Annotated in this window: 39 protein-coding genes, 1 tRNA gene and 2 pseudogenes (1 of these 42 only partly in view); 28 read left to right on the forward strand and 14 right to left on the reverse strand. The window is 51.8% G+C overall.

Translation table 11 applies throughout. From position 1 onward, the window contains the following. Positions 1-125: 125 nt before the first annotated feature. The 3 genes from EFB02_RS03710 to EFB02_RS03720 form a co-directional block, all read right to left on the reverse strand. Positions 126-2,495, reverse strand: a complete 2,370-nt coding sequence (locus EFB02_RS03710; protein ID WP_122820233.1) for a glycogen/starch/alpha-glucan phosphorylase — start codon at positions 2,493-2,495, stop codon at positions 126-128. Positions 2,496-2,656: 161 nt separating this feature from the next. Continuing rightward, on the reverse strand, positions 2,657-4,390 hold the full coding sequence (locus tag EFB02_RS03715) for a glycoside hydrolase family 13 protein (protein WP_122820234.1): 1,734 nt from the start codon (positions 4,388-4,390) through the stop codon (positions 2,657-2,659). A gap of 201 nt (positions 4,391-4,591) precedes the next feature. Further along, positions 4,592-6,112, reverse strand: a complete 1,521-nt coding sequence (locus tag EFB02_RS03720; protein ID WP_234992754.1) for a DEAD/DEAH box helicase — start codon at positions 6,110-6,112, stop codon at positions 4,592-4,594. A 360-nt stretch (positions 6,113-6,472) separates the two neighbouring features. Here EFB02_RS03720 and EFB02_RS03725 point away from each other — a divergent pair, with 360 nt between their 5' ends. Continuing rightward, positions 6,473-7,078 carry a ferritin-like fold-containing protein gene (locus EFB02_RS03725; RefSeq protein ID WP_122820235.1) on the forward strand — a complete coding sequence of 202 codons (606 nt, stop codon included), beginning with the start codon at positions 6,473-6,475 and terminating at the stop codon, positions 7,076-7,078. Positions 7,079-7,175: 97 nt separating this feature from the next. On the opposite strand, the gene EFB02_RS03730 is transcribed toward EFB02_RS03725, so the two are convergent. Further along, a complete protein-coding gene (locus tag EFB02_RS03730) occupies positions 7,176-7,403 on the reverse strand; it encodes a DUF3107 family protein (protein WP_122820236.1) in 228 nt (75 codons plus the stop codon). A gap of 184 nt (positions 7,404-7,587) precedes the next feature. On the opposite strand from EFB02_RS03730, the gene EFB02_RS03735 reads away from it, so the two are divergent. Together EFB02_RS03735 and EFB02_RS03740 are read left to right on the forward strand one after the other, a co-directional pair. Next, entirely contained in the window at positions 7,588-10,860 is a 3,273-nt protein-coding gene (locus EFB02_RS03735) for a PD-(D/E)XK nuclease family protein (protein WP_147471025.1), read from the forward strand. After that, positions 10,857-14,351, forward strand: coding sequence for an ATP-dependent DNA helicase (locus tag EFB02_RS03740; RefSeq protein ID WP_122820238.1), 3,495 nt, complete (start codon positions 10,857-10,859; stop codon positions 14,349-14,351). Before EFB02_RS03735 ends, EFB02_RS03740 begins: the two co-directional genes overlap by 4 nt. Positions 14,352-14,420: 69 nt before the next feature. On the opposite strand, the gene EFB02_RS03745 is transcribed toward EFB02_RS03740, so the two are convergent. Beyond that, positions 14,421-15,512: a phosphotransferase gene (locus EFB02_RS03745; protein ID WP_122820239.1), complete on the reverse strand. Its 1,092-nt coding sequence runs from the start codon at positions 15,510-15,512 to the stop codon at positions 14,421-14,423. Positions 15,513-16,000: 488 nt separating this feature from the next. Between EFB02_RS03745 and EFB02_RS03750 the strand changes: the two genes are divergently transcribed. Continuing rightward, positions 16,001-16,324 (forward strand): hypothetical protein, encoded by a 324-nt coding sequence (locus EFB02_RS03750; RefSeq protein WP_122820240.1) that lies wholly within the window; start codon positions 16,001-16,003, stop codon positions 16,322-16,324. 255 nt (positions 16,325-16,579) lie between these two features. Here the strand turns inward: EFB02_RS03750 and EFB02_RS03755 are convergent, their stop codons facing one another. Continuing rightward, positions 16,580-17,998: a sugar porter family MFS transporter gene (locus EFB02_RS03755; protein WP_122820241.1), complete on the reverse strand. Its 1,419-nt coding sequence runs from the start codon at positions 17,996-17,998 to the stop codon at positions 16,580-16,582. A 284-nt stretch (positions 17,999-18,282) separates the two neighbouring features. Here EFB02_RS03755 and EFB02_RS03760 point away from each other — a divergent pair, with 284 nt between their 5' ends. From EFB02_RS03760 to EFB02_RS03775, 4 genes are all read left to right on the forward strand, one after another. After that, a complete protein-coding gene (locus EFB02_RS03760) occupies positions 18,283-18,783 on the forward strand; it encodes a PH domain-containing protein (protein WP_122820242.1) in 501 nt (166 codons plus the stop codon). Continuing rightward, entirely contained in the window at positions 18,784-20,481 is a 1,698-nt protein-coding gene (locus tag EFB02_RS03765; RefSeq protein WP_122820243.1) for a PH domain-containing protein, read from the forward strand. A 252-nt stretch (positions 20,482-20,733) separates the two neighbouring features. Further along, on the forward strand, positions 20,734-23,403 hold the full coding sequence (locus EFB02_RS03770; RefSeq protein WP_122820244.1) for a YhgE/Pip domain-containing protein: 2,670 nt from the start codon (positions 20,734-20,736) through the stop codon (positions 23,401-23,403). Beyond that, complete coding sequence (locus tag EFB02_RS03775) at positions 23,403-25,754, forward strand: YhgE/Pip domain-containing protein (protein WP_122820245.1); 2,352 nt, start codon at positions 23,403-23,405, stop codon at positions 25,752-25,754. The genes EFB02_RS03770 and EFB02_RS03775 overlap by 1 nt, the downstream gene beginning before the upstream one ends. A 584-nt stretch (positions 25,755-26,338) precedes the next feature. Here the strand turns inward: EFB02_RS03775 and EFB02_RS03785 are convergent. The 4 genes from EFB02_RS03785 to EFB02_RS03800 form a co-directional block, all read right to left on the reverse strand. Continuing rightward, positions 26,339-28,630 carry a YhgE/Pip family protein gene (locus EFB02_RS03785; protein WP_122820247.1) on the reverse strand — a complete coding sequence of 764 codons (2,292 nt, stop codon included), beginning with the start codon at positions 28,628-28,630 and terminating at the stop codon, positions 26,339-26,341. A 67-nt stretch (positions 28,631-28,697) separates the two neighbouring features. After that, positions 28,698-29,222 carry a dihydrofolate reductase gene (locus tag EFB02_RS03790; protein ID WP_438947132.1) on the reverse strand — a complete coding sequence of 175 codons (525 nt, stop codon included), beginning with the start codon at positions 29,220-29,222 and terminating at the stop codon, positions 28,698-28,700. A gap of 10 nt (positions 29,223-29,232) precedes the next feature. Next, entirely contained in the window at positions 29,233-30,027 is a 795-nt protein-coding gene (locus EFB02_RS03795) for a thymidylate synthase (protein WP_122820249.1), read from the reverse strand. 119 nt (positions 30,028-30,146) lie between these two features. Then, on the reverse strand, positions 30,147-30,977 hold the full coding sequence (locus tag EFB02_RS03800) for a hypothetical protein (RefSeq protein ID WP_122820250.1): 831 nt from the start codon (positions 30,975-30,977) through the stop codon (positions 30,147-30,149). 146 nt (positions 30,978-31,123) lie between these two features. Between EFB02_RS03800 and EFB02_RS03805 the strand changes: the two genes are divergently transcribed. The 7 genes and pseudogenes from EFB02_RS03805 to EFB02_RS03830 all read left to right on the forward strand — a co-directional run bounded on the left by EFB02_RS03805 (position 31,124) and on the right by EFB02_RS03830 (position 39,304). After that, positions 31,124-31,618 (forward strand): DUF2505 domain-containing protein, encoded by a 495-nt coding sequence (locus EFB02_RS03805; RefSeq protein WP_122820251.1) that lies wholly within the window; start codon positions 31,124-31,126, stop codon positions 31,616-31,618. A 76-nt stretch (positions 31,619-31,694) separates the two neighbouring features. Then, positions 31,695-33,146: a sensor histidine kinase gene (locus EFB02_RS03810; RefSeq protein ID WP_122820252.1), complete on the forward strand. Its 1,452-nt coding sequence runs from the start codon at positions 31,695-31,697 to the stop codon at positions 33,144-33,146. Continuing rightward, entirely contained in the window at positions 33,147-34,085 is a 939-nt protein-coding gene (locus EFB02_RS03815) for a TatD family hydrolase (RefSeq protein WP_122820253.1), read from the forward strand. 258 nt (positions 34,086-34,343) lie between these two features. Continuing rightward, a pseudogene (locus EFB02_RS08930) lies at positions 34,344-34,988 on the forward strand (ubiquitin-like domain-containing protein); the annotation flags it as partial. A gap of 120 nt (positions 34,989-35,108) precedes the next feature. Continuing rightward, positions 35,109-35,345, forward strand: a pseudogene (locus tag EFB02_RS08935) (aggregation-promoting factor C-terminal-like domain-containing protein); the annotation flags it as partial. A 12-nt stretch (positions 35,346-35,357) separates the two neighbouring features. Further along, a complete protein-coding gene (gene ispE, locus EFB02_RS08700) occupies positions 35,358-37,439 on the forward strand; it encodes a 4-(cytidine 5'-diphospho)-2-C-methyl-D-erythritol kinase (protein WP_160115367.1) in 2,082 nt (693 codons plus the stop codon). Beyond that, on the forward strand, positions 37,436-39,304 hold the full coding sequence (locus tag EFB02_RS03830) for an ABC-F family ATP-binding cassette domain-containing protein (protein ID WP_234992722.1): 1,869 nt from the start codon (positions 37,436-37,438) through the stop codon (positions 39,302-39,304). The genes ispE and EFB02_RS03830 overlap by 4 nt, the downstream gene beginning before the upstream one ends. Before the next feature lie 69 nt (positions 39,305-39,373). Here EFB02_RS03830 and EFB02_RS03835 read toward each other — a convergent pair whose 3' ends face one another. Beyond that, positions 39,374-39,910 carry a MarR family winged helix-turn-helix transcriptional regulator gene (locus EFB02_RS03835; RefSeq protein WP_327395186.1) on the reverse strand — a complete coding sequence of 179 codons (537 nt, stop codon included), beginning with the start codon at positions 39,908-39,910 and terminating at the stop codon, positions 39,374-39,376. 298 nt (positions 39,911-40,208) lie between these two features. Between EFB02_RS03835 and EFB02_RS08705 the strand changes: the two genes are divergently transcribed. The 5 genes from EFB02_RS08705 to pth all read left to right on the forward strand — a co-directional run bounded on the left by EFB02_RS08705 (position 40,209) and on the right by pth (position 43,898). After that, positions 40,209-40,280 (forward strand) — tRNA-Gln (locus EFB02_RS08705). Between the two features lie 54 nt (positions 40,281-40,334). Continuing rightward, entirely contained in the window at positions 40,335-41,354 is a 1,020-nt protein-coding gene (locus EFB02_RS03840; RefSeq protein WP_122820255.1) for a bifunctional UDP-N-acetylglucosamine diphosphorylase/glucosamine-1-phosphate N-acetyltransferase GlmU, read from the forward strand. A gap of 70 nt (positions 41,355-41,424) precedes the next feature. Next, a complete protein-coding gene (locus tag EFB02_RS03845; protein ID WP_122820256.1) occupies positions 41,425-42,402 on the forward strand; it encodes a ribose-phosphate diphosphokinase in 978 nt (325 codons plus the stop codon). Between the two features lie 195 nt (positions 42,403-42,597). Beyond that, positions 42,598-43,221, forward strand: a complete 624-nt coding sequence (locus EFB02_RS03850; RefSeq protein ID WP_122820257.1) for a 50S ribosomal protein L25/general stress protein Ctc — start codon at positions 42,598-42,600, stop codon at positions 43,219-43,221. A gap of 80 nt (positions 43,222-43,301) precedes the next feature. Beyond that, positions 43,302-43,898 carry an aminoacyl-tRNA hydrolase gene (gene pth / locus EFB02_RS03855; RefSeq protein ID WP_122820258.1) on the forward strand — a complete coding sequence of 199 codons (597 nt, stop codon included), beginning with the start codon at positions 43,302-43,304 and terminating at the stop codon, positions 43,896-43,898. Between the two features lie 30 nt (positions 43,899-43,928). Here pth and EFB02_RS03860 read toward each other — a convergent pair whose 3' ends face one another. Beyond that, positions 43,929-45,035 carry a hypothetical protein gene (locus EFB02_RS03860; RefSeq protein WP_122820259.1) on the reverse strand — a complete coding sequence of 369 codons (1,107 nt, stop codon included), beginning with the start codon at positions 45,033-45,035 and terminating at the stop codon, positions 43,929-43,931. Between the two features lie 43 nt (positions 45,036-45,078). On the opposite strand from EFB02_RS03860, the gene rimP reads away from it, so the two are divergent. The 7 genes from rimP to EFB02_RS03890 all read left to right on the forward strand — a co-directional run bounded on the left by rimP (position 45,079) and on the right by EFB02_RS03890 (position 52,524). Next, positions 45,079-45,543 (forward strand): ribosome maturation factor RimP, encoded by a 465-nt coding sequence (gene rimP, locus EFB02_RS03865; RefSeq protein ID WP_160115368.1) that lies wholly within the window; start codon positions 45,079-45,081, stop codon positions 45,541-45,543. Between the two features lie 17 nt (positions 45,544-45,560). Continuing rightward, positions 45,561-46,559 carry a transcription termination factor NusA gene (gene nusA / locus EFB02_RS03870; protein WP_122820261.1) on the forward strand — a complete coding sequence of 333 codons (999 nt, stop codon included), beginning with the start codon at positions 45,561-45,563 and terminating at the stop codon, positions 46,557-46,559. A 301-nt stretch (positions 46,560-46,860) separates the two neighbouring features. After that, positions 46,861-49,656, forward strand: a complete 2,796-nt coding sequence (gene infB, locus EFB02_RS03875) for a translation initiation factor IF-2 (RefSeq protein WP_122820262.1) — start codon at positions 46,861-46,863, stop codon at positions 49,654-49,656. 71 nt (positions 49,657-49,727) lie between these two features. Continuing rightward, entirely contained in the window at positions 49,728-50,306 is a 579-nt protein-coding gene (gene rbfA, locus EFB02_RS03880) for a 30S ribosome-binding factor RbfA (protein WP_122820263.1), read from the forward strand. 12 nt (positions 50,307-50,318) lie between these two features. Then, positions 50,319-51,362, forward strand: coding sequence for a tRNA pseudouridine(55) synthase TruB (gene truB, locus EFB02_RS03885; protein WP_122820264.1), 1,044 nt, complete (start codon positions 50,319-50,321; stop codon positions 51,360-51,362). A 10-nt stretch (positions 51,363-51,372) separates the two neighbouring features. Then, the gene (locus EFB02_RS08710) at positions 51,373-51,531 is read left to right on the forward strand and encodes a hypothetical protein (protein WP_160115369.1); all 159 of its coding nucleotides are present in this window, start codon (positions 51,373-51,375) and stop codon (positions 51,529-51,531) included. Positions 51,532-51,534: 3 nt separating this feature from the next. Then, positions 51,535-52,524: a bifunctional riboflavin kinase/FAD synthetase gene (locus EFB02_RS03890; RefSeq protein ID WP_122820265.1), complete on the forward strand. Its 990-nt coding sequence runs from the start codon at positions 51,535-51,537 to the stop codon at positions 52,522-52,524. Positions 52,525-52,624: 100 nt separating this feature from the next. Here the strand turns inward: EFB02_RS03890 and EFB02_RS03895 are convergent, their stop codons facing one another. Both EFB02_RS03895 and EFB02_RS03900 read right to left on the reverse strand, forming a co-directional pair. Continuing rightward, positions 52,625-54,214 (reverse strand): aspartate:alanine exchanger family transporter, encoded by a 1,590-nt coding sequence (locus EFB02_RS03895; RefSeq protein WP_122820266.1) that lies wholly within the window; start codon positions 54,212-54,214, stop codon positions 52,625-52,627. A gap of 139 nt (positions 54,215-54,353) precedes the next feature. After that, entirely contained in the window at positions 54,354-54,989 is a 636-nt protein-coding gene (locus EFB02_RS03900) for a TetR/AcrR family transcriptional regulator (protein WP_122820652.1), read from the reverse strand. A gap of 423 nt (positions 54,990-55,412) precedes the next feature. On the opposite strand from EFB02_RS03900, the gene EFB02_RS03905 reads away from it, so the two are divergent. Continuing rightward, positions 55,413-57,671, forward strand: the 5' portion of a protein-coding gene (locus EFB02_RS03905) for an acyl-CoA dehydratase activase-related protein (protein ID WP_122820267.1). It continues 2,319 nt past the right edge of the window; only the first 2,259 of its 4,578 coding nucleotides appear in the window; the start codon lies at positions 55,413-55,415; its stop codon lies off the right edge, out of view.

Below are 57,671 nucleotides of genomic sequence, written 5' to 3' on the forward strand. Positions count from 1 at the left end.
CGTGGGTGGGGAGAGGATCTTCCCACCCACGATTAATATTTACGTGATTAATTAATATCATCCATTCGGTAGCTAGGTTGTTAACTAGCTACCGAATGGATGATATTGGTTCCAAAGAACTAAAACTAGATTTTTTGGGGCTCAAGCATCCATACTTGATTGGCATAATCACTGATGGTTCGGTCAGCGCTAAAACGTCCTGATTCACAAATATTAATCCAGCATTTACGTGCCCATTCCATCTGGTCAGCGTAGTCCAGAGCTGCGCGGTCACGAACTTCGCGGTAATCCGCAAAATCGCCCAGCACATAGTACACATCTGCCGGCTCATATCCGTTGGAATCTAGGAGCGAACCTAGCAGGTCATGGAATAGGCCGGTACCGTCATCGTCTAAGGTGCCATCGACAAACGCGTCCAGAGCCCGTTTAAGCCCAGGTACGGTTTCATAGAGGTGCCGCGGATCGTAGGTACGTCGTAGCTCCGGTAGATCTTCTTCTTTCGCTCCGAAAATATAGGCGTTATCATCGCCGACTGCATCCACGATCTCTACATTCGCGCCATCGAGAGTACCCAGGCAAAGTGCTCCGTTCATCATGAACTTCATATTGGAAGTTCCCGAAGCCTCTTTACCGGCAGTAGAAATCTGTTCGTGAATGTCGGCAGCGGGAATAATATGTTCTGCCGGAGAGACGTTGTAGTTTTCGACGAATACCACCTGGATGATCTTAGAAACCTCGGGATCTCCTGCGATTAATTCCCCGATAGTATTAATCAGTTTAATAATCGCTTTAGCGCGTACATATCCGGGAGCAGCCTTCGCCCCGAAAATAAATACCCGATGCGGCCAGGGCTTTTGGGGATTGTCCTTGATACGGAAATACAAGTCCAAAATATAGAGTGCGTTTAGTAGCTGACGTTTATACTCGTGTAAACGCTTGATCTGTACATCGAAAATCGCTGAGGAATCAATCTTTTCTCCGGAACGTTGTTCTAGCCACTGAGCAAAATCCCGTTTGTTATCGGCTTTTACCCCGAGTAACTGTGCCATAAGATCAGAGTCATCGGCCAAATGCCGCAGCGATTTGAGCTGATCCATATCGGTAACCCAATCAGTTGACCCCAGTTTTTCACTAATCAAGCCAGCCAGGCGGGGGTTGCACTGTTTGAGCCAACGCCGAGGAGTAACCCCGTTAGTTTTGTTATTAAACTTCTGCGGCCAAATCTCGTACCAATCTTTCAAGGTCTGCCGTTTAATAATCTCGGTATGGAGGGCAGCTACCCCGTTAATCGAGAAAGCTGCATAGCAGGCAATCCATGCCATATGGATTCGTCCGCCATGAATCGGAGACATATAGTCAATCCGCGCCGCATCGAAGCCGAGTGCCTCTAGCTCCATCCGGAAACGGCGGTCGATCTCGGCTATGATTTCCAGAATTCGGGGGAATAGACGCTGGAAAATCGCGTATTCCCAGGTCTCTAAGGCTTCGGCCAAAACCGTGTGGTTGGTGTAAGCAAAGGTATTCTGTACGATCTGCCAAGCGCCTTCCCAGTCCATCCCGTACTCATCGAGTAGAATTCGCATCAGTTCCGGGATAGCCAGCACTGGGTGAGTGTCGTTTAGCTGAATGCAGTTGTACTTTGCAAAATCGTGTAGATCAGTGCCGTGATGCTTAACGTAGTTCTCTACCATGTCCTGCAGGGAGGCAGACACAAAGAAGTACTGTTGCCGTACCCGCAGAACTTTTCCTTCAAAGGTGGTGTCGTTGGGGTAGAGTACCCGGCAAAGGTCGGCAACCCGCTCCCGTTCGATAATCGCATCGGTGAAACGCTGAGAGTTGAAAGCTTCGTAATCGAACTCCTCGATGGGCTCAGACTTCCATAGTCGCAAAGTATTTACGTTATCAGTCCCGTAACCGGTAATCGGCATATCGTAGGGTACCGCCCGTACTTCCATATCTGCAAAGTGGACAAAGCGCGGCTGTTCCTCACGGCGAATAACAAAGGGATAACCTTCTTCCATCCAGGGATCCGGGTGTTCGCGTTGGCTACCACGTTCAAAGGATTGTTTGAAAAGTCCATAACGGTACAGGATGCCGTATCCGCGCACCGGTAGGTTCATAGTGGCACAAGAATCTAGGAAACAGGCCGCTAGACGCCCCAAACCTCCGTTGCCGAGGGAAGCGTCGTGTTCAGCCTCTAACACGTCGGTGAGATTCATTCCGAAGGCGTTAGTAGCCATGCTTGCTTCCTCTAGAAGCCCCAGGTTATCTAGGTTATTGAGCAGAGCTCTGCCCATCAGGAACTCTGCCGAGAAGTAATGCTCTTGGCGTCCAGCTGCATACTTATCGGTAGTTTTTTCCCAGTTTTCCGCGATTCTCTCTACAATCGCTTGTGACATTCCCGTCCAAAATTCCATCGGGGTGGAATCTTCGGCGCGACGTCCAGAAACGGAACGGGTAAATGAACCTAATGAATGTGTAAGGTTGTCTGCCATATTCAATCTCCTTGCGAAACTACATTTCCAGGCTATCGGTTAAAGGTGAAAGTACAGACCAAAAAGCATCTTTTTAGCAGTGTCATTAGTTACACCTTTTTCATGCCGGTTACAAAACCTGTTAAACGGGGGAGTGGTTTAGTGATTCAGAACTAAAAGCTCTAGATCTTTATCCACAGAGTTTGTCCGGGCGCGATTTGGCCGTCCGTGCCAACCTGCGAAGCCTGGGGGGAAACAATCCCCGGGGTGGTCAACACAGTCTTTGCCGTATCTCCTAGCGCCTGCGGCGGTAGCGGTCGGAAGTTAACCCCAAGGTTGGTTACCACCACTATTTTGCTGCCATCTACTCCGGTAACTTGTAAGGCGAGTATCTCCGGGTCGCTATCTAGCCAGCTGGATTCGCCCATTCCCAGGCCGAGGTCACGTCGTACAGAAAGCATCTTGCGGTAAAAGTTTAAAGGAGAAGCAGGGTCGGATTCTTGCATCTGTACCGATAATTTGCCCCAATCATCTGGTTGTGGCAGCCAGGCAGGGCTGGAATTTGCAGGTGAAAATCCGAAGTTAGAACCAGGGGCATTTGACCAGGGGAGTGGTACCCGGCAGCCATCGCGGCCTCGTACCCTAAAGCCAGAACGTTTCCAGGTGGGATCTTGTCTGGCATCATCAGGGAGTTTGGTGGCTTCCGGTAGTCCCAGTTCTTCTCCGTTATAGAGGTAAATAGATCCGGGGAGGCCTGCTAGAAAAGCAGTAGCTGATAGCGCCCTGGTTAAACCGATTTCTTGATCTGGCTGCGGGTCGGTTGCGCCGATTCCGTTGTCGGTATTTGCTCCAGTGGGATAGCCCAAACGAGTGGCATGGCGAACCTTGTCATGGTTAGAAAGTACCCAGGTGGGGGGAGCGCCTACCGAGGCGGAAGCCTCTTGGGTACGGCGGATAACTTTTCGCAGAGCCGCCGGCTCCCAGTGGCAGTTAACCACCGAAAAATTGAAAGCCTGTGACATTTCATCTTCGCGTACATACATTGCTTCTTGCTCGGGAGTATTCACCCAGGCCTCCGCTACTAGCATTCGGTCGCGTCCGTATTCATCTAATACCGATCGCCATTCACGATAGATATCGTGGACTCCTGGCTGGTTATAGAACGGCCCGACATCCGGTGCGCGTCCAGAGTCACTTTCTGCGCCCTCGTAGTGCAGACGATCAGGGCCGACGGTGTCATCGGGTAGAGCTGGATCTTTTACCAGGCCGTGCGCCACGTCGACTCGAAAACCATCAACACCGCGGTCAAGCCAAAAACGCAGGTAGGAGCGAAAAAATTCGTGAACTTTCGGATTCTCCCAGTTGAAGTCAGGTTGGGAGGCATCGAAAATATGTAGATACCACCAGTCCCGATCGCAGGCTTTGCCGGTTAAAGGCTCAACTTTTGACCAGGCAGATCCGCCGAACATAGATCCCCAATTATTGGGAGTACTATCCGAGCATTTGCGGAACATATACATATCACGCGCCGGATCACCGGGCTCGGCGGCTAGTGCTTGTTTAAACAGAGGATGATCCCAGGAAGAATGGTTAGGAACCACGTCGATGATGGCCTTTATTCCGCGAGCGTGCAGCTGCGCGAGAACTTTGTCGAAAGTCTCTAGGTCGCCATACTCGGGATTAATATCCAGGTAGTCAGCTACGTCATAGCCGGTGTCATGCTGCGGAGAAGGGTAAAAAGGCGAAAACCACACCGCGTCAATTCCCAAATTTTCCAGGTAGTCAATTTTTTCCAAGACCCCGGCCAAATCGCCAATTCCATCGCCGTTGGAATCCGAAAAAGAACGGGGATAAATTTGGTAGATAGCAGCACTACGCCACCACTGATCCCAGTCACATCGTTGAATGCGGCTCATAAAGATCTCCTCTTTGATTATCTAAACAGCCATGATTAGTAGTCTTGGCTGGGGATATTTTTTTGCGTGGCTGTTAAGAACCAGCTGTTGGAATTCTATGAATTTCCGCCGGGCTTAGCGAGTTATTTCCGTCCCTGTAATCTCTTTAGCAATTTCTCTTAATAAAAAGTGAGTGCGGTTAATCGAGCCTTGAAGCTGTTGCTAGTCTTCACTACCTTTGCGACGGCGCCGACGTGCACGACGTGGACGAGGCTGACGTTGAGTGCCAGCCCCTTGGTGACTATCGCGTTCCCGGCGGCGATCCTGTCCGTCACGAGAACCTTTACCGCGTCCAGAGCGTCCTCGAGGATTCTTTCTCTGCCCCGAACGGCTGCGTCCGCGCCCGCGTCCACGACCACCGGTTTCTCCTAAGTCTTCTAGTTTTTCAGCGGATAGACCAGCGCGTTTGCGCATCGACAGCGGCAGACGTCCGCCAGCATCCTGGGGGATATTTAAATCGGTATATAGGTGTGCACTGGTGTGGTAGGTTTCCACTGGTTCTTCTATCCCCAGGGATAGCTCTTTGTTAATTAGCTTCCAGCGAGGAACATCATCCCAATCCACAAAGGTAATTGCAGTTCCAGAATTACCGGCGCGTCCAGTACGTCCGATGCGGTGAATATAGGTTTTGGCATCCTCAGGGCACTGATAGTTAATCACGTGGGTAACGTCGTCAACGTCAATACCGCGGGCAGCCACATCGGTAGCTACCAAAACATCAACTTTCCCATGCCTAAAAGCCCGTAATGCCTGTTCACGGGCACCTTGTCCCAGGTCGCCATGTAGCGAAGCGGAGGCAAATCCACGTTTATCTAAATCTTCAGCTACGCGGGCAGCAGTCCGTTTAGTGCGCGTGAAAATAATACACAGGCCACGCTCGCGTGCCTGCAGGATCCGAGCTACTACCTCAATTTTATTGAGGGCGTGACAGCGATAAATCACTTGCCGGGTGGTTTTCACCGTGGCGCCCTGGTCGTCGGGATCTTGTGCCCGAATATGGGTGGGGTGCGACATGTAACGCCGAGCTAAAGCTACTACTTCTCCGGGCATAGTCGCTGAAAATAACATAGTGTGGCGATTTGCCGGGGTGCGCGAAAGTAATACCTCTACATCGGGAAGGAATCCCAAGTCAAGCATTTCATCGGCTTCATCCAGTACCATAGTGCGCACTGATGATAAACTCAGATGCCCCTGTTTCATGAGGTCGATTAGGCGGCCGGGGGTACCGACTACCACCTCGACCCCTCGTTTCAGATCTGCAATCTGAGGCTCGAAAGCACGTCCTCCGTAGATTTCGCAGATACGTACACTGCGATGGGCAGCTGCCTGTGAGATTTCCCGCGCCACCTGAATGGCCAGTTCTCTGGTAGGCAGGACGATTAAGGCTTGGGGGTGACCGGGGTCGAGGAGATCTTCGAATCCGTCCTCACCAGGACCAATTATGTTTTCTAATGCCGGCAGGGCGAATCCTAAAGTTTTACCGGTGCCGGTCTTGGCTTGCCCGATAATATCGTGGCGTTCCAAGGCTACCGGCAAAGTTAACGCTTGGATGGGGAAGGGGTGCAAGATATCTACGTCTTTTAGAGCTTCACAGAGCGGAGCCGAGACCCCAAAATCAGCGAAGGTTTTTTCGGAGAGATCCATCGAGGAATCGCCCACTACATCGGCTTTCGCCTGCTGAATATGTGGCTCGTGCGCGGCGGAAGTGTCGGCAATTCCACTGGTTGTTTGAATGTTTTCTTCAGTAGTCAATCGAATACCTTTCACGGGGATTTTTCCCCTGGAACTATGGAGGTAGCCGATCGCGAAAAATCTTGGCTCTCCGCTGCGGAGGCCAGGGCAAGAGACCCGGAAAAAATACTTCGTTACAAAAACGATCGGTCAACCCGTTGTCTGCTTCTCTATCCTAACCTAAGTGCACAGGGGGTAAACAATGAGGGTAACACAGCTTACATCTACTAAAGTGCTGGTGTTTTTTGCTTAGGTTCCGCTATGCGCCTTCAAAAGCGAGAATCCGAACCTGGGGCGGGTTAATCTAAAGGGGTGAGTGATGCACAAAGACTGGGACTTATCGGATACTTCACCTTGGCGATGCAGCAGCGCCTGGCAAAAGATGCTTCGCTTTGCCCTGCGGTGGAGCAAGAAATAGCTTTAGGGAAAATGTCTGCCACCGCCTGGGAAAACTATCAACAGATAGCCCAGGCCGGTAAAAACCTTGGGGTTGACCTTGCGGAAGAGATGAAGCAATATATGGGGTTGACCGTCCAGCTAGAGGAGCGGCTGCGTCCAACTGACTGGTATGAACGCCTGGTGAAAAGTTATGTGACTATTGGGGCGATGGCAGACTTTAATCGCGCTTTAACCGCTGGTCTCTCCCCGCAACTGCAGACGAATCTAGCCGAAATCCCTTGGGATTGCGGTCAGGAGGAATGGGCGGTACCAGTCATTACGCAGGCTTGCGCCACACAACCCACGGTTCCGGCACGACTTTCCCTCTGGGGGCGGCGAGTACTGGGGGATGTCCGTTCGACTATTCGCCAAGCAATTTTGGGATACCCGGAGCTAATCGGAGAGGGCGCGCAAGATATCCCGGAAGAGATAAAGGAGCATCATCGGTTACGTATGGAGCGCACCGGTCTGAAAGCCTAGCGGGAGCGAGTATCTTCAGCTAGAAAGCAATCGCCCTCGACGCTCTCCAAACAATACCGGGAATAGTAGCGCTGATTGTCTAGCGGATCTCTAGGGGTTAGCCGATTCCAAATCCCACCTGTTTAGGCCGACGCTCACCGACCTGGCAGTAGACTAACAGTCGGGGATTAATCAGGACTTGCTGGCCATCTGTACCGGCTAGACACAATAATTCTTCCGGTTTTTCTAAAGCGGACTGCAAAATAGATTTAACCTGTTCAGGATCCATTTCTACTTCCAGATCCAAAGGTTTTCCTATCCCTTTAAGTCCTAATGAAATATGCACACTTGCCTCCGTTTAACTTATTTTTCTAAAACCATCCTACCTAGCGAACGTAGTTATTTGCGCGATTGCTAGCTAACAGCAAAAGTTGGAGCTTCTTTACCGCGCTATCTTAGGTTTTTCTCTGCTCGAGAGGGAATATAACAAATACCTGCAAGCTGGGGGTTGGGTTCTTAAAATAGTCTTCATGGCTACCTTCAAATTGCGATACGCTTCCTTTCCCCCAGAACTGGAATTGCCGGAAATTACCGGGGAAGGCGCAAAAATTCTTTCTCGTCTTCAAAATGGCGAATCCTTGGTGGTAAACGGGGTGGAAGGTAGCGGGAAAACTACTTTGGCGCTCGCGGCCATGCAGTTGCTAAATAAGCAGGGGAGCGAGGTCATTGGAATCACCCCTTCCCGGGCAAGAGCAGATTATTTAAACACCGCTAGGGCGAGCCGCGCTCTGCCCATTTCCCGGCCGTTTATCACCCCCACTGCATTGGCTTTCGGGGTACTGAAACAGTTTGCTAGGGAGCGACGTCAAGGAATGCCTGAACCGGTATTGCTGACTGGATCTCAAGAAGAGGAACGAATCCAAGAACTTATTGAGCAGGTAAAAGAGGTAGAGTGGCCCAAATATATCAGCTCTGAGGTACGGCAAACCGAATACTTTCGCTCTGAAGTACGCACCTTGTTCGCCACTTGTGCGCACTGGGGAATAACCTCTTTGGATTTAGATGCCTTAGGCCGCCAACACGGGGTTCCGGAATGGTGTGCCGCCGCAGCTTTGCTTAGCCATTATGAACCCTCTTTTACGGACAATCGCTGGGATGCTGCCCGGATGCAAGATCGTGCCGGCCAGGTGTTAACTGACTGGGGGGAAGATGCCGCTCTGTTATCTCCTCCGCGCCTTCCAGACTGGATAATTGTTGATGACCTGCAAGATTGTCCGGCTTCTACCGTGCGACTTTTGATTGAAATGTCTAGACGTGGAGCCAGAATTCTCGCCCTCTACAATCCGAAAGTGGCAGTAGAAACTTTCCGTGGTGGGTATCCACAAGGTGCTCAGGAAATAGCTAGACAGTTAGAATATGCGCAGATTAACCTGACAAAATCTTTCCGCGAAACCTCGGGAGGACTAGAACTTATAGACCCGTTAGGAAAGGAAAATGGCAGCGACAGTGCGCGGGAACAAAAGTTTGCCGAGTTTTCAACGCTGTCATCTCAAGCCCGGGCGATTGCAGATTATTTTCGTTACCAGCACCTAAAACGTCAGATTCCGTGGAGTGATATGGCTGTTATTGCTCGTACTCACACCCAACTAGAAGAAATAGTGTCACTACTGCAGGGCATGGAGATCCCGGTAAATGAACGGAAAAGACCGATACTTTTTAAATCCAATCAGATAACCGGTGCCTTCCTTTCCCTTTTTACCCTTCCGGGACAAGGTGAGCTAGCCAAGGGACACAACCAGTTGAGTGCTGATTGCGACGAGCCAGATACAGTTCCCTGGTCTTCTAACAAATCTTCTATGGAAGATAAAATAGTAAACCTTCGCGGGGAAGCCATACGGCGTCTCTTGCGTTCCCCACTTTTCTCCCTGGATTCACTGCAAATGTTACGTCTGGAGCGCTCATTGGTTAGCGCTGGAATTGCTCTCGATACCAAAATTACGGGATTTTATAGCACAATCGGCACTTCTCAGTTTCCGTTGACCCAGGTACAGATGGTAGAGGGGGCAAAAGTTTTTATTCGTTGCCATCAGGTGATAACCGCTGGGATTGCCTGTTTGTCATTGCCTCCGGTACAGGCTCTAGAAAACATTTGGCGGCAACTTGATCTAGAAAATGATTGGTATGAGCGTGCTTTGCGAGGGGAAAGATTCGCTGATCAAGCTTTAGATGCGGTAATCGCGTTGGTGCGTCATGCCCAGATTTGGTCACAGCGCCACTTAAGTGCCGATATGAGCGACTACTGCCATTTGTTGCTGCGGCAAACTCAAGCGGAAGATGTATTAACCGGAAGCCACGGGTTAGGCTCGGCAGTAGCATTAGAAACCGTTTTTTCGGCAGCGGGACGCACTTGGGATACCTGCGCGGTTATTGGAATGCAAGATGGGCAATGGCCGGTATTTTCCCAGAGCGGATCGTTAATGCGTGCCGAAGATATTTCTGATCTACTCCACGCGAATGCGTTGCTTAGCCCCAGTGGACACCTACAGCTAGTTCCCGGAGAATCTCGTAGTCGTGCGCTTGCGATAGAGCGTTCTTTAGTTAGGTGCGCCCTCAGCCGTGCCCGTAGCAAGATGCTGGTAGCAGCGCGTTCCGACGCAGAGGAAACTCCCTCGATATTCTTTGTAAACCTTTGCAAAAAAATAGAAAGAGGAAATTTCGCGACCGCGCAATATCTGAGCAGTGATTGGGACCAGCCCGCAGATTCCGCTACGGAAGGTACCGATGAAAATTCCCAGCATGAACAGCTATTCCCCTCTTTACGTTCCCTAGTGGGGCATCTGCGAGCGGTACTTGCCGCCGAACCCGATGAAGAAAAACGTCAAAAAGCACTGGAGACTTTAGCTTATCTAAGCACCCAAGGTGTCCGTTCCGCTAACCCGGATACTTGGCGTCAGGTAGGCAGGGGTAACGCTTGGTGGACGAACCCCGCAGGATTGAAGGCTAAAGGGAGACGGGTAGGAATATCCCCCTCGGTTTTAGAACAGTTAAATGACTGCGAACTACGCTGGTTGCTTTCTAGGCGAGGCGGAGAAGCAGTGGATGCTGCTGGGCCGGCAGCCTGGGGAACCTTAATACACCAGATTGCTGAGGAAATGACTGCTAGTAGTTTAGAAGAGCGTTTAGAATTTTTTTATTCCCATTGGCCGCAAGATCGAGAGGCTTTCTTTTCTCGTAAAGAATTACAGCGGAAAGAAGATATGGTGCGGCGTCTCAGTCGTTATTTAGATGATCATCAACAGTCGGCGGTCAGCGAGCTTAGTTCCCATGTGTGTGTGGGTGACTCGGCGGTGCTCACCGCTCGGATGGATCGGTTAGAAGCAGGCGAGGACGGGGTGAGGATAGTTGATTTCAAGACTATGAAAAATTCTCCAAGTAAGTCGGAAGTTGAAAACCATCTCCAGCTAGCTTGCTATCAGTTGCTGCTAGAAGCAATTCTTGCTGGTGAAGATAAGGAAGCGGCAGAGATTCTTAGCCCGGTGCTGGCGGAAACCAAGGCTCAAATCCAAAGCTCCAGCCTGGTTATCGTGTCTAATCCCAAAGGGGCTGCAGATCAGGAAGCCCCTAAAGAAATGTCCCAAGCCCCTTTAAGTGATGAAAAGAGGGCACAGCTAACAGAAAATATTATTCAGGCAGCGAAGGTTGCTTCGGGAACATTTTTTAAGGCAATTGAAAACTCCCATTGTGCGCAATGCTCTGTACGTTCATGTTGCCCGCTAAGGAGTGAAGGAGAGCAGGTGCTGTGAGTAACGTCCAGAAAATTAGATATTCTCCCGCGCAAATCGCCGAGGCGATTGGACAATATCGTCCTAATGAAGATCAAGAAAAGGTTATTACTGCTCCCATCAATCAACCGATGATGGCAATTGCCGGGGCAGGAGCCGGTAAAACCGCCACTATGGCATTTCGAGTGGTGTATTTGGTGGCGAATGCGCTGGTGGCTCCCGATCGGGTTCTGGGGTTGACGTTTTCCAATAAGGCAGATCGGGAATTATCCTCGCGCGTTAATAACTACCTACAACGCTTAGCGGATAATCCAGATTTTCCGGAGGTCGCGGAGTATCTTACCGACAGTGAAACCGGTGGGCTTTCGCGACCGGTGACTTCCACCTACAATGCTTTCGCTAACCAAATTGTCGGCCAATATGGTTCCCGCCTGGGAGTTTCCCCTGCCTGCATACTGTTAGACGAGGCGCGGCGCTGGCAGATTATGTACGAGATTGTCAGCAACTGGCCGCAGGATCTAAGTGCCGATATTTCTGTAGGAAGTGCAGTTGATAGAGCGTTAGCTATCGGATCACAGTTGCGCGACCAGCTTTTAGAGACCGAAGAAGTCCGTAGCGGTTTGGAACAAATGCGCAACCTATATAGCGGCGGCAAAGCCCAGGGAAACTCGAAGAAACCCAGCGGTAATTTGGCAAAGTTATTGGAGTCATTGACCCAAAGGGAAGAATTGCTAGCTATCTGTTCTGAGTACGAAAAGTACAAAAAACAGAACGGATACATCGAATATGCAGATCAAATCTATTATGCGGCGAAACTAGTTAAGAAGTTTCCCGATATTAGGCAGCAACTTCGTGAACGTTATGACGTGATTTTACTGGATGAGTTCCAAGATACTTCCATAGCGCAACTGGAACTTTTTTCTAGTATTTTCGCCGGTAAAGGAGCCATGGCGGTCGGTGACCCCAACCAGGCAATCTATGGTTGGCGAGGTGCTTCAGAACTTTCAATGCGCGATTTTTTAACCGCTTTTGGGGTGCCCTCTGGTGAGGTTTATAAGCATGTTAACGATATGCCGATTACCTACCGTAACCGGGAAGCTGTACTAGCGGTAGCGAATCAGGTGGTTCGCCCTTTGAAACAGCTAGCCGAGGGGGTAAGCACCCAAGAAATAGATAAGCAGATTCGTGCCCTAATCCAGGCGCGTCAGCCAGAAACCAAACTAGGTCCCGCGCCCTCACCTGATACTTTTGCTCCTCCAGCTTCCTCAGTTAAGGCAAAAGAGCTGGTTACCTGCCCTCAAAAGCGTGATAATCCCGGTAACGTAGAAATGTATTTCTTTGAGGATAGCGAAAAGGAAGCTGAACGAATCGCAGATTTTTTTGCTGAACGTTGGCAGCTACATGAGGAAATAACCGCTAAGAATAAGCAGCTACCTCCAGATCAGCAAGAAAGTTTACCCACCGGGGCGATTTTGCTACGCAAACATTCCCAAGGCCCCTTAATCACTCAGGCTTTACGTCGAAAGGGACTGCCGGTAGAAGTTACCGGAGTTTCGGGGCTTATGTATGATCCGGCAGTTGCCGATGTAATAGCGGCACTGCAAGTAGCGTCAGATGCCGGACGAGGAGATTCCTTAATGCGTCTGATCACTGGGTGTGGTATTAGCCCCGCAGATATCGACCTCTTATGGCGGTGGGCAGCTCATTTAGCCAACCCCGATAGTAATCCAGACATTCGTCCGCAAGCATATTTGATGGATGCGGTTGATAACTTGCCAGATCCCGGTTGGACTATAAACGGGGCTGGCAGCACCTTCAGTGTGGAAGCGCACCGCCGCCTCGATATCTTACGTTCTCAACTGGTAGAGGTGCGCCGCCATATACACGATCCCCTAGGGGCCTTAGTACAGCACACGATCTTTGCCCTGTGCCTGGACTTGGATGTTAAAGTACGACCCGATGGGGGAGTCTCACAAGGGTGTTTAGATAGTTTCGTCAAGGTTGCCCGCGAATACGAGACCAGTGGGGGGAGCACTAGTCTGCCTAGTTTCTTAGATTGGCTCAGAATGGCTGATGAGCACGAGCGGGGCTTAGATATGCCTATTCAGGAGCCTAACCCGAACGCTATCCAGGTCATGACTATCTATGCGGCAAAAGGTCTGGAATGGACCTGGGTGGCAGTTCCTGGTCTTGATGAGCCTCCCAGTCCTGGAAAGTTTGGGGGAAATCTTCCCGATCGTCCCATATCTGTCACTAAAGGAGAATGCAAAACCTCTTCCTGGACTACTGATCCGAGGATGATTCCCTACGACCTACGTCCCGATAAGGAAGTACTCCCTACTATTGAGCGGGGTTTAGAAGAAAGCGGGTATGACTTCGATACAGGGGTATTTTCAGAAAATGCGAAAGTGATAACCAGTTACCAGCTAGCTCTCGGTTTTCACTCGCAGTTAGCTGACCGGCGGGTAGCTTATGTGGCATTTACACGCGCGGAATCTGAATTGTTACTTACCGGAAGCGAACACTCGGGAACCGCTAAGACCAGGCGAGTGCCCTCGCAGTTCCTGGCAGAAATAGATTCCAGTGGGAAAATGAGGGAACTGCGAAATAGTCTCGCGGATGAAGATGATGAGTGGGAGGTGGCTCCCCGTTATCTCCTATGGCCAGGTGATCCTTCTTCCGAGCTAACGCAACTTTCTGCGGCGGCAGCAGAACTAAGTGAGTTAACTGCTAACATTCACGCCCATCCCTATTTGCATCGCTTGCTGTCTGCTCCTGGTGAAAAGGAGAGACTGGAAATGGCGGCTACTCATTCCTCTTGGATGCAACAAGCATTGCAGCTTACTCGCGACCAGCGATCCGAATGGCAGCTGCGTAATCAAGTAGAACTACCGATTTCTGCCGGTGTAACTAGGGCGCGAAGATTGCAGGAAGATCCGGCGGGATTTGCCTTAAGTCAGCGGCGTCCTCTGCCTGATTTCCCTACTGGGGGCGCTACTTTAGGAACTTTGTTCCATGAATGGGTAGATCAGGAACTACGAGGAAATGAGTATCCCCTATCTAAAAACTTGGATAAAGAACTGCTAAATGAGCTTGGTTATTTACAGAAGAAATGGCGAAGTGGCCAGGTTAATCCTCGGCGTGGTTGGGAGTATATAGATTCCGAGGTCGAATTTGCGGCTCCTATGGTTACTAAAATAGTGGCGAGAATCGATGCCATTATGCGTAACCCCAAGAACGGCAAGCTTACGATTATCGACTGGAAAACCGATTCTTTAGAACTTGATAGCTCTGGCCAGATAGGTGGCAACAGTCAACAAGCGGTTGCAAAATATGTACAGCAAATCAACACCTATCGTCTGGTCTATGCGTTTTCCAAAGGTTTACGGCTAGAAGATATCGACGCCGCGTTATATTTTGTGCGCTTTGACTTGCTGTGTCCACTAGATGAGTGGCACGAGCGCCTGCATTTGCCGCAAAAGCTAGAGGAGCTATTCCCTGACCTGCTTTAGTTATGAGCCCTAGAGGACATTCAGATGGGGAAAACCGCGCTGGTTTTATCGCGAGGAAGATGTAAACCGTTAAATGCTGGGGTCTGACTGCGTGTCCTCATTAGCGGAAGAGGAGGTATCGTCAGCGGGTATTGCCACCGTCTGAGGGGATATTTCCGTGGTGTTTTCTTCAGTTTCCTTAAGGTTGTCTGTGCTGGTTTCCGGCAGTTTATCTGCTTTTTTGGAGGTAAAATCCTCGCGGAGCGCGGGCAGTAACCCGGTGTTATCCAAGGTGTCTGCCAATTGCGCGATTAACTGCCGGGCATCAGCTATGATTTCTTCGTTGTTCTCTTGTACCCCATGCAGCAGCCATTCCAGTAGCACCAGCTCGGAGTTGAGTTCGATGCGCGCGTTTAGCTTAGGGTCTTCACTCAGACGTAGTTTACGGTAGGCATTGAGCATTCTCTTTGCGAACTCATCAGAAGAGGAGGATACTACCCAGGCTAGGTCGCGGGCAGGATCGCCAAATTGGGCATTGCCAAAACCGGTAATACCGGTAATCACTTCGTCTTTTGTATAGAGGTATGGCTCCTGTAAATCTGCGTGGATAAAAGCCGGCGGAAAACGCCAGAGGGAAACATCCTCGAGGCGTTCCTCCCAGCGTTGCCACAAACGGGGAGGGATGGATCGGGTGGTGGCGCCCTCATCCAATAAATTTAACCAACGGCGACGAATCTGGTCGGCGCTAAAAATTGGGCGCTCGGCAGCTTGTAGAATCCGTGCCGGCAAGTCGTGTAGGGATGCCAAGGCGTTTCCTAGAGATTCAGCGAGTTTATCGGAGACGGTTAAATCTTCTTGACTCAGCGGTCTGCCGGAGAAAGCCGCATGAACTAAGGCGTGCTTTCCGCCTATGACCCGTACCGAGTGTGCCGGCCAGGGCAGGGAGAAAGGTAAACGCGCGCCGTCATGGGCTAGTGCCTGCATAATCCGGCTCTGGATTTGCAGTTCTTGATCTCGTTGTTCAGTAGAGGGATTGGTAACTAGCCATTTGCGTTCGGCCGCGTCTTGTACTGCACATACGCGCAGATCGTCGGTTTTATAACGGGGTAAACAAAGCGATACGAAGTCGTTATCTGGCATTGCGGCAGCTGCCATTGCGGCCAGGGGAAGGAAATCATCCATGTCATTCACGGTTTTAGATTATCAAGTAGGGGGCGTTTCGGGGATTAACTAGCAGGGGTAGTCTGGCATTTTGCTGTTTTCTACAGGGAAAGTAATTGCCCATGGGTATTCGCAGTGTGGTGATTGGACATTCAAGGCGGAGAAACTAACAGCTAATTATGTGGGTGGGGGCACTAAAAGATTTGAAGTGATGAAAAAGTTATTAAATAACGTCCATAAAATTACTGTTTTTAGCTCTGTGTTTGCTGTCATCCCCAATACTTACCGGCCGGTAAGTATTGGGGGTTTAGTTTTTTTGTAATTCAAAATTTCTTTAACAGTACTGGCTAAGAGGGTTTTTATTGAAATTTTCTTACTTTCCAGTACGTAGGTTTTTATTGGTTGTGAGGTAGATCACCTATATTTTATGGCGGTTAACTTGCTTTCATTTGACCGAGTGGTAACATTAATACCAACAAGAAAGAATTCAGGTCGTGAGGGAGACTGAAATGAACAAGGGATCTTCGGTTAAGAAGATGGCTGCTTGCGGGATTGCCGCCGCAGCTTTGATTCCTGCGGGAGTGCTCACCGCGCAGGCTGCCGAAGGGCTGTCTAATGATGGTGTGCAGACTTCCGTTCAGATTCAGGCTCGCACGACCGAAGTTAGTGGAAACCTAGCCGCTAACGATGTAGATGCTTCAGCTTATGCGGCCAACAATCTCTCCGCGATTGACCGCATGGGCGGCGCCGGCTCCCTTGCCGGAATTGTTATCTTGGGCGGTATCGGCGCGGCCGGTGCTATTAGCCTTACACGTTCCTTCATGATTGGGTAGATCCTCTTACTACCTGATAAAACCCCGGGCGCCCCTCAACTGCCCGGGGTTTTTCATGTCTATTGGGTGCTCTATGGACGTAGCTTGTAGCAATGAGGCCTCCACAATGGTTAGAAACCAGTAAAAAGCGTTTTGAAATTACTGGTGTAACTTTTGCGGGAATTGCTGATGTCGCGGGGAATGGTAAAAAATTTCGGGGCTCACCCTTTGGTGAGCCCCGAAATGTGTAAGGAGTTAGGAAATAGTATTTAGTTGTTAGCGGTAATTACCGGCTTTGAATGATTGCTCGAGTTCTTCCAAGCTGCGCCCGTGAGTTTCGGGGGCGTAACGGTATAGCCAGAACCAGGCGAGGAAGCCGATAATGGCGAACATCAGGAAGGTGCCTTTTAGGCCGAAATCTTCTGCCAAGATGGGGAATAAGAAGGTAATGATGGTGTTCATGATCCACAAGGCAAAGACTGATAACCCCATTCCTAGGCCGCGCAGACGTTGTGGGAATATTTCTGACATTAGAACCCACATTGGCATGTTCAAGAAACATTGCATGCAGCCGATAAAAAGCACCATAAAGATCATGGTTACGATAGCTTTAGGGGTTCCGTCGGGTAGGAACCATTGGGTAGTTGTGATTAGGATATGCATCAAAGTGGTTAGGGCGAATCCGGTTAGAATCATTTGTCGCCGGGTGAAACGGTCGATTAGGACGAAGCATAATCCGGTGCCGACTACCGCAAGCACTCCGTTAGCCACGTTGGCCACTACTGCGGCCTGATGTCCAAATCCGGCCATTTCCAATACCTGAGATCCGTAGTACATGATTGAGTTGTGCCCTGGTAGTTGCTGGCAGATCCCCAATCCCACTCCGATTAGAACCAGGCGTAGTATCCAGGGAGTCTTTAGGTCGGCAAATCCCGCCTTTTCTAAAGAGGCCTCTGCTTCCGCCTCTGCCTTAATGGCTGAGAGTTCAGCGTGAGCGCGATCCTCGTTTCGTACCTCCATAAGAACTGCTAACGCTTCGTCGTAATGTCCTTGGTTAACAAGCCAACGGGGAGATTCTGGTACTTTAAACATGCCAATGAATAGGCATACGGCCGGTATGGCACACACGGCGAGCATTACTCGCCAGGTCCATGAAAATGACATGGTGGAAGCAATAATGGCATTAATAGTGAACGCCAATAGCTGTCCGGCAACGATTGCAAATTCGTTTCGCCCACTCAGTACCCCACGTCTTTCGGTGGGGGATAACTCAGATAGGTAAACAGGGACTAGGGTGGAGGCGGCGCCTACTGCCAGCCCTAGGAAAAAGCGGGCGCAAACCATTACCACTATTTCCGGTGCAAAAACTGTGCCCAAGGTAGAAAAGAAAAATAGCACTGCCAGGTATTGAATTGTGGGTTTGCGTCCAAAACGGTCGGCTAGGCGACCACCTGCAGCGGCTCCAATAGCTGCGCCGAGGAGGAGCGAGGCGGTAATAAAACCTTCCCCGAGTGCTTGAATCCCGAACTGCTCTGTCATCGGTTTTAGTGCCCCATTGATAACCCCGGTATCGTAACCGAAGAGCAGTCCGCCGAAAGTAACTACGACGGAGATTATTCCGATGCGGCGATTGTGTGAGCCGGCCGTTAGCGGCGGAAGTCCATTCCCCCCATTGGTAGTGGTGTTCTCACTCATCTATGTATGTGCCTCCATATCTTTGTTCGGCAAACTTAGGCTCCTTTGCCGATTGCATCCAGCTTTTGCCGGGGTGCAAAATTTTTATTTTCGGTATCGTCTAACCCCGGGAAATTAGCTCTCCCTAGAACTAATTAACACGCGTTAAAGCCGATGTGAGCAATCATTGCACTAATAGTTAATGCGTGTCAATAGAAAACGGCAAATTGCTTTAAAATGTAAATATCTCTGTGCTAGTTGCAGGGAGTGATGGTTTGTTATAGTAAAAGGAAAAAGGACTTGCAATGGCTTCTTCTCGCTTAGATCCGTTTGCGCCGGAAGGAGTACGGTTCCGGCCAGTTTCTTTGGAACTTATAAAGGTGCGTCTGGCAGCGGTGGCGTTTTTCCTGCTTTGCTCAGCTGCGGTGGCGATTGTTTTATTTTTCTTATTGCCGCACAAGTGGGTTGGTTTGTTGCTAATCGTGGTGGCAGTGGTCATAGTGCTCTGGCTTTTGTGGCTGATCCCTCGACAGGTGCGCGCTATGGGGTGGGCAGTAACCGGAACTGATCTGCAGATTCGTAAGGGGATAATGTTTAAGTCTCTAACCGTAGTTCCGCTGGGTAGGTTGCAATACGTAGATGTAGAAGAAGGTCCCGTTGCACGTCATTTTGGAATCGCGCAGGTAAAATTACATACAGCCTCGGCAAATACGGATGCAGAGCTACCGGGAATACCCCGCGAACAGGCCGCCCAGCTACGGGAACAAATCGCCGAACTGGCTGAAAGTAACCTCGAAGGAATTTAAATGGTCGCTCAGAACTCAGACTTTACCCTTTCGAATTCCGAGGAAGTATCGACAGATTTCCCTCTCCCAGCGTATGGAGGAGGACAGACGCCAATAGAAGCTACTGGCAGCGGTGCTGTGGGCGCTAAGACTCAAAACTCTACTTGGCGTCCAGTACACTGGCTTACCCCGCTGTTACAAGTCTGGCAGGCGCTGGTAGTAATCGTGGCGGTGGCGCTGACGCAATCGCTAGATAACCTGATAAAGCTAATCCAGGGAATTCGGAAGGGGATACCAGAGCACTCAGGGCTAGTATTCCCAGTAATAGGGGGGTTGTTGGGGATTCTGCTTCTGGTTCTTATTTACCTATATTTGGCCTGGCGAGCAACTTCCTGGAAAATAACCGCCGAGGACGTGCAATATCGGCGGGGTATTTTCTTTAAAAAACACCGCAAGATTCCCCTAGATCGGGTGCAATCAGTAGATGTCTATCGGCCGTTAGCTGCCCGTATTTTTGGCTTGGGAGAGTTGCGGGTGGAGTCGGCGGGTGGCCAAGGATCGCGGGTAGAAATCCAGTTCCTCACCAATAAATATTTAGATCAAGCCCGGCGAGAAGTTGTCGCTCGCATAGCTGGGCGTTCCCTCACTGATGAAACCTCTCGACAGACGGGAGCTAAAGGCCTGGCCGGCACGGATCTTTTTGCCGAGGACGATTACCGTCTAGACCGGGATGAGTATGAAGTTTACCGGGTTTCACCAGGACGCCTGATAGCCTCCATACTGTTGACTTCCCAAACGGTATGGTTGCTGGTAATGTCGCTGATTGTAGCGATTTGCGCTATCGTGCTGTTCATAATGGCGGATCTAACTGTGCAGGGGCTAGTCGCGGGAAGTGTTATCCCCACCATTATTTCCATTGGAATTATTCCCCTGATGATCCTGTCTTATGCCTGGTCACGTTTTAACTCCGGTTTCAATTTCAGTGCCAATATTACTCACGACGGCATCCGGATCACCTCGGGTCTATTGGCACTAAAGTCGCAGACGCTGCCACCAGGACGTATTCATGCCATCCGGTTTATCCAGCCGCTACTGTGGAGACCTTTCGGCTGGTGGCAGGCAGAAGTTACCCTTGCTGGGCATGGATTAGAAACCAGCGGCAACCAGAAGAAACAAGCCGCTGATAACCTACTTCTGCCCGTGGGGACCTTGGGACAGGCAAAAGTTATTTTGCAGATGGCAATCCGAGATTTAGGGGCCAGTGAGGGCGTAGAAACCGAAAAACTGCTGCAGGCAGCTTTCAATGGCAAGAACTCAGATTTGGAATCGAAAGTTATATTCACTCCTTGCAGCGAAAAAGCCAAGATTCTAGATCCTCTTTCCCGCATGCGCCGCGCTTTTGCTGTCACTGATACCGTGCTGATCTACCGGGACGGATGGCTACGGCGCAAAGTCACCTTCGCGCCCCACGAACGTGCCCAATCGGTAACTACCAGCGCCGGTCCCATCCAGCGGCATCTGGGAGTGGCAGGGGTGCGCCTAGATTTAGTGCCTGGCACTGCCACAATGAAGGTTAAGCATCTAGATGCACAGGTAGCAGCGCAGCTGGCCACTGATGAACTGGCCGCCTCGAAGGTGCGTTCCCGGGTGGAACCAAACGCCCAGTGGGCGGAGCGCATGCTGCAAACCCTCCGCCCTATGGGTAGCGAATTCTGCTAGTTCCGGCGGGGCTGGCTCGATAAAGATACTCCGGGAACCCCAATTTTCTCGCTGCAGCGTGAATGGAGATTGTTAACAGGAGGCTAAAAAGCGTGTTTCCGGCTAAAAAAGATGGTGACAACGCGCGTGCCTCTGACCCGAATCCGGCGGTGAACGTGCAAAACTTATGTAGACCCAGATTTTTCCGGATGGGATTTGAGAGGGACTGCTGTACGAAATGTCGGAATTTGAACGCCAGGATATGATTGCAGGATGAAAGATAGCTGGCGGGTGTTGACGCGTGACGTCAAGCGGATTTTTGCGGTTCCGCGATCCTTGATTATCATCATCGGTATCTTGGTCACCCCAGCCCTGTACACTTGGCTGAATATTTTGGCCTTTTGGAACCCCTACACCGCGACGGAAAACCTGCCCATAGCGGTAGTGAATAACGATGTGGGAACGGAATCCGCACTAACTGGTGAGCTTAATGTTGGCGAGCTGGTAGTCGACAAATTGTCAGAGAATAAGCAGCTTGGCTGGCAGTTTACAGATCAAGCCACCGCTAATCACAAAATCAGAACCGGGGAAGTTTATGCGACTTTTGTTATCCCCAAGACTTTTAGTAAAGATTTAGTCGATATTTTTAGTGGCCAACTCCATCAGCCGACCATCGAATACAACGTGAATGAAAAGAAAGGAGCTATTGCTCCAAAAATTACTGATGCGGGAGCAAATGAGCTCGATATTCAAATTACGTCAACTTTCCGAGGACAGGTTGGAGAGGTGATTGCACAGGCTTTGCACGACGGCGCCTTAGGAATTGACGCGAATGTTGTCGGTGCTCAGGGCAGTGCTTTAGATGCTTTGAGCGGTATTAACCGGGATCTGGCCGACGCACAAGCCACCTTGGATTCCGCCAGTGCGTCTTTGACGGGATCTTTACAGACTATGAAAAAAGTCCGGGATACGCTGGCGGCAGCTGACCCGGTATTGGCTGATGTTTCTGCGGCTTTAAGCGATGCACAAGGAATTTTAGGGACGGTGCTCTCCGATGCTTCCGAATTTGCTGCTGTGGCCGGGCAAGCCAGTATTAACGCCCAAAAAGCACTCAATGAATCCTCGGCGGCGGCAGATTCGGCGGTATCAAATGCTAGCAATAAACTCACCGAAATAGACTCGCAGCTGCAATCCGGTATTAAGAGGGCAAATACTTCGATAGAAAAAATGCGCGAGCATATTGCGGTTTTGGAAGGATTCCCGCAGACACAAAAGCTCGCGACTAAGTTGCAATCCCAGCTGAACGAAATGCAGGACTTGCTCGCCAAAGTCGGGAAAACCGGGTCAGATGCCACCAAGGCTAGCAAGGATTTGCAGGCACTGATGAAATCCTTTGATCAGGCTCAGGCAGACGCACAACATGCTGCCACTGGTCTACGGGAACAGTCCACTCGAACCGCATCTCAGTTAAACTCCCAGGTGACGCGGCTATCGGCGCAGCTGGGAGCCATTAAATCCGCGGTGAGTACCGCACGGATTTCCCTGAAGGAAATTTCGGCGCTGACCCACGGAGTCGATGACCAGATTACGGATACCCAAAATGTGCTTGATCAGGTGCAGGGAAACCTGAGCACGCTTTCCAAGACGGCTAGTGGGGCGCAAACCGATGTTGCGACTCTGGCGACTGCGCTCCGGACGGGAACTTTGAAAACAGTCATGGGGCTCGATCCAACCAATATCGGACGCTACCTAACCTCACCAGTAAAATTCGACCAGCAGACGCTCTTTCCTATCAACTCTTATGGTTCGGGAATGGCGGCCATGTTTATCAATCTCTCCCTGTGGATTGGTGCACTTATTCTGGTCATAATTTTCCGGGTAGAAGTTGATAAAGAAGGCTTTGACTGGTTGAGCTTGCGCTCGGCTTATCTGGGGCGATTCATGCTCTCCGGGGTGCTGTCCATAGGGCAGGGACTGATTGTTAGCGTAGGCAGTTTGCTGTTGGGAGTGAAAGTAGCCAGCGCTCCCGCTTTCATTGCTACCTCCATGCAGATCGGCCCGTGTTATTTGGCAATTATCTATGCTTTAGCAGCTGCGTTTAGTCACGTGGGACGCGCCCTGGCAATTTTGCTGGTGGTGTTGCAGATTCCCGGCGCCTCGGGTATCTATCCAATCGAGCTTATGCCCAGATTTTTCCGCCAGCTATCCCCAATGCTCCCGTTTTCTTACGGCATCGATGCGATCCGAGAAACTATCGGTGGGTTCTATCACGGGCGTTTCTGGCATGTGATGGCGGTTTTATTGCTTATGAGTGTAACCATGTTCCTGCTGGGTCTTGTGGGGAGACGTCGTTTCGGTTACTTCACCCAGCTGTTCTACGATGATTTGGCTCGTACTGAACTGGTTGTAAATGAAGACGTTCAGCTACAAAGTCGTGGTTACCGCTTGAGTAACATCATTGCGCTACTGGCTAACCGGAAAGAGTTTTCCACCCGTATCCGGCTACGTCAAGAAGAGTTCAATGCCCGCTATCCCGCTTTGATCAATGGACTGAGTAGCGTGGGGATTTTAGGGCTGGTCGCGCTCGGGATGATTTCCTGGCTCACCTCCGCCAGCAAGCCAGTGCTCCTGGGTATAGTAGCGATTTGGGGAGTGGCCATCATGGGGACTCTGGTTGGCCTAGTGGTACTAAAGAGCTCCATCGAACGAGCCGAGAGACTGTCACATCTGACAGAAGATGAACTTTTCGAGAGTCTAGCTCGCCAGCGAGGAGCGAATGCCGGCAAAACCGAAAATCGAGCGGAGAGCCGCAGTAGCGGACATTATCGTAGTCGCAGTAAACGTCACCTCCTTAGCGCGTCTGTGCTGGCAGACGCTGCGGATGATAGTTCTGAGCAGCCGGCTGGCGAAACCGATGCCTCCGCAATGAGCGAGGAGCTGTGATGAACGAAATACTTTTCATCATCCGAGATGATTTCCGTCAGATTCGCAGCAGCATCATGGTTCGGATTTCCCTGGTACTGTTGATTGTCGTGCCCATGTTCTTCACCTGGTTCAATGTGCTAGCTACCTGGGATCCTTTTTCAAATTCGGGACGGCTGAAGATTGCCGTGGCCAACACGGATGAGGGGTACACCAGCAAAATACTCAACGTTAAAGTCAATGTGGGGAACATGGTCCTCAAGGAACTATCAGTAAATGACCAGTTTGATTGGGTAATAACCAGTAAAGATCAGGCTTTGGAGGGTACACGTTCGGGGGAATATTACGCGACAATTGTATTGCCGGCAGATTTCTCACAGTCCATGTTTACGTTTTATGCCGGCGGAGCTGCTCCGGCAAATATCACGCTGCACACCAATGAAAAGAAGAACCCGCTTTCAGCCAATCTCACTACGCAAGGCGCTCAGGGGGTCACCGCGCAAATCAACACGACTTTTTCGCAAATCTTGGCAGAAGTGGCCGTAGGTATTGCTGAAGACGTGTCCTCCTATCTAGACACTGCTGACGCTCAGGTAGCTCTAGATAGGTTGAGTAACCATCTCGACACCCTTTCTGCGGAACTGAATTCCGGGGCAAACACCGTCAGTTCTCTGTCTACTTTGATAGGTTCGGCGGTGCCACTGGCCACCGGAGCAAAACAGCTGGCTGCAGGGGTGCAGGACTCCTTTGACGAGGCTGTTGACTCCACCTTTGATTCCGGGAGAAAAGGCGCTGGCGGAACCACCAATCCCTTCGCATCCGTATCCTCCCGCCTCGACGATGCTGTGAGACTGGCAGAAAGCAATCTTTCTGACCTGGGAAAACAGTTGGATAAATTGCTGGATTCGGTCAATAGCGCCGGGCAAAGCAGTGCGGACACAGTCGCACAGCTGAAGACCATGTTAGATAAACAAATCGCTGGCTTCCAACAGACGCGGGACACACTCGAGCAGGCGTTGGGGCCGAACGGGGCGGATTTAGAGGGGAAGGGTCCGGCTGTCGACCGCTTGTTGGCCGAGATGGACGCGGCGATTGCTCGCCAACAAATCCTGTCGGAGCGACTGGGCAGTATTATATCTGACCTGCGCAGGGGAGTAACTGTCGATTCTGACCTAAGAAAGAAAGCCCGCCAAGCCATAACAGAGGCGCAACAGGCTATCGCCACTGCTCGATCCAATTTTGAGAAAAACCTGCAGCCACAGATTGAAAACCTGCATAAAAACCTGGATTCTGCTGGAAAAAATGTGAAGGTTTTCCGTTCCTATCTGCAGGAGGTGCAAGCCGATCTGTCGGACAGTGCGGGCGGGATGATTGCGAGTATGCGTCGTTCCCAAAAGACCTTGGACAATACCGCGAAACGGATGCGTGACGGAGCCCGTCGCTTGAATCAGGCTCGGGAACAGATTTCGTCTAGCCAGGTGCAAGGGGACTTGAAAAAAATCGCCACCACGCTGGGGGCTGATCCCAAAGATTTTGCCCACCTAATTTCTTCCCCCATAGCGGTAAAACGCAATGCGGTGTTCCCAGTCGCCACCTTTGGGGTGGGGATGACTCCACTATTCACCGTTATAGCCCTGTGGGTGGGGGCGCTTCTGGCGGGGGTTTTCCTGCGTACTGACGTTTCTGAGAATGTGGGCAAACGCTACCTGGCCAGTAGGGGAGCCCGAAAAGATCCTGATGCTGCCGCTGGAGTGGATGCGAATGCGGAGGAATCGCCCCGGTTGGAAAGGGCAGACACGGAAGCTAGTGAAGCAGTATCGACTCCAGAGGCGAAAACAGCCGCTAAATCCGCGGGAAAAAAGCCTATATTTACCGGGGCTCAAGAGTATCTGGGGCGCTACTTTATGTTCTGGGTAATTGGGATGGCGCAATCCACGTTGCTGATGGTTGGGCTGATTGTGTTTGTGGAGATTAAACCAGCCCATCCCTTCCTACTGATCTTGACAGGATGGGTAATTTCCACCGTCTTTACCGTTATCGTGTATACCTTGGTGGTAGCACTTGCCAATGCGGGTAAAGCCTTAGCGGTGTTGTTACTGGTGTTACAGATTTCTGCCGCTGGTGGAGCCTATCCGTTGGAACTATTGCCGCAATGGTTCCAAAAGATCAGTCCCTGGCTGCCCGCCACCTATGCGATTAACTTAATGCGTTCGGCTATCGCCGGGATTTATGCGGGGGATTTTGCTTATAACCTGGTGATACTCCTGGTATTCCTGATTCCGAACTTAGTGCTGGGGCTAGTTTTGCGGCGTACGATTGCCGGGCGGATCCACGATATGGCCAAAGAGGTGGAAAAAACGAAAGTCATGTAGCCCAGGCAGAGTGCGCCTCCCAATCAGTCCAGCACGGGAATAAGTTTTTCCTCCTGCCCAAAAAGCTCTTGCTGGTTATTTTGTAACCATGTGTCCGAACAATAGCGTTCGTGATGTTATTTCCGTATAGGCGAGGAGGCTAGGTTTTCCCTCCCGCCCAAGAATTTGGAAAACGTAGCGACGTTTTCCAAATTCTTATGCCCATCGCGCCCACTCGGATAAAACCTAGCCTCCTCGCAAAGCGTGCCCACTTCGCTAGTTACTTAACCGTGCGAAAACTGTGGCAGGGTTGGCACTAATAAGCAGGTGTGTACGCGGAGAAAGACCGGCTGCTGATCGCAACGGGGGCGGGGGAAAGTTTTATCCGAGTCGGCTAGACAGCTTAGTAATCACAAGACTATTTTCCGGATATATGGTTATAAATCTGAACTTTTCCGGGCTGAATAAGCAATTCTAAAAAGGCGACGCCTTTTCGGATTTTGGGCAGGAGGAAAAACTTTTCCCCCGCCCCTACTTGAACGGGAGGAAAAATCCAGCCTTCCCGCGCACGGCCAGCTTCGAGCCAGCCCCGCGCCAACGCAGAATCAGCTAGGCAAGTTTTCTTTGGCTTGGTGGGTGCGCTGGTCGAAATCTTCTACGCTGTTTTTGGAATCCCCGCCTAGCGGGGAAGAAACCAGGGGAACTTTCTTGAAGGTTAACGCCGGGTCATAGGGCATAGGACGCTGACCTTTACGGCGCGCTGTCGCTATCAGGCTGACGAGCCAAGATATTAACGTCCAGATTGCCAATACCACCACCGCTTTGCCCAAGCGTAGTTCTCCGCCCGCAATCGCGGCACGGATAGTGCGCGCCACATGGGTCATGGGGAACAGTGGGCTAAGGAACTGGAAGAACTTGGGGGCAGTTTCCACCGGGAAAGTAGCTCCGGTCGAGGTGATTTGCAAGCACAGCAAGATTACCGACAGGGCGCGTCCTCGGTATCCCAAAGCTGCTACGCAAGCCTGGTTTACTGCCACATATCCGATAGAAGCTAATACAGCTATTAAAATCAGGGCTCCGAAGTTTTGGGCATTGAGCTTCAGGAATAGTTGCAGTCCAATCACTACCGTAATCGCTTGTAACGCGCCAAATAGTGCTCCGATGGACATAGAGCGGAAACCACAACGCCAGAAACTTTCCTGGGGGTGACGGCGCAAATCTAAGGCGGGGAAAATCAGGAAGATGGCAATCCCGCCAATCCATAGACACAAGGCCATGAAGAAAGGAGCGAATCCGGCTCCATTATTATTTACCGGATTTTGGCGCACCGATTTTACATTTGCCACGCCACTGGCCGCTTGAGAAACTTTTTCTGCCTGTCCCCGGTCAACGGTGGGAACCTGTTTGGCGCCATCGCGTAGCCCCTCCTCCAGGCTAGAGGCACCTGTGGTTAGTTTACTAATTCCGTTAGAAAGCTGCTTCCCGCCCTTGAAAGCCTTACCTGCCCCCTGCGAAAAAGCATCAAGACCACCACTCAGATCACCTACGCCCTGGCGCAGCTGCGCCGAATTTTTGTCTAAGGTTGCCGCCCCGGAAGCAAGTTTGCCTACTCCCTGTTGTGCCTGTTCTAACCCATTGGCGAGGGCGAAGGTTCCATCTCGCAAGGTAGGTTTTTGCTGTCCCAGGTTAGTTTTCCCGCTGAGAGCGGTTTGTCGGTTAAGTTCTTTTACTCCCTGATCGGCCGCATTCAATTTGTGTTTGAGCTCTTGCGGATCAACCTGGGAAAGTTTGCCCGCCATGGTTATTAGGCCTTGACCTTTGGTGATGTTTTCGGATAGTTGTTTCAGAGTTAGCCCCTGCTGGTTTGCCATCTCAGAGAGCAAGTGGCATGGCGGGGCGGAAGGAAGCGCCGCTGGGGGCAGCTGCGAGCATTTTTCTGCCGTCTGTTTAAGCTCGTCCAACAAATGGTTAATTTTGACGGTATCGATATTGACCTGTGAAAGCGGGGTTAACAGATCGACTAAGTCGTTTCCACTTTTAGCTAGGGCGCTAACTTCGGGCTGGATAGCCGCTACTTGTTGGTGAATCTGGTCAATGCCGCCGTCAATTTGCTTGGCTCCCGTAACCAGCTTCGGCATATTGCTATTTAGCTGGTTAATCCCAGAATTTAAACTGGATACTCCGCCGGTATAGGCGGTGATTCCATCTCGCAGTTTCAGGGAGCCATTGCGGATTTTAACGCTGCCATCCGCGAGTTCACCTAATCCTACAACCAGGGTATCGGTGCCGTCTCCTAATTTGTCTCCGCCCTCGACCAGTTGCCCAGCACCAGAGGCAGCATCTAGGAATCCTTCTTTTAGGGGACCAGTGGAAAGTAAAAGTTGATCGATATACCCGGCAGCGCCCTCTTGGGATAAGGCAGCTTGTAATGCCAGAGCAGCAGATGTTGCCATCGTGCCCTGAAGATAGTTAACCGAGTCATCTGTGCGCAGCTCCAACTGGGCTTTCTGATCGGGAACCTGCAATTGCGGATCGGCAAGTTTTGCGTAGGAACTGGACAAATTGTTGGGGATGAGTAGCAATGCTTTATAGGTGCCATCCTGCAGTCCCGATTTGGCTTGCGGGAGGGAAGATTTCGTCCAGTCAAAGCCGGGAGCGTCATCTTTGTAGAGTTCTTTTTCCAGGCTTTTTCCTAGATTCAGGGTTTTTTCGCCATTTGCAGTGGCGGCGGTAGCTGGCTGATCCAGGTTTACCACCGCGGCTTTCAAAACGTTCACCCGTTGCATGGGATCTTCATACGCCCAGGTAAACAGGCCAGAATACATTAGGGGGATCACCAAGATGCCCAAAATTACGATCAGGTTAGAAATAGTGTTCCAACGGGATTTCTTCCCCATCGTGCCTCCGATATTCAGGTGTAACTGCTTTCTAAACGGATACGATACACTGGTGTATCGTATCGTGTTAATTGGGGTTTACCCCCATTTTTTGGTAGTAAACCAGCTTCCAGCGGCAATCCCCAGATATAGGGCGAAACTCACTATCTGAACGCTCCTCATTCACCTGCCAAAGTTGGGGGGAAATCTGGGGGGCATGAGCATATTCTGGGTGGTCTCCCACATCTAAATCCAGGTAGGTAACTGCCAGTTCATCGGCGATTCTCATCCCCTCTTCGTAAAGGCGCGCCCCGCCGGTAATCCAGCAAATTTCCGCGCCCGAAGTCGCCGCCAACTGGGTGGCCTGAGATAAAGAAGACGCTATCTGCGCGCCCTCGGCCTGATACCCCTCCTGAGAGGTTAAAACTATATTTAACCTGCCTGGCAGAGGCTGTTTTCCCAAAGCTTCAAAAGAACGGCGTCCCATAATGATTGGGCTGCCCATAGTGGTGGCTTTGAAGTGTTTAAAGTCAGCGGGAACGTGCCAGAGCATTTTCTGTCCATCCCCGATAACCCGGTGTGCGGCCTGTGCCCAGATCATGCCAATCTTCATCACTTGCCTCCTAAACCGCTATCGGTGCCTTAATGGTCGGGTGGTGACGATAGTTATCGATCTCGATATCTTCCCAGCGGTAAGCGTAAAGATTATCGGCACGGTTAAGACACAAAGTGGGGAAGGGATAGGGCTCGCGGGAAAGCTGCTCGCGTACCTGAGTCAAATGGTTGTTGTAAATATGGCAATCCCCGCCGGTCCAAATCAGATCTCCCACGTCTAACCCGCTTTGCTGCGCCAGCATGTGGGTTAGCAAAGAATAGGAAGCAATATTGAAGGGAACGCCCAGGAACATATCGCAAGAACGCTGATAAACCTGTAAAGAGAGGCGGCCAGCGGCTACATAGGTCTGGAATAGCAGGTGGCAGGGGGCAAGCGCCATTTCATCTAGTTCGGAAACATTCCAGGCGGATACCAGCATGCGGCGCGAGGACGGATCGTTCTTAATAGTAGAAAGCAGGTTCTCAATCTGGTCGATATTGCCATGAGGACTGGGCCAAGAACGCCACTGGACTCCGTAAACTGGCCCTAACTCGCCCTCTTCGTCGGCCCAATCATCCCAGATGTGAACCTTTTTTTCCTGCAGGGGATGCACATTAGAGCTGCCGGATAAGAACCAGAATAATTCTTCGGCAACTCCCCGCATAAACACCCGTTTAGTGGTAATCAAGGGGAAAGACTCCGCCAAGTTATAGCGTAGCTGGGCTCCAAACAGGGAGCGGGTTCCGGTTCCGGTACGATCCGCTTTCTCGCTGCCAGTTTCTAAAATCTTGGCTAGTAAATCCTCGTATTGCCTATCTATCATGCCCTCACCTTTCGCTAGTCACTAGCCCACATTCTAGCCGGTTATTAGCGTTTTTGCGCGGAAGTCTGCTGAGCATAACAATCAGGGCAAACAGAAATGCGGCTGGAAATTTTAACCTTCTAATCGGTGAAGAAATCTGGCTTCCTCTCAGAGGAGGGGCTTGGTATTGCAGTTAAGTCGATGCTCGGAGCCAATTCCACCATTAGGTCACTAGCGGATTTCTCCCGGCTTTCCCCGAGAGCAGCCTGTACTCCCTCTACGGTTCGCCGCGCTACCGCCTTGCCCGATAAATAACCCACCCCGGCACCAATCCCAAAGGGAATCAAACGTCCAAGCATTCTTCCCGCGGTGCGATGAGCCAGTTTCTTCGATGCATATTTCATCAGGGCTTTATTTACCTGTCCCAAGGTAGGAGAGGAAAGATTCTTTAGGGAAGCGCGTGCCCAATTAATGGTGTGGAGCCCCAGCTGGTCAGAAACAATCTCTGCGCCGTCTTCTCCTAGCAGGCTAGATAACACCAGGGTGCGCCGCTGTTCGCGATCTTGAGGATGCACCCCGTGTAGGCGAGAAACTCCCAAAATGAAACTGGTGGTCTGTACTGCGTATACTGCCAGTTCACCAGCGGTTAGCCCCAGGGCGATCCCCGTTCCGCTTCCCGGAACTGCCGCCCCTGCCCCCACTGCCGAAGATGCGTATGCAGTGCGCTTAATATACTGCTTGGTTAAAATCTCCTCTAGTTCGTGCAGGTCTGAGTGGGGGTGTGCTTTGGCTAGCCGTAACAGTTTATTGTCAATATATTCGCTCGGAATATCTAGAACCGCGTCAAGTACTTCCCCAAAGTTAGTTGCTTTCCGTGCTTTCGCCACCGACTCCCGCAGTGCCTTGGCAATCTGTTTTTGGGAGCCGCGCTCCGCGGGATTGAAAAACTTGGGAACTTTTAGCTCAATCATTTGAGGGTCTCCTGGCCGTACTGGTAGTGGAAACTGAGTAGAATTATAATTACTGGTTGCTATCAGGTTAATCGGCTCTGCTATAAGTGGCGACCGAATGTAATAAATAGCTTGGAAGAAAGGGGCAGCGTTTGCGGGATTTCGAAATGGTGATTCGGTATCCTACCTCATCAGAGCAGGTTTTACGGATGCTAACGGATTTAGCTTTTTTGGAATTTCGCTGGACGCAAATACCGGAAACCCAATGTCAGGTGCAGCTGGAATCGATGGGGGCAGCAACTTATATCTCACGAGTAAAAGTGGATATTGAGCAGTTTAAAATATCTTCTTCTTATGGGAAGCTACTTCCAGATCAGCTAGTAATCGAAGTGACAGAGAGATGGCGGGACAAACCAGGTCCCGGTCTGGTCGCGCGAGGCGAGTTACAGTTGCGAGTGGAAAAAATTCCCCTGAGAGTTCAGGCCGAAACCTCTCTAGAGTCTGTCGGAACAGGTAGAAATCAAAGCTTGCGGCGAATCAACGGAAATCTGAGAGTGGATATCCCGCTTATTGGCGGCAAGGTGGAACGTGAAATTCTTACCCACTTGCCGGATTTTGCTCATGGGGAAGAGGAAGCAGCGAAGCGTTGGCTTGCTAAATAACACCGTTTAAAGGTTTCTACGTTTGCCGATACCACCGGGGGGACGTGCCTAGCATAGACTGGTAGACGTGAGCGGAATGCGGGAACTGATTCTCCGGTATGGAAAGGATCTATCGGAAGACGATATTGGTCATTTGCATATGCTGGTGGGAGACTGGCAGGTGCTATCCGATATCGCTAGTGCCGATTTGATTTTATGGATTCCCGATGACCGGGGACGGTTTCTGGCGATAGCTCATACCCGTCCGGCATCCGGTTTTACCATTCACCTTGATGATGTGGTGGGTTTAGCGGCTTCCCCGATGCGTTCAGGCATGTTAGCGGCTGCTTTTGCCCCCGACTCCCGACCCGGAGTTCCTGAGGTGCGCTGGGCAGGATCATATTCGGTGATAGCCAGTGCCCTGCCAGTCAGGAATGAAGGGCGAGTAGTGGCGGCGTTGACTCTAGAAGTTAATATTCAATCACTACGGGTATTTGAACAGCAAGAACAGTGGTTTCATCAGATTGCCAACTTAATATGTGAAATGATTTCGCGGGGCTCTTTTCCCTCTGCTTCTGTTCCACCGTCCTCCATACATGGGATGCCGCGTGTAATTGATGGTGCCATTAACCTTGATGCTGAAGGACGGGTGTTGGACTTGACCCCGAATGCTCGCTCCTGTTTGCGGCGCTTAGGGCTCCGTGATGAGGTTAACGGCGAGGTATTGGCGGAGCTAATAACCGAGGTGGTGCAAGACCAATCTCAAGTAGATGAAGCATTGCCGGTAGTAATCATGGGGAAAGCTTCCTGGCTGGCGGAAGTGGAGTCGCCGGCAGGGACAGTATCTTTCCGAGCGCTTCCACTGGAAGATGAAGGCAAACGCACGGGCGCCCTCCTTTTATGTCGGGACGTGACCGAGATGCGTCGGCGAGAACGCGAATTAATGACTAAGGATGCCACTATCCGCGAAATTCATCATCGGGTGAAAAATAATCTGCAGACCGTTTCTGCGCTGCTGCGCATGCAGATTCGGCGCTCAGATTCTCCGGAAGTAAAGGCTGCTTTGGGGGAGGCCGAGCGGCGGGTAGCCTCGATTGCGCGTGTGCATGAAGAACTATCGCAAACGGTCAGCGAAACCGTGGACTTTGACAATATGATTTCGCGACTATTGCGAATGTCAGCGGCAATGGCGGCCACTGACCAAGTAGTGGAAACTGATTTCCGGGGCAGCTTTGGGATAATAGATGCTGATACTGCCTCGGTGTTGGCGGTGGTGATTTCTGAGTTAGTAGCTAACGGGGTTGAACACGGATTATCTGGTCATGGTGGCAAAGTTACTCTGGAGGCCAAAAGAGAAGGAAGCGAACTAGATGTTTGGGTACGTGATGATGGCGTAGGCCTGGGGGATAAACCTCTTTCGGGCTTGGGTACATCAATTGTGCGTACTTTAGTGCGCGGTAATTTGAAAGGCGTGATTGATTGGAGCAGCCCGGAGCAGGGGGGTACTCAGGTGCATATTCATGCCCATTTAGAGGGGGAAGCAAAATAAATGGGCAAATCACGCAAGCGTCGCGGATGGCCACAGCTTCCCGTGCCTTTAGCGGGGAAAATCGTCGATAACCACACACATTTGCCGCTATGGGAAGAACAGATTCCCCTGGTAGAGGGGGTACGTCTTAGTTTAGCTGAGCAATTGGAACGCGCCGGTCAGGTGGGGGTAAGCGCCATGATTACCTCGGGTTGCCAGCTTGATGAGTTAGCTCCCACTGTAGAGGTGAGCGAAGAATATCCCCAGGTGTTTTGTGCCCTGGCGATTCACCCTAATGAGGCGGCATTGCATGAAAAAGTGGTAGCTACGGCCCCTGACGGACAAACCTATCAATTGCAGGAGTGGCATCGGCAGTATTCCTTAGAAGCAGCGGTGGCTCAGGTTTATGCCGCCGCGACTTCTGCACCCAAATGCGTGGCTATTGGGGAGACCGGTTTAGATTATTTTCGTACTTCTCCCCAGGGGCGGCAGGCACAGCAACAGGGCTTTCGGATGCATATTTCGCTAGCTAAGGAACTGGGGCTGCCCCTGCAGATTCATGATCGAGAAGCACACGCGGATACTATCCGGATTTTGCTAGAAGAAGGTGCCCCAGAACGGACGGTGTTCCACTGTTTTAGTGGCGATAAGGAAATGGCGCAGGTACTGGCAGAGCAGGGATGGTATGCCTCGATTGCCGGGCCGGTTACCTATAATGCTAATCAGTGGCAGCGGGAAGCAGTCGCGGCGATGCCGGCTTCCCTATTACTGGTGGAAACCGATGCCCCCTATTTAACCCCTCACCCACATCGCGGACAGCCGAACGCTTCCTATATGAGTGTGTGGACAGTGCGGAAGCTGGCAGAAATAACTGGGCGGAGTGAAAGTGAGATGGCTGGTCAGCTGCTAAAAAATACCCGTGAGGTTTACGGGGAGAAAATCTCTGGGTTTGCGGATTAGCGGTCGGAAAATACCGGCTGTAAACATGGGGTGAGCTACCAAAATGGGGTGTCCTATGACACCCGGAAAATTATTTCGAAGGGGTAGCTTTTTGGTAACAATCAGGTTACAGTTGTTATCGTTGAGGAATTTGCTAATGGTTTCATAGTTAAAACCGGATCAGCGAGGTTTGAAGTGAGCAGGAAATATCAGCGCATTAGCGCCAAAACCACGGCGATTTTTGCCGGGATCTCTGCCGCGATTGTTTTGGGTGGGGGAGTGGCTGTAGCCAGCGAATATAAGACAGTTTCGGTTACGGTAGATGGAGCCACCCGTCAGGTGCAAACTATGAATCGCACGGTAGCGCAAGTAGTTTCGGATATGGGAATTAAAGTTGGGCAATACGATCAGGTGATTCCCGCCCTTGGCACCCAGATGTCCCGGAATCAGCAAGTTAAAATTGTGCATGCGCGCCCGGTGGTGCTACAGGGAACCAAAGATGCAAAAATTGGCTGGGGATTAAGTGATCAAGACGCTCCTAAGTTGCGGGCAACTTTTAGGGTTGATGGTCAGGAAGTTAGCGGCTCCTATAAACAAGGTTCGGATCCCCGGGTAGCAGCGCAGGCTGCGGGAATTGAACTTGCGGCTCTTGACCGGGTAACGGTGGAAAAAGCCGGTGAAGGCGTGGCTATGATTCGGGTTTCCCGGGTAGAGCGGGGGGTTACTAAAGAAGAAAAAGTTAGCGCCCCTCCGGTTAAAGAAGTCGAAGATAAGAACCTGGAACCTGGGAAGAAAATTGTCGAAGACGAGGGCAAAGAAGAAGTTGTCGCTAAAAGTACTTTCGTAGAAAAAGTCGATGGGGAAGTGGCTTTTAAGTCCCCAGAACAAGTAACTACTTTAGTCAAAGCAAAGCCCAAGATTGTGCGGGTAGGGCCGGCAGATAGCTCGATTAATACCGATTATGGGCCGGTGGTTCCTGCCGGGGAAGCGCAAGAGATTGCCCACGAGATGGTGATTTCTCGGGGCTGGTCTGAGAATGATTTTACCTGTCTGGTGAAGCTATGGAACCGAGAGTCGGGGTGGAATACTCAGGCTGGAAACCCCAGTTCGGGTGCCTACGGGATTCCCCAATCTCTACCGGCGGATAAGATGGCCTCTGCCGGTGCAGACTGGCGTACTAATCCCGCCACCCAAATCAGGTGGGGGCTTGGTTACATTGCCGGACGTTATAGTGATCCCTGCGGAGCTTGGCGTCATTCTGAGAACCAGGGCTGGTATTAGTAGGCTAGAGGGGTGGAAGAAAACCCGCCTGTTAGGCTGCTCACTGCCAGTGTTATTAACCAGCTCTGCCATCAGCTAGATATTCGTCCTACCAAACAGCTAGGACAAAACTTTGTTACCGAGCCCAGTGCTATTAGAAAAATCGTGCGCGAAGCTGGGGTAGAAGCGGGTGACCAGGTACTAGAAGTTGGTCCCGGGCTAGGATCACTAACTTTGGGGCTGTTAGAAGCAGGAGCTCGCGTGACTGCCTGCGAGATCGATCCACGACTCGCTAGTTTTTTGCCGGCAACTATTCGCAGCCATGCTTCCGGGGCTGCCGCTCAGATGTTCCTGATTCAAAAGGATGCTTTAAAGCTAGTCCCAGCCGATTTAACAGGATTGTCAAGTGTTGATGAGGAAGCAAAGGACGCTGGCATTGAGCGCGGGCGTAAGGCTCCGGATGTATCCTCTGTGTCTAGCAGAGATTTTTCCCCAAAGATTTTGGTGTCTAATCTGCCCTATAATGTCGCGGTTCCCGTGTTGTTACATTTATTCGCGGCTTTCCCGTCTATTAAACGCGCGCTAGTGATGGTGCAAAAAGAGGTTGCGCTGCGCCTGTGTGCCCTCCCGGGGAACAAAGTTTACGGGGTGCCCAGCGTGAAAATAGCCTGGTATGGTCAGGCGCGGATGGGTTCTGAGATTTCCCGGCGAGTATTTTATCCGCAACCCAACGTAGATTCAGCGCTAGTAGAAATTACCAGGGAAACAAATCCTCTAGATATCGGGGTTTTGGAGGGGGAGCTAGGTAATTTGTCTTCTAGAGCGGGATCTGCAGGAGAGAAAGAAGTAGAGAGGCAAGAGGTATTTAACCTAGTTGACCAGGCGTTTGCTTCCCGGAGGAAGATGCTGCGTGCGGGGTTAAAATCTTGGGCGCAGCCCCTGGCTGCTGAGTCCCTGTTGCAAGCCTGTGGAATCGATCCCACCGCGCGTCCCGAAAACCTGGAGGTAAAACAGTTTGTGGCGCTTGCTAGGTTGCGTCGTGCCCTGCTTGCTGGTTTTGAGAACTTTTCAGAGAGCGCTGCAACTTCCGGTGAGCAAACCGACTCGGAAGCAGTAAGCGCGGCTTGCTTCGATCCCGGTTGCGGCGGTAAAACCGGGAAGAAAATCGGTATTGCCAGTGCAAATGCTAAAATAAATCTCTTTTTAGCCTGCGGAGAATCAGTAGCGGGGTATCACCGTCTCTCAACGGTGTTTCAAGCTGTCAGTCTGAAAGAGACCGTAGAGATAACTCTGCAGCCTAACGGTATTGATCTGGAAGTTTCCTATAGCGCTCCGCCAGGTGCGGTGGGATATCATCCCGGACGCGACCAAGAGGCGCTAGCTGATCTAGATCCCCAAGATAACCTGGCTACCCGAGCGTTCATGCTGGTAGCTGAGCATTGTGGTTACCAGGGTGGCGTACGTATACAGCTTAATAAGCAGGTTCCAGTAGCTGCCGGGATGGCGGGCGGGTCTGCTGATGGGGCAGCAGCGTTACTGGCCGCTAATCAGGTACTGGAAGCCGGACTTAGTCGGGAGGAGTTAGCCGAACTGGCTGCCAGCCTGGGTGCGGATGTTCCGTTTGGGCTCTATGGGGGAACCTGTTTCGCGGATCGGCGCGGAGATCGGATTACCCCCTTGCCTCCGGCGAAACGCTTACACCTGGTGGTGGCAGTTTCGCCGGAGACTTTACCTACTCCGCAAGTTTTTAAACAATTTGACCAGGTGGGTGCGGAGCAGGCAATAACGCCAACGCTACCGGAGATAAGCCCCCTTTTAGAGGCGCTATATGCCGGAGACTTCGGCTCCCTTGCAAAGTTAGTCCGTAATGATTTGCAAGCCTCGGCTTTACTCTTAATTCCACAGTTGAAGGCAACGATGGAATTGGCTAGGGAGCTGGGCGGTATTCCTTTTATATCTGGTTCAGGTCCCAGCGTCATTTGCCTGGTAGACGGCGCAGCGAAGGCGGAAAAACTGGCGGCGGAGCTTGCGCAGCTAGAGCAGGTAGCCTATACGCTTCCGCTGGTTTTTAGCCCTTCCCGTCAGAATCTATCTGGAAAGCAGTGGTTGGCGTGAGCATCTTTTTAGCCGGTACCCACGAAGCCGGTGCCCTCGCCGGGCCGCGCCGCCTGCTTTCCGGAATAACCGTTAGCCTCGAACCCTGCGACCGGATCGGGATTTTAGGTCCTAATGGCGCCGGAAAATCTACTCTGCTGCGGCTGTTGAGCGGAACCCAAGAACCCGATAGTGGCACTGTTACTTATGCACCTGGGGTGAGTTTTTCTTGCCTCTCCCAACAACAAACCCTGGATCCGACGCTCAGCGTGAAAGAGGAAGTCCACGGAAAAATCCCTGACTATCAGTGGGCATCACAGCCGCACCTACGACAAATCGATGAGGGAATCCTTCCGGATATAGATTTATCCACTAAATGCGCAGAGCTGTCTGGGGGACAGGCACGCCGGGTAGCCCTGGCACGTACCCTGGGCAAAGGTGACTCCATCTTGGCTTTAGATGAGCCCACTAACCACCTAGATGTAGAGGGGGTTGCCTGGCTGGCACGTTACCTCAATAACCGTTTTACCTCTGGAAATGGGGCGTTAGTGGTGGTTACTCACGACCGCTGGTTCTTGGATGCGGTTTGTAACCGGATTTGGGAGGTAGTTCCCGGAGTCGACCCTGGATATGGACGGGAGCAGATTCCTGGACATGTGGAAGAATATGAGGGTTCTTATGCCGCCTATATACTTGCCCGGATGGAGCGGGCGCGACAAGCCCAGGTGGCGGAAGAAAAACGACAAAATCAGTTACGCAAAGAACTTGCCTGGTTACGGCGGGGAGCCCCGGCGCGTACCTCCAAACCAAAGTTTCGGATTGAGGCGGCCGAAGCCTTGATTAGTGATGTTCCTCCGCTGCGCGACAGTGTGGAGTTAATACGTCTGGCCTCGGCACGCCTGGGTAAGCGGGTAATCGAGTTGGAGGACGTGTCCTTTTCCTATCCCGGGTCAAAGCGAAAAATCTTAAATCAGGTGACCTGGCGGTTAAATCCTGGTCAGCGGGTAGGGGTTATCGGGATTAATGGTGCGGGTAAATCCACTTTACTGGGGATTATGAGTGGGAAACTCACTCCCACCGCCGGCAAAGTTAAACGAGGAAAAACTGTACAGCTAGCCACCTTGGAGCAAATTCCCCAGATCCGGGGAATGAATCCCGATTTGCGAGTGGTGGAAGCAATATCGCAGATCAAAGAACGAATCCAATGGGGGGAACAAGAAATTACCGCCGCCAAACTGGTAGAAAAACTGGGGTTTAGTAAAGAACGTGCCTGGACTCGAGTAAGTGACCTTTCAGGCGGGGAAATGCGGCGTTTGCAGATCGCCTCTCAGCTGCTGGCCGAACCTAATGTGTTGATCCTGGATGAGCCCACCAATGACCTAGATACTGACACTTTGACACAGTTAGAGGATCTGTTGGATTCCTTCCCGGGAACTCTAGTGGTGGTCAGTCACGACCGTTACTTATTGCAAAGAGTGACTGATTCGCAGGTAGCGCTGCTGGCGGACGGTACTTTGGCGGCACTGCCGGGGGGAGTTGAACAGTATTTGCAGCTACGGGCATCCGGGGAGTTTTCTGCAGGTAGCGACCGGGGGGCTGTCGCTAAAACTACCGCGGAGGGTAGCGAGAAAACCGGGAGGCAAGCACAAAAAAGCGGCGCAGAGATTTATCGGGCACGCAAAGAGCTTTCAGCCACCGAAAAGAAACTGGAGAAGCTACAGCAACAGCTCAAACAGGTAGATGAAGACTTAAGTGAAGGTGCTGCTGATACTTCTCCGGAAGGATTAGCGCACCTGCAACGACTTAATCAACGTCGTGCTCAATTAGTCAGCGCAGAGGCAGAGCTAGAAGAAAACTGGTTGCGCCTGTTAGAAAGCATGGAGTAGGTCGGTGGTAGCTCTGATAGGTAGAACCCACCCGGCCATCAGCGCGAAAATCGGGAATCTGGTAGCTGGCTAGCGCAGAGGGCGCACCGGGGTGCCCTCGAAAGGCAAAAGTAAGCGTCGCAACAGTCCAGAAAGTGTCGCGCGCTCGTCCTCGTCCAGAGGAGAAACTAACTCTGATTCTCGTTGCAGAAGTTCTTTGAGAGCCGCATCCACTCGGGTGACTCCTTTGTCAGTAAGGGTCACCAGCACTGCGCGACGATCGTGGGGGGAGGGTGTGCGTTTGACCAGTCCCTTCTTTTCCAGACGATCGATGCGGTTGGTCATGGTGCCGGAGGAAACCAGTAGTTCCTGGAGGAGAGTACCGGGGGTTAAAGAATAGGGGGCGGCGGCGCGGCGTAATACCGAAAGCACATCGAATTCCCAAGGTTCCATTCCTTGAGCGCTGAATGCTGCTTTACGCGCTAAATCTAGGTGGCGAGCCAGGCGTGCGACTCGGGAATAAACCTCCATAGGAGAAACGTCAAGATCTGGGCGTTCGATCTGCCAGGCAAGAATGATGCGATCAACTTCATCAGTAGCGTCAGAGGAAATATTCTGTGGAATCACAAGGCAAAGTTTACTTGAAGTCGAGACATCGGTCTATGTCAGATGGCCATGAAGAGCATCACGAAGTTAGGTACACCTAAAATATGGATCTGGCCACAGAAAATTGGAGTTGGCCGCACATTTTCAGGTTCTTTCTCTTTGCGTGACAACCCCCGCTGGCATTTGCTTTTGCCTATACCGTGGAATTATTCCCTACAACCACGCTTGAATTAGGTATCGGTGATTTGAGTAAGAAAAACCGTAAAAGAAGGAACACGGTTTTAGGAAAGTTTTTCGGATGTGTAAGATGGAGGGGTATTCCGCCCTGGTGTATAGGTAACACGCGGGCTTTTGGTGCCTTGAGAGCCGGGTTCGAATCCTGGGGGCGGAACTGGCAGTTAAGTGCCTATTCTTTCCAATCCGGCTACCTACAAGGGGTCAAATCGTGGAAAACGCGCCCGCTGCAGCGATTATCTTAGCTGCTGGTAAAGGCACTCGTATGAAATCCGCCCACCCCAAAGTTCTGCATCCCTTGGCGGGTAAAGCGCTGTTAGGACACGCCCTTGACGCCGTTACTGCCCTCAATCCGAAGGCGCTGTGTGTAGTTATCCGGCATGAACGCGAAGCAGTCGCACAGTATGTAAATAGTTACTGCCCACAAGCGATATTAGCGGATCAAGATGAAATCCCGGGAACCGGAAGGGCGGTGCAGTGCGCCCTCCAAAAACTAGGTGAGCAAGGTCAGCTGAATGGAACCGTAGTTATTACCTCAGGAGACGTTCCGCTACTAGAAAGTGCCACCCTAGAAAACCTGCTGGAAACCCAGCAGCAGACCGGTAATCAGGTAACAATATTGACTACTTTGGTGCCCGATCCCACTGGTTACGGACGGATAATCCGTTCCGAAACTGGCGCGGTTACCGCTATTGTCGAAGATCGTGACTGCCAAGAGTCACAACGACAAATTCGAGAAATTAACGCCGGAATCTATGCATTTGATGCCGAATTTCTTACCCACGCCCTTTCTGGTCTTGGCACTGATAATGATCAGGGCGAGGTCTATCTGACTGACACTATCGCCTTGGCCGCCGCTAACGGGCGTGCGGGAACCTATCTGCTTGCTGACTATATACAGGCAGAGGGATGCAATGACCGGGTACAGCTCGCGGGACTGCACCGCGAACACAATCGGCGGATTCTCAACCAACTAATGCGGGATGGGGTTAGCATTATCGATCCCGAAACTACTTGGATTGAAAAGAGCGTTACTATCGCTCCCGACGCCGTGATTTTGCCAGGGTGCGATTTGCATGGCAATACCGCAATTGGTAGCGGAGCCGAGGTCGGTCCCTTCACTTCCCTGACCGATGTAAAGGTAGGGGAGGGCGCTCGGGTGCGGCGCTGTGATTTGCGGGCAGTAAATCTGGCTAGGGGCTCTAATCATTGTTGCGAAACCAACCTGTAGGGCACTTCATGACTTGTAGAATCAAAATATCGGCATGGCGAATCTGGCCAAAAATGAAAGGTAACACGCAATGACGGGGATTAAATCTGCAGGGCAAAAGCATCTTCTTATTGTGCCGGGGCGCGCATACCCCGAGCTCGCACAGGGAATCGCCGAGGAACTACACACCGAGGTGCTACCCACGGTCGCCTATGATTTTGCTAATGGCGAGATATACGTGCGGTTTTCTGAGTCTGTGCGCGGGGCGGACTGCTATGTAGTGCAATCCCATACCGCTCCTCTAAATAAATGGGTAATGGAACAAATGATTATGGTTGATGCCCTCAAGCGAGCATCGGCAGCTCGAATCACCGTAGTTGCTCCTTTCTTCCCTTATGCGCGTCAGGACAAGAAACACCAAGGGCGCGAACCGATTTCTGCACGTCTAATCGCGGATTTATTTAAAACCGCTGGTGCTGACCGATTGATGAGTGTGGATTTGCATGCGGCTCAAGAACAAGGATTCTTTGATGGCCCCTGGGATCACCTCTATGCGCAGCCGGTTCTGATTGACTATGTAAAAAGGCGGGTTGATCAGAGTAATCTTACGATTGTTTCCCCTGATGCTGGTCGTATCCGGGTGGCCGAGAAATGGGCTAACAAGCTTGGGGGCTGTGAGCTAGCGTTCGTACACAAGACTCGGGACACCACTCGTCCTAACGTGGCGGTTGCTCACCGGGTAGTAGGTACGGTTGAAGGGCGTACATGCGTACTGGTTGACGACTTGATTGATACCGGTGGCACCATCGCAGAAGCGGTGAAAGTGCTGCTGCATTCAGGTGCGAAAGATGTGATTGTGGCGGCCACTCACGGGGTACTTTCTCCGCCCGCTGCCGAACGTCTCTCTACCTGTGGGGCACGCGAAATCATCGTTACCGACACCTTGCCGATTTCCGCGGATAAACGTTTCCCGCAGTTGACGGTACTGCCGATTGCACCTTTACTAGCCAGCGCGATTCGTACCGTATTCGATGATGGCTCTGTGACTGCTCTCTTCGATCAAGATTAGGGAAGACTGCCGAAACTAAATGTGAGTTGCCAAACCTTTTCGGCCTTCTGGTTTTACCTGGCCGGATCGGAACTATATTCTAAAGTCAGGTTGCCTCGGCGAGGGCGCATTTGCGCCGTTATCGACGTGGCCGTGGGAAAATCCACGTCCTCCGGGGTTCCGTAAATATCCATAATCCTAAGGAGGAAAATTAACATGGCAGCAGAACTTTCTGCGCAATTACGCAGTGAAACCGGTAAAGGTGCAGCACGTCGGGCACGTAGGGCAGGGCTGATTCCGGCAGTCCTCTACGGTCACACCGTAGAAGAAAACCTGAACCTGAACCTGCCGGGGCACGACACTTTCCTGATTGTGAAAGACAACCCGAACGCGATTATTAACCTGGACGTGGAGGGGGAAAAGCATCTGGTACTACTAAAAGAAATCCAGCGTCACCCGGTGCGTCGCGATATCTTGCATATCGATTTATTAGCGGTTAGCCGCGACGAGAAGGTGGAAGTGGAAGTACCGGTTTCGGTGGTCGGCGAATCTGCTCCTGGTACTGTGGTCAACTTGGAGATCTTCGACTTGCCGGTGCAGGTATCTCCCTTGGAAATCCCCGAAGAAATCGTTATCAACGTTGAAGGTTGGGAAGAAGGCCGAGTACTGCGTGCTAGCGAACTAGAACTACCTGCAGGGGTAGTTACCACTTTGGAAGACGAACACGACGTTCTCTCAATTACTTTGCCGGAGGAAATGCCGGAAGAGCCTGCTGCTGAAGAGGCAGAACAGGGCGAAGATGCTTCCCAGGCCGAAACTAAGGAAACTTCAGAAGAATAACCACTGGTTATACTTTTCGGGGAGGGTTAAACACCCTCCCCGAAATTAATTAGGCTGGAAACTATTTAGAGAGGTCAAACGTGGCAGAATCCTGGCTGGTGATTGGACTGGGAAATCCGGGTGAAAAATATGCTGGTACCCGTCATAACGCTGGTCACCTGGTGGTTTCATATCTGGCACAAACCCAAGGTGAGCGTCTCCGACGCCATAAAACTGGCAGTCAGGTAGCTACTTTGCATCTGGGAATGCCAGGAGAACAGAATTCACCTGTGCAGCTGGCAATCTTAGATTCCTTTATGAACACTTCCGGGATTCCCACGGCAAAACTGGTGAAGTTTTTTGGAATTGATCCGGCTCAGCGGTTACTAGTAATTCATGATGATCTGGACTTACCGGCCTTTGATTTGCGTCTCAAACGGGGAGGAGGCGAAGGGGGGCATAATGGTTTGCGTTCTATAAGCCAGAGTTTAGGAACTAAGGATTATGCTCGCTTGCGGATCGGGATCGGAAGGCCGCATCCGTGGCAAGACCCCGCTGATTACGTGCTTTCGCGCTTTCCCCGAGGGCAGCAAGCAGCCCTTGAAGATGCTCTAGAACGCGCCTGTGAAGCTGTAAGTGAAGTAATAACTGCGGGATTTACTCGCGCTCAACAGCGTCTAAACACTCACGCAAGTTAGGGTTTTAGGTGGCTAGGAATTGATTCAACCTTAGACTCTAACTTTGGCGTCCTTCGCGCTTAACCCCGGTAGGTTGTCCGCGTTTTGTCCTAGCGCTCCGCGCAAGTCCTGGAGACTGCTCAAGGTGGAGGCAATCAAGGCTGTTTGGGTATCAGGGACCACAGTCAGTAAATTCATCTGTACTTGAGAGGCGACTTTTAGCCCCTCGGCTACAGCTTGTTGATCATTTCCGTTTAGATTTGCAAAGGGCTGATAAACCGCTTCCCGTGGATCGGTCCCCAATTGGGTAACCAGCTCTTGTAGCTGTCGGCGTAACAGGGGAGTAATCTCATCGGAAACTAACTGCTTTAGCTGGTCGTCGCGGCCTTGTGCCACATTTTTTTCAATGTTGTATCGCAGGGCGTCTAGCTGTCTAATCCCTTTGTTAAGTTCGTTTTTTTGCTGGTTAGTAAGAGGGATTTTTTCCTTTTTTTCTTTGTGATTTTCATCCGTTTTATCGGGACGCCACTTGCCGTCTTGGTAGCGCCAGGCGGAAAGGGGGCTCGGATTAGCAGAGGGAAAAGTAAGCGAAGCGGCGTGCGCAATCTGTTTATTTTCTCGCTCCATCGCTACTCCGGTAGCCACCAGTATCTTCGCGAGAGCAGTCGTTTGGTTTAACTGCTCGACGGCTTCTGCATCGCCCTGGGAAGGTTCTTGACTCTCTCTGACCAGGGTGGCCAAAGTTAATCCATCGTTGAAGATATTTTTCTGGCAATCAGCCAGTTTTTGTATCAGAGCTTCACCATTTCCTGGAATCCGATAGGACTGCGGTTCCGGAAGGTTCTCTGCTTTTTCTTTCCCGGCTATTTTTACCTGGGGGCTAAGCCAACGTGGACCTAGGACTTTACTGCGTGCCTCAAAATTATTTTTAAACGCCAAGAGGTCAGGGTTGCCGGCAAATACTTGCTCGATACCCGCTCCAATTGCCTCTTGACAGGCGCTGGCGCGGTAGCGCGCTACTTGCGTTTGATCCGCGAGTGCTCCCTCTCCGTTACCATCGTCTATTCGAACCCCACATCCGGACAGACTCAGGGATATAGTTAGCGCTAAAGTAAGGGGAAAAATCCAAGTTTTCTTCATTAAAGTTAAGTTTGCCATGGGTAACATATTTTTTGAAATGAATAATTTGCGAGGGGAAGAAATGGCGAAAGCAAAAACCAAACTTGAAAATGAACTCCAGGAGCTACTGACTACCGATTGCGAGTCGGCCGGTCTTTTTCTTGAGGAGGTATCTCTAAAACGTGCCGGCAAGTATACCCGTCTGGTGGTGACGGTAGATTTGCCTCGCGGCCCGGGAGCGGTGCGAGAAGATCAACTTTCCCGGGCAACCTTAGAGATTTCTCGACATCTCGATGAAGTTGACCCGATTAACGGTGCTTATAACTTGGAGGTTACTACCCCGGGGATTGAGCGTCCCTTAAAGGATGAGCGTCAGTTTTCAAGGGCGATTGGACACCGCGTCACCTTGAAGAGATGTGATGGTCGCAGCGAAGAGGGTAAACTGGTTGCTACGACAACTGAAGAAATCGAACTGGAAACTACCTCGGGGCAGTGCAGCATTCCCCTGACAGACATCGCGCAAGCCCAGATGGTGGTGCAGTTCTAAAGCTCGTAAGGAGCATCATGGATATTGATATGGCCGCGTTACGTATGGTAGAAGCGGAAAAGGGTGTCAGTCTAGATACCCTGATGGCTGCTATCGAGGACGCCTTGTTAAAGGCGTACCACAATGCCCCCGGGGCGCTCGATGACGCGAGGGTAGAAGTTGATCGCAAGAACGGTCATGTAATCGTGATGGCGGCCGAGGTCGATGAAGATGGCAATAAAATTGGCGAGTTCGATGACACTCCCTCGGGTTTTGGGCGCATAGCTACCACTACTGCCCGCTCTATAATTATGCAGCGCCTACGGGAAGCCGAGGATGAACAGGTGCTGGGATCTTTCCGGGATAAGAAGGGTGAAGTTATCTCCGGGGTCATTCAGCAGAGTCGAGAAAGAGATGCGGTCGTGGTAAAAGTGGGCGAGTTCGAGGCGATTCTGCCGAAAGCTGAACAAGTTCCCGGGGAAACGTATCTTCATGGACAGTGGATTCGGGCGGTAGTAGTAAAAACTATGCTCGGCGAGAAAGGTGCGCGGATAGAGATTTCGCGTCGCCACCCCGACCTGGTGCGAGGGCTCTTTGAGCGCGAGGTTCCCGAGATTACCTCCGGAGATGTAGTTATTGAGTCCGTGGCGCGCGAAGCCGGATATCGCACCAAGATTGCGGTGCGACCTACGCGTCCCAATATCAATGCCAAGGGCGCCTGCATCGGGCCAATGGGTAGGCGGGTGCGGGCGGTTATGAATGAGCTTAACCACGAGAAAATTGACATTATCGATTATTCTGAGGACGTGGCGACTTTTGTTGCTAATGCCCTCTCACCTGCGCGTGTTACGTCTGTCACGGTAGAACCGGCTGAACATGTACTAGCGCATGTGGTGGTTCCCGATTTCCAATTGTCACTGGCGATTGGGAAAGAAGGGCAAAATGCGCGTTTAGCTGCTCGTTTAACTGGGGCAAAGATAGATATTCATTCGGATGTTGACCAGGAATCCGCTCCGGAGGAATCCCAAAACCTGTAGTCATGTCTTTGCGCTAGAAAGGCAGCGGCTTCGGCTTATTTCAGCGAACGCGCTACTATAGAAGACGGAACCTAGCATTGGTTGCAATGCTTGCGCCGGTTCTGGGCTTATGCTTTGACCGGTGCTTTATTGTGAGCGGTGTGGGGACTTATTTAGTAAGGTTACCGGCATTTACACCCAGTAGATGCCCGATACAGGAAAGCAGGGTTGGAAGCTGATGGTCACCCGATGAGCAACCAGCGATGATCTGCCAATTAAACCAATAGCCTGCTCCTAGCTGGGCGGGCCAGCAAGGAGAATTGTGGCGAAACTTAGAGTTCATGAGCTAGCTAAAGAGCTCGGAACCACTTCGAAAATTGTGCTGCAGGCACTAAAGGACTCGGGGGAGTTCGTTAAGAGCGCTTCCTCTACTATTGAGGCTCCAGTGGCGCGGAAGATGCGGGAGCATTTTGCCAAACTAACCGACGAGAAACCGGCGGCGGCTCCCAAAGCTAAAGGGGCGAAACAGAAGCCTGCGGCGAAGAGTGCTAAAGCTAAGGCGGAGGTGAAAGCGGAAACCACTAAGGCAACAGCAGCTAAAACCCCAGATAAAAAGGGTGGCGAGCGCAAGGTGGCTTCTGAGCCTCAGGCTAAACCGCAAGCTAAGGGCACCAAGAAAACTACAACTAGTAAAGCCACGCCGAAACCGGGGCCGAAACCGGTCGTTAAAGAAACTAAGGCGAAGCCGCAAGAAACATCAGCTAAACCGGCTCCTAAACCAGGCAAAGCGGCGGCGAAACCCGGTCCGAAACCAGCTCCGCGTCCAGGGGGACCTCGCCCCGGCAACAATCCCTTTGCTTCTTCCCAAGGGATGCCACGTCCCGGCGGTCCTCGCCCCGGGAATAATCCTTTCGCATCCTCTCAGGGGATGCCACGTCCGGGTGGCAGTTCTGGGCAGCGTAAAAACACTGGTCATGGACGTCCAGGCAGGGGTAATCGCCGGGGGGCTACCGCTACTCCCAATGTGATGCCCACTCATTCTGCAGCTACCCCCATGATGGATCAGCCGGCTCCTTCCCGCGGTCAACGGCGTGGTGGAGGCGGACAAGGTGGCCCCGGTGGTCCGGGTGGTTCGGGGCGTCCCGGCGGTCATCGCGCAAACAATCGTGGTCGTGGTGGTTTTGGTGCCACTCAAGGTGCCTTTGGCCGCGGCGGTTCCTCTAAAGCTAAACGGCGTAAATCTAAACGTGCCAAACGTGCCGAGTACGAGCAACAAACTGCGCCAAAAATTGGCGGGGTGCAGGTACCTCACGGCGACGGATCGACGCCTTTACGGTTACGTTCCGGGGCTTCGTTAGCAGATATGGCGGATCGTATTGATTGCGATCCCGCATCCTTGGTCACCGTGCTTATGACTTTGGGGGAGATGGCTACCTCTAACCAGTCTTTGGACGAAGATACCCTGGTAACTTTAGGATCCGAACTGGGTTATCAGGTACAGGTGGTATCGCCTGAGGACGAGGATCGAGAACTGCTGGAATCCTTCGATATTGACTTGAAGGAAGAAGAGCAAAGCGATGAGGAAGACGCTCAGCCGCGTCCTCCGGTGGTTACGGTTATGGGTCACGTTGACCACGGTAAAACCAAACTGCTGGATGCGATTCGCGATACTGATGTCGTGGGCGGAGAGCATGGCGGAATCACTCAGCATATCGGTGCTTACCAGGTAAATATCGATATGGATGGAGTTCGTCGCGCAATTACCTTTATTGATACCCCTGGCCACGAAGCGTTCACCGCTATGCGTGCGCGGGGGGCGGAAGTTACCGATATTGCGATTTTGGTAGTGGCCGCCGATGACGGGGTTATGCCTCAGACGGTGGAAGCAATCAACCACGCGCAGGCTGCTAATGTGCCGATCGTAGTGGCGGTAAACAAGGTAGATAAACCGGAGTCCAACCCGGATAAGGTGCGTGGCCAACTCACTGAATACGGCCTGGTAGCCGAGGAATATGGCGGGGACGTCATGTTTGTTGACGTATCGGCTAAGCAGCGTAAAGGTATTCATGAATTGCTAGAGGCAGTGCTGTTAACCGCGGATGCCGCTCTAGAGCTGAAAGCTAATCCGGATGCGCCTGCCCGTGGAGTGGCAATTGAAACCCGCCTGGATAAAGGACGCGGCGCCGTGGCCACCATTTTGGTGCAGCGAGGTACTTTGCGCGTCGGGGACTCCATTGTGGTGGGATCAGCTCATGGTCGGGTGCGTGCCATGCTTGATGAGTACGGCCACCCAGTCGAGGCAGCCGGTCCTTCCTTCCCCACCGCGGTTCTGGGGCTAACCAGCGTCCCAGGGGCAGGAGATTCACTCTTGGTGGCGGAGGATGAACGTACTGCTCGTCAGATTGCCGATAAACGGCAGGCACAGCAGCGTGCCGCCCAACTAGGTAAACGTCGCAAGCGGATTTCGCTGGAAGATTTCAATGCTGCTTTGGAGCAGGGCAAGGTAGATACTTTGAACCTGATTTTGAAGGGCGATGTGTCTGGTGCTGTCGAGGCTCTGGAAGATTCGCTGCTCAAGATCGACGTCGGAGACGAAGTTCAGTTGCGGATCATCCACCGCGGCGTGGGGGCGATCACCCAGAACGATATCAACTTGGCCAGTGTCGACAATGCAGTGGTTATTGGTTTCAACGTGCGCCCAGCGCAGCGTGTGGCCGAATATGCCGATGCCCAAGGGGTAGATATGCGGTTCTACACCGTCATCTATCAGGCGATTGAAGATGTTGAAAATGCTATGAAGGGGATGCTTAAACCCATCTATGAAGAAAAACAGATGGGGACGGCAGAGATCTTGCAAGTATTCCGTTCTTCCAAGTTCGGTAATATCGCTGGTTCGTTGGTGCGTGAGGGTCTGATCAAGCGGGGCGCTAAAGCCCGTTTGGTGCGTGACGGCGTAGTAGTTGAACCGGAGCTACAGATTTCTTCTCTCCGGCGCGAAAAAGACGATGTTACCGAGGTTCGCGAAGGCTACGAATGTGGTATTTCGTTGGGTGTCAAGGACATCAAGGTTGGCGACCGGATTGAAACCTGGGAAATGGTAGAGAAACCGCGCGAATAGCGTTAGTGGTTGGCTTTTCGGGCGCAAGTATTTTTGCGCCCGAAAAGTCGCTTTAGCTGAAGGAGTTTTTCATGGCCGATCAGGCTCGCAGGCGCAAAGTTGAAGAACGGATTCAAAATACGGTGGCGCGGCTTTTGGAGCGCCGTATTAAAGATCCGCGTATTGGTTTTACTACAATCACGGATTGTAAGGTCACCGGGGATCTGCAACATGCCACCGTTTTTTACACGGTTTTTGGAGATGAGGACGACCGTAAAAAAACTGCTCGTGCCTTGAAAAGCGCTAAAGGTTTGATTCGCTCCGAGGTGGGGAGAGCACTGGGGATTAGACTTACTCCTAGTATTGAATTCACTCTCGATGCTCTCCCGGAACAAGCAGCCAGTTTTGAAGAAAAACTGGCTAGCGCTTTACATTCTGACCAGGAGATACGGGGAGGTTCGCAGACAGCTTCTTATGCGGGTGAAGCAGACCCCTATCGCAAACCGCGGGAAAAGAAGGTTTATGAAGAGGCACCTGCCGCACCGGCTTTCACCGAATGGACTGGTGAGGACGATGCTTTGGGTGAGGACGCAGATAGCGAGACTCCCACAGATTCTCCTGAGTCCGGCGAGATAGAAGCTTCCGGCTACGATAACCACTTCGAAAGTTAAGTAGCTGCAGTTATGGATACTGCTAAAGGGGCTCCGGATTTTTCTCCTGCAGGTGCAGAAATGGAAGTTCCTCGGGCCGCAAGCACTGCTTCCGATGGGGTGCTAGCGGTAGATAAACCCCTGGGGGTTACCAGCCATGACGTGGTTTCCCGTTTACGCCGCTTGGCGGCAACCCGCAAAGTAGGACACGCGGGAACCCTAGATCCTGCGGCCTCGGGAGTGCTAGTAGCCGGTATTGGACGGGGAACTAAATTGTTACAGTACCTGCAAGGACAGAAAAAAACCTATGTCACTCGGGTCTGTTTCGGGGTAGAAACTGATAGTGAGGACGCCGAAGGCACTATTACCGCTAAGCGCGGAGCGAGCCGAGAAGACCTGGAGAAGCTGGAAAGTATACTGCCTACGTGGTGCGGGCAGGTGACGCAAGTACCGAGCGCTTTTTCCGCCTTGAAAATCCGGGGAAAACGCGCGGCGGATCGGATTCGTGCAGGGGAAGAAGTACGCATGGAACCCCGCCCTATCACTATCTATGAACTTGTCGCTCTAGGGGAGCCGCAAGCGGGCGAGCATGCAGGTATACCGGTGGTTTACCAAGATCTAAAAGTTACTTGTTCCGCGGGTACCTATATTCGCGCCCTCGGTCGAGATTTGGGAAAGCAGCTGGGAGTGGGGGCGCACCTAGTAGCCTTACGCCGCCTCCAGGTCGGCTCCTTTGATGCTAGCGGCTGCGGCGATACTAATGCCTCCTTCCCTGCTTTTTCCTTGCAAGAGTTATCTCAGATGGTGGCAGCGGGAGAAGAACTGCCGATAGTGAGCCTGGACAGAATCTGTCGCCAACTATTCCCCAGCTGTCAGGTAACCCCAGAAGTATTAACTGCTTTAAATTACGGTCAGCGCCCGGAAATCAGTAAGAAACTCCTTGACGAACTTGCTAAAGAAGAGCTGGCTACTACCGCAGAAATCTATGCCCTGCATCTTCCTGGTGGGGAAATATCGCTATTGGCTTCCCTAGTAGAGGGCAAGTGGCGTTCTGTACTAAGTTTACAAAATAGGTAAAAGGAGGAACATGAGCGAGGATAATCAAAACTCTGGCGGTTGCGGCTGCGGTTGCGGCTGCGGTGGCAAGGGTAAAGCAAAGAAAACGGCAGAAGAAAAGCGCACTGGGGAACTGGGAGTGCCGGCCAACGGTAGGCCAGAACTTAGTGTACGTCAAAGCGAAAAATAGACCGTGGAAATCTGGAAAAATACTCCGCACCTGGAAAAAGAGCAACGTACTGTAGCCACAATTGGGATTTTTGACGGGGTGCATAAAGGCCATACCCGGATTCTGAAAACCGTGGTAGAAAGAGCGCGGCGTGCGGGACTAAAAGCGGTTGCGGTTACGTTTTTACCCCATCCTTCGCAGCTACACAATCCTGAAAACCCTACGCCGCTAATCCAGCCACTTCCAGATCGTCTAGACGCTATGGCGGCATTGGGACTCGATGCTACCTGGGTGGTGCCCTATACCTGGGATTTGGCAAAGCAAAGCCCGCAACGATTTATCGATCAGTATTTTGTGGATGGCCTACATCTTAAAGAGTTGGTAGTGGGGCAAGACGTTCGCTTTGGGCGGGGGAATTGCGGAAATATTGAAACTTTACGCCAGGCGGGACTTGCAAAAGATTTTCAGGTAATCGAGGTAGCCGATATTACTGACCAGGACTCACGCCGCTATTCTTCTACTGGCGTGCGAGCCTGCTTGGCTCGTGGCGATGTCCAGGGAGCTGCTCGTATATTAGGGCGCAGTTACCGGCTGCGCGGTATAGTGGAGCGCGGTTTTCGACGTGGGCGTCTACTAGGCTTTCCCACCGCAAACCTGGGGGGAACCGAGGGGCTGGCGATTCCTGCCGATGGAGTATATGCGGGGCATTTAGTGCGTTCGGTGCCGGGAACTAATGCAGTCGAGCATTTACCAGCAGCGATTTCGGTAGGAACCAATCCCCAGTTTGCAGGAACGAAAACTACGGTAGAAGCCCATGTGCTCGGGCGGGCTGACCTTAATCTATACGATGAGCCGATAGCTATTGATTTTATTGCCCGTCTACGGGAAATGCTCAAGCTTGAAAGCGTAGAAAAATTGCAGGTACAAATGGATGAAGACCTGCGTGCCTGCAGCGAAATCTTGGGGGTTCCGCCGGTAGGACGGGTTAATCCCGCAGAGGTAACCGCGCTCTAGGTTTCCTGGTTTTAAGAAAAATCCTGTGCCTCCTCGCCTGGATAATATCTCTGGCGATGCTAGTGCTTTCTTGCGGTAGCACCAGGTGAAGGGGGCATGGTTATAAAACCATTACGATCTGTACTAACACAATTTTTGCGATGATCCCGAGGGCGAAGGTTGCGGAATATCCGGATTCACAACGTTCATCCGGGATAGTGGTTTGCACGTGGCTGAGGATAGCGGGTTGCCCCACAAACCCGGCGATAGCTCCCGCCATCCGAGCAGTAGACAGACCTAAGACCTTGCCCAAGAGCCACAGAGCTAACAATACGGGCACCATCCCCACAGCTGCTAGTAATCCGATTTTCACCCCGGTCAAGGAAAATGCTTTGGCGGCGAAAGCTTGTCCGGAAGACAGTCCTACTGCTGCTAAAAATAGCACTAGCCCCATTTGTCGCAACATATTATTAGCCGAGGGGGCCAGGGAAAATACCAGTGGTCCCAGTCGGTCAACACGTCCTAGTATTAAGCCGACTACTAGTGGTCCCGCAGCAGCTCCTAATGCGAGTGACCCCAAAGAGCCCAGGGGGATAGTTATCAGTCCTAGCGCCACCCCGGCAGCGATTCCTAGTCCGAAAGGTAGATAGTCAATCGCGGAAATCTTGTGTTCGGAATCTCCGAAAGTTTTGGCTATTTCTTCTTCACGTTCAACCGGATAAACCACCAATACCCGGTCACCCATTTGCAGGCGGGTTCCGGCCGTGGCCAACATATCGGTGTCTCCACGCCGCACCCGGGTAAGAAGTGATTGGAAACGAGCCGGTAAGAATAGATTGGCTACCGGCTTTCCTACTAGGCGACTATTAGAAACGGTGAATCGATTAAAGTTAACGTCGGTACGATCATTTGAAATATCCCCCTCGATGGGTTTGCCTAGGGCTTTACCTGCGGCGGCTACCGCATCAGGTAGTCCCACAAGGAATGCCAGGTCACCTGTCTTTAGCGAACCGTCGGGGTGGGCTACTTGCATTTTTCCCTCCCGTAGTAGGTAGGAAACTCGCAGTTCCCCTTCATTCGAGCCTACGACCTCGGCAATCCCCGGGATTTCCTGGATACGCATGGGTTTTTCTACCCGGATAGTCTGAGTGGCGAGTCCCGCGGCGGAAGCGGGATCCGGGTCATTGTTAGCGGGAAGTTTTATTCGCATTAATGCGGTCACTACCACCATGGTGACGATTACCCCTACCGGGTAGGCAATCGCGTATCCCACTGCCGGCTGAGCGCTGCCTCCTGCAGCATCGGTAGCAGCAGCTAAGGCAGGGGTAGTGGTGAGGGAACCGGCAAACATTCCCCCCAACAGGTTTGCGTCCAGCCCTAGGGCTTTGCCCCCCAAAGCCACAATCAGGGCATATGCGGCAAGTAAGGCGACCGCCCCAAACAATAGAGGGCCTTGTTTACGCAGGTCGCGAAAAAAAGAGGCACCGGCTGCTAAACCGATCGTGTAGACAAATAATGCCAGTCCGATGGCAGAGATTAGGGAAAGATTCTTTCCTAGCTCCGGGTCGAGGGCGCCAGCAGCGAGGCCAACGAATAAGGCACCGGCGGCTCCAAACTTTAGCGGTCCGAAAGGAATCGAACCGAAGAGGGTGCCCAGCGCTATTACCAAAAATACGGTCAACAGGGGTGAAGAGGAGAGTATTTGAGTCACGCTTTTAGGATAGCGGGGAAACGGTGATTAACCATTTCTACTGGCAGGGCGAGAATTGAGTTACTTTGAAAAAGTTGGTTTTGGGTAGTCTCTTTACCGGGTGGGGCAGGGTAATCGAATTGGGATTTGGGAAAAGCTTTTATGTCTGCGAGGGGGAGACTGGCAGCGGCATAGGAAGCATTTCACGTGCTAGATTCTCGATTTGGGTTTGCAGAATCGGGGCGAGCAAGCTTTGTAATTGGTTGCGGGGAAGGAAAGATACCGGCTCTAGTTGCACGATATAACGCATAGTTGCCACTCCGTAGATCATCGACATCAAAATCTCAACCAGAATATGGAAACGAGCTTCCACTAGTTGTTTCTTTCTTGGATTTAGGTTCGGATCCACCGTGTTGAGCAATTGTGCCACCCCCTGTAGCAGATTGTCACGAATGTAGGTGCGAAAGCGTTGGGTGGTTTCCGCGTCGGTTATCAGCGCACGCATCAGGGCTTTCATTCGATCCTTGGTAAGGCGCTCTTCGTAGAGGGTAAAAGCAAAATCTAAAAGCCTATCGGCTACTCCCTCGATTCCTGGTTCCCACAACTGCAAAATTTGTTCCAAAGGGTCGAGAGGCAGATCGAAGCAATCACGAAATAAGCGCTGTTTTGAGCCGAAGTAGTAGCTAACCATTGCCGGATCACAGCCGGCGCCTTTAGCAATTGACCGCATGGTGGTGCCATCATATCCGCGGGATATGAATTGGGTTTCTGCCACCTGTTTAATTTGATCACGCATTTTCCCGCGCGCTCCTCGTGGACCGCGCCCTTTAGGTACAGACTTGGGTGCAGTTTGCGGGGAAAGGCTGAATCTTTTGAGGGCTGGTGCGATGCTATCCTGTTCATCACCGGTTGCGGTGCAGGGGTAAAACTGTTGCCCCGGTTTCTGCTGAGTTGCTTGTTCATCTCTCGCATCCTGTTTTCCCACGGTTATTTCCTTACTGGGAAAATAAGAGAATACTTTACTTTCATAATTCTTAGCGCTTAATTCATCGCTATTGAAACTCTGGTGGCTTTTATTCTGTCTCTTCCCGCAGTGTTCTGGCTGGTTGGAGTAATCTTTATCTTTTTTTATGCCCATAGTCCTATGCTAATTTCAATACCCCGTGAATTTAGCGTTTTCAGCCTAGTTTGAGGGATGAGAACGATTCCGGGAGGTGCCATGAGTAAAACTACTGACGCCTTTGAACTTACAGGCGGTAAAAGCGCGAAAGCTACCCAAGGAGCGCACTTGCTCAAATTAGGTATCGATATTGGTTCCACCACCGTAAAAGCGGTGCTACTTGCGGGACGGCAGGTAATCTTTTCTGACTATCGCCGCCACCATGCGGATGTGCGCGGGGAACTGGCCAGCTTGCTACGCGATATTAACGCCGCGCATCCGGGAATTACCGTAAAAGCGGCAGTCACCGGTTCCGGCGGACTTTCGGTTGCCGGAGCGATGAACGTGCCGTTCGTGCAAGAAGTTATCGCCGGCACCAAAGCAGTGGGAGACACCCACCCACAGGCCGATGTGATTATTGAGCTAGGTGGGGAAGACGCAAAAATCACCTATCTGCATCCCACGCCCGAGCAGCGCATGAACGGCACCTGCGCCGGCGGCACCGGCGCCTTCATCGACCAGATGGCTACCTTGCTGCACACCGACGCCTCGGGACTAGACAAACTTGCTGCTCGCGCCAGCCAGCTTTACCCGATTGCCTCGCGCTGCGGAGTATTCGCCAAAACTGACCTGCAGCCTTTACTGAACGAGGGTGCCGCGCACGAAGACCTCGCGGCCTCGATTTTTACCGCGGTTGCCACCCAAACTATTGCGGGATTGGCCTGTGGGCGCCCGATTCGCGGAAACGTAATGTTCCTGGGCGGGCCGCTGCACTTCCTCCCGAACCTACGCAAAGCCTACGAGGAGCTGCTCCCCAAAGCCGATAGCTTCCTCACCCCGGAGCATGCGGAACTTTATGTGGCGCTGGGGGCGGCGCTGAGTGCTGATAAAGGGGATCCGCGCTCCTTGGAGCAGTTAATAACTGACCTGGCCACCGGGAAAATCGATACTGATTCCCAGCGGATGCGCCCCCTATTTGCTAATGAAGAAGAACTGGCGGAGTTTCGTGCCCGCCACGATAAAGAAGTAATCCCGCAGCTAACATTGTCCGAGGCGCGAGGGCGCTGCTTCCTGGGGGTAGATTCCGGATCCACCACTATTAAAGCGGTAGTGATTGACCAGGATAAACGGATCGTATTCGCCCACTATGCTTCTAACGAGGGTGACCCGGTTTCGACGGCGGTGGAGATTGTGCGGCGTATACGCACCGAACTGCCTGAGGGCGCCTATATTGGACGCGCCTGCTCGACTGGTTATGGGGAGGGGCTGGTGAAAACCGCCCTCAACCTGGAGCAAGGGGAAGTGGAAACTATGGCGCATTTCCGCGCCGCTGAAGACCTGCTGCCGGGGGTGTCTTCGGTAATCGATATCGGCGGGCAAGATATGAAATATTTGAAGATTCGCGCCGGAGCCGTGGATTCCATTTCGGTGAATGAGGCTTGCTCGTCTGGGTGCGGATCTTTCTTGCAGACTTTCGCCGCCACTATGGGTACCAGTGTGCAAAGCTTTGCCGCCGATGCGGTAGCTGCCAAGGAACCGGTGGATTTGGGGACCCGCTGCACCGTGTTTATGAACTCCTCGGTGAAGCAGGCACAAAAGGAGGGGGCGAGCCCGAAAGATATTGCCGCGGGGCTGTCTTATTCGGTGGTGCGCAACGCCCTCTATAAAGTAATTAAACTCAAAACCCCAGAAGAACTGGGCGAAAAGGTAGTTGTCCAGGGGGGAACTTTCCTTAACGATGCGGTGCTGCGGGCTTTTGAACTGCTAACTAAGCGGGAAGTGGTGCGCCCCAATATCGCTGGTTTGATGGGTGCCTATGGGGCAGCTTTGATTGCCAAGCAAAGCGATGACGGCCAGGGGGAATCCACCCTGGCCACCCTGGAAGACCTAGAGAATTTCCAGGTAGAGACCACCCGTAAGACCTGTAGGCTGTGTCAAAACCACTGCCAGATGACCATCTCTACCTTCTCGAACGGGGAGCGGCACGTTTCGGGGAACCGCTGCGAACGCGGCGCTTCCTTAGAGAAAGTGCCACAGAAGTCGGCGCTACCGAACTTGTTTGATTGGAAATATAAGCGGATTTTCGGGTATCGCCGCCTGACCGAAAAGCAGGCATTCCGCGGGGACATTGGGATTCCCCGGGTACTCAATATGTACGAAAACTATCCGCTGTGGTTCACCATGCTCACCAAGTTGGGATTTAGGGTGATGGTTTCGGGGCGCTCTAACCACGACCTGTTTGAAACCGGGATGGAATCGATTCCGTCTGAAAACATCTGTTTCCCCGCGAAACTGGTACACGGACATATCGAATCCTTA

Source organism: Varibaculum vaginae, assembly GCF_900604285.1.
GTDB lineage: Bacteria > Actinomycetota > Actinomycetes > Actinomycetales > Actinomycetaceae > Varibaculum > Varibaculum vaginae.

Excerpts from the sequence above, each read along its gene's own strand:
- nusA (WP_122820261.1), top strand. The coding sequence starts at position 45,561 with ATGGATATTGATATGGCCGCGTTACGTATGGTAGAAGCGGAAAAGGGT.
- EFB02_RS03775 (WP_122820245.1), top strand. The coding sequence starts at position 23,403 with ATGAACGAAATACTTTTCATCATCCGAGATGATTTCCGTCAGATTCGC.
- EFB02_RS03710 (WP_122820233.1), bottom strand. The coding sequence starts at position 2,495 with ATGGCAGACAACCTTACACATTCATTAGGTTCATTTACCCGTTCCGTT.
- EFB02_RS08710 (WP_160115369.1), top strand. The coding sequence starts at position 51,373 with ATGAGCGAGGATAATCAAAACTCTGGCGGTTGCGGCTGCGGTTGCGGC.
- truB (WP_122820264.1), top strand. The coding sequence starts at position 50,319 with ATGGATACTGCTAAAGGGGCTCCGGATTTTTCTCCTGCAGGTGCAGAA.
- EFB02_RS03715 (WP_122820234.1), bottom strand. The coding sequence starts at position 4,390 with ATGAGCCGCATTCAACGATGTGACTGGGATCAGTGGTGGCGTAGTGCT.
- EFB02_RS03810 (WP_122820252.1), top strand. The coding sequence starts at position 31,695 with ATGCGGGAACTGATTCTCCGGTATGGAAAGGATCTATCGGAAGACGAT.
- EFB02_RS03750 (WP_122820240.1), top strand. The coding sequence starts at position 16,001 with ATGAACAAGGGATCTTCGGTTAAGAAGATGGCTGCTTGCGGGATTGCC.
- EFB02_RS03860 (WP_122820259.1), bottom strand. The coding sequence starts at position 45,035 with ATGGCAAACTTAACTTTAATGAAGAAAACTTGGATTTTTCCCCTTACT.
- EFB02_RS03770 (WP_122820244.1), top strand. The coding sequence starts at position 20,734 with ATGAAAGATAGCTGGCGGGTGTTGACGCGTGACGTCAAGCGGATTTTT.
- EFB02_RS03900 (WP_122820652.1), bottom strand. The coding sequence starts at position 54,989 with ATGCGTGATCAAATTAAACAGGTGGCAGAAACCCAATTCATATCCCGC.
- EFB02_RS03845 (WP_122820256.1), top strand. The coding sequence starts at position 41,425 with ATGACGGGGATTAAATCTGCAGGGCAAAAGCATCTTCTTATTGTGCCG.
- EFB02_RS03805 (WP_122820251.1), top strand. The coding sequence starts at position 31,124 with ATGGTGATTCGGTATCCTACCTCATCAGAGCAGGTTTTACGGATGCTA.
- EFB02_RS03760 (WP_122820242.1), top strand. The coding sequence starts at position 18,283 with ATGGCTTCTTCTCGCTTAGATCCGTTTGCGCCGGAAGGAGTACGGTTC.
- EFB02_RS03745 (WP_122820239.1), bottom strand. The coding sequence starts at position 15,512 with ATGGATGATTTCCTTCCCCTGGCCGCAATGGCAGCTGCCGCAATGCCA.
- EFB02_RS03765 (WP_122820243.1), top strand. The coding sequence starts at position 18,784 with ATGGTCGCTCAGAACTCAGACTTTACCCTTTCGAATTCCGAGGAAGTA.
- rbfA (WP_122820263.1), top strand. The coding sequence starts at position 49,728 with ATGGCCGATCAGGCTCGCAGGCGCAAAGTTGAAGAACGGATTCAAAAT.
- EFB02_RS03815 (WP_122820253.1), top strand. The coding sequence starts at position 33,147 with ATGGGCAAATCACGCAAGCGTCGCGGATGGCCACAGCTTCCCGTGCCT.
- EFB02_RS03790 (WP_438947132.1), bottom strand. The coding sequence starts at position 29,222 with ATGAAGATTGGCATGATCTGGGCACAGGCCGCACACCGGGTTATCGGG.
- EFB02_RS03735 (WP_147471025.1), top strand. The coding sequence starts at position 7,588 with ATGGCTACCTTCAAATTGCGATACGCTTCCTTTCCCCCAGAACTGGAA.
- EFB02_RS03800 (WP_122820250.1), bottom strand. The coding sequence starts at position 30,977 with ATGATTGAGCTAAAAGTTCCCAAGTTTTTCAATCCCGCGGAGCGCGGC.
- EFB02_RS03785 (WP_122820247.1), bottom strand. The coding sequence starts at position 28,630 with ATGGGGAAGAAATCCCGTTGGAACACTATTTCTAACCTGATCGTAATT.
- rimP (WP_160115368.1), top strand. The coding sequence starts at position 45,079 with ATGGCGAAAGCAAAAACCAAACTTGAAAATGAACTCCAGGAGCTACTG.
- EFB02_RS03850 (WP_122820257.1), top strand. The coding sequence starts at position 42,598 with ATGGCAGCAGAACTTTCTGCGCAATTACGCAGTGAAACCGGTAAAGGT.
- EFB02_RS03755 (WP_122820241.1), bottom strand. The coding sequence starts at position 17,998 with ATGAGTGAGAACACCACTACCAATGGGGGGAATGGACTTCCGCCGCTA.
- EFB02_RS03795 (WP_122820249.1), bottom strand. The coding sequence starts at position 30,027 with ATGATAGATAGGCAATACGAGGATTTACTAGCCAAGATTTTAGAAACT.